Here is a 57,671-nt window from a genome sequence, read left to right on the forward strand (position 1 = left end):
TTTCTTTTTCTCCAGCAGCAATTCCTTCGCATTCGCATACCTCATGGACGCCGGTTCACTGACCCCATACGCGCCTGTATATTTGAAGACGGTGTCCGACGGATTCTGCATCGGAGTCTCATTCAGCTCTTCAGGTGTGTATGTAACAAACGGCCAGTTATATTTAGATGTTAATTCAAGCAGGCCAGCCTCGTTTTTCTTTAGATTAATAGACGCAACGGCTTTCACACTTTTCTTGCTCAACTTCATTTCTGCCAATGTTTCATCAATGACTTGTTCAATCTCAGCCATTGATGTTCCGCGATTGCAGCCTATGCCGAGAACAATTGATTTGGGACGGTACAGGACCCCGTTTTCAAGCAGCACCTCTTCATGCGGTTCCATAAGGCGATCTGTAATAAGCAGTGCGGCTTGCGGCTTTGCATTGATGGCTTCCTCTATTGATGGATAAATCTTTAGATTTTCCGGCAATTCCCGATCATACGTCCACCAGTTCTTCTCCCCGGTTTCCTGCACGATCGCCACATGTTCTTCATTGACAACCGATGCACTGACAGGTGTTAATTTTTCTTCGCTATCCCACACCCACCCAAATTGGGCTCCAAATAAATCGACGGGAATTGTTTTTTGAACATCTGATGCGGTGGTCACAACGGGCGCCGCCCCAATCGCATGGGCAAATTCATGTGTTAATGCATTGGCACCGCCAATATGGCCGGATAAAACGCTGATGACATACTGGCCTTTATCATCAACCACCAGCACGGCAGGGTCTTTCTTTTTATCGATCAGAAGCGGGGCAATCATGCGGACGACAGCACCAAGGGAAATGATGCAGATAATCCCTTTATACTGCTGGAATAATACGGGCAATAATAGGCGGACCGTGCCATCAAATAACTGAATTTGCCGTACTTCTTCATCGCCCTGTTCGAATTTTTTCATATAATAAAGGTCTGCATACGGGAATTTTTCCGTATAGCTTCTTGCATGCGCAACCCCATGCTTTGTAATGGCAACAAGGGCATAGGGTTTGCGCTTTTCAATTACCGGAATTTCACCTTCGCGCAAACTAATCATTCGCCGTCACACCTTTGCGGAAGCCATGTGTGAATGTTTTGTCATATAGCTTCGAGCGGTATTCTTTTTCATGGATATGCGGGTCCAATGCCCAGCCTGCCAGAATCATCGCATGCTTGCGGATGCCGTTGACACGCATCGCTTCGTCCAGCTCAGACAGTGTGGTGCGGATAATTTTCTGATCCGGCCAGGAAGCACGCTGCACAACCGCAACTGGTGTATTGTCTGCCCATCCGGCTGCCTGCAGTTCCTTTGTGATTTTCTTTGTTAAGGTCGCACTTAGAAACATCGCGATTGTACAGTGATGGCTGGCCAATGCCTGTAATTTTTCACGCTCCGGCACTGGTGTCCGCCCTTCAGCCCTTGTTAATATAAGAGTTTGCGTTAAATCCGGAATGGTCAGCTCTGCCCCTACTGCCGCTGCGGAGGCAAAAACAGAACTGACGCCTGGTACTACTTCACAGCTGATATCGTGCTGTTTCAATAACGCCACTTGCTCCATCGTTGCCCCGTACATGGCCGGGTCGCCTGTATGCAGACGTACAACCGTTTTACCAGCATTGACTCGTTCAGCAATGCAATCCACCATTTCTTCAAGATGCATCCCGGCAGTGCGGATAATCTCTGCCGACTCCTTGGCTTCCGCCACTAATGTCTCGCTGACAAGAGAGTCGGTATACATGACAACATCGGCTTCTTTTAATAGCTTTAAGCCTTTTACCGTAATTAAATCGGGATCTCCAGGTCCCGCTCCGATAATCCAAATTTTCTTCATTTGCGCACCACCATACATGACAAGTAATTTAACTCAGCTCCTCGGAGCTCATGGACATTCCATATGACCTCTTCGTCAGATGTAACCTTTGTTACAACATGTGTTTTGTCCAGTAAATCCATTTCTTCCAATAGATTCAGCATATCGTCCAATACTTTCGCTACTTTAATGAAAACAATCGCATCATGAGTTTCAATCACCCGCCGCATTTCCTCCATATTCCCGGTTGCCGGAATCATCGCGACATGGTCATCACCATCAGCCAGGGCAATTCCCAAGCGATTAACAGAACCATTAAAGGACGAGATGCCAGCTACCGTTTCAATCGGAACTTCAGGATGCATTGTCTGCATCAGCTTCATTAAATGGATAAAGGTGCTGAACAGCATCGGATCCCCTTCCGTCACGAATGCCACATCTTTTCCCTGAGACAGAAAGCCATAAATAGCTTTTGCGGATTTTGTCCACTCAGCCCTTAATGTCTCTTCGTCTTTTGTCATTGGAAAAACCAAACCAAGCATTTCTTTTTCTTCGGGATTTATATACATGTCTACAATGCGATGGGCGTAGGATTTACTGCCTCTTAATTTTTTGGGATAAGCAATGACCGGGCTTTCCTGCAATTTGCGGAATGCTTTTACCGTGATTAATTCCGGATCTCCCGGCCCGACTCCTAATCCATATAAAGTTCCGATTGTCATTTAGTTCTTTCCTTTCTTTGCAGTCACAATAAAAATGGGATTTAACGGTTCGAAGCGTGTTAAATGCAGGATTGGCTTGCTTTTTGAAATCTGTGCCTGCAATACGGATACTTCACAGCCCATATTTTTCAAATGCTTCATCGCTTCTGCGAGATTTTCGATTGTGGCAATATTCATCACGAGCCGGCCATTCGGCTGCAGCCTTGAAAGGCATGATTGCAATAAAAGCTCCATATTCCCGCCATTTCCGCCAATAAAAATCGCATTCGGATCAGGAAATTCATCCAGCCTCTCAGGCGCCTTTCCAAGGACGGCCGTGAAATCTGTCCGATGTTTTAATTGATTTTCCAGGCAATTCTCCAGGTCGCCCTCATTCTTTTCAATCGCATACACGGCCCCTTCCCGGGCTATTTTCGCTGCCTCAATCGCAACGGAGCCTGTACAGGTTCCAATATCCCAGACGATGCTGTTTTCCTTTAGCTTCAGCTCCTGAATACAAAGAGTCCTGATCTCCTTTTTCGTAATCAAGCCTTTATCCGGCTTTCTCTGTACGAACCTATCATCCGGAATTCCCAGTGAGGCACGCTCTACTGCCACACGCTGCTTTAAAATCACCACATTTAATGGATAAAAAGATGATTGCTCCATTTCATCCAAAGTGAAAAAGCGGCAGCGCTCATCTTCCCCCTGCAGGTTTTCAGCAACAAAGGCATCATACTCCGTCATGCCGAACTTCTTTAAATACGTTGAAATGGCCTGCGGAGAATTTTTTTCGTCTGTTAAAATAGCAATCTTTTTCCGCCCGTCGATTCTTTGGGCAAAGCCTTTAATAGAACGGCCATGCAGGCTGACAATATACGCATCCTGCCAGCTTTCCTGCATTTTCGAAAAAGCGAGCTGAACAGAGCTTGTATAAGGATAAATCTCCAATGGAAGCTTTTTCGCCAATACACCGCCAAGCCCGTAAAACAGCGGATCACCTGATACCAAAATAACTGTATTGCGTTTTTCTTGCTGCAGGTCAGCCGTTAATGCCGACAAGCCGCCTTTGATTACTTTTTTCTCTCCAGTAAATTCCGGGAAGAATTGCAAATGACGTTCCCCGCCGACCAGGACATCACATTCATGAATCCAGTCTATGTATGGGGGGAGCAATCCTTCTGCGCCATTATCCCCGATACCAATCATCTTCATCCAATTTGTCAATATTCTCAGCCTTTCCTAGACAGCTTCCATTCATGGCATACAGAGTTGTCGATACTTTGATGCTTGCGTTCATATGATTCAGTGCATAATAGCAGCAGTTTCGGCAAAGGGATTCAAAGAATGCTTCGTTTCCCTGAAGGATTTCACCAACCTGTGATGCCGTATTTGCCTGTAAAATGTCCTGCTGAATTTCCTCACTGACACCCACTTTATTGGCCATACCTGCTAAAAATTCGAAACTGACTGGTGCACTTTTCGAGTGGACCATCATAACTCCCTGTGCAACTTTTGAAAATTTCCCCATCATCCCTACAAGAGAGACTTTGGGAAACTTCTTCCTTGCTATATTCTTTAAAGTAAAACCGACAAAATCGCCCATCTCGATAAAGGCTTCTTCCGGCAAATGCGGATATTGCTTCATGGCAAATTTTTCACTGCGTCCGCCTGTTGTAATGACTAAATGCTCACATCCTGCTTCTTTTGCGACATTGATCGCCTGAGCGATACTTGCCATATAGGCGGAACTGGAAAATGGCACCACCGTTCCCCGTGTACCTAAAATCGAGATTCCTCCAATAATGCCTAATCGGCCATTCAATGTTTTTTCTGCAATTTCTACACCGTCCGGAACCGAAATGACTACTTCAATGCCCCGATTTACTTTATATTTATCCATTGCTTCCTGGACGACACCATGGATCATTTTTCTCGGCACAGGGTTAATCGCTGCCTGCCCGACCGCTACTGGCAACCCTGCTTTCGTGACTCGTCCTACACCGATCCCTCCATCTAAATGGATGCCTTCTTCCTTGGCATAAGTCACTGTACTTTGAATTCGTGCCTGATGTGTGGCGTCCGGGTCGTCCCCTGCGTCTTTGATCGTTTCGCACATGACCCGGCCATCTGCACGATCAAATGCCGTCACTTTAAAAGTGGCATACTGGCCAACTGGCAGATAAATCGTAACTTCATTTGGCACCTCTCCGGTCACTAGTGCCTGCAGTGCTGCCTTTGTCATGGCTGCGGCACAGGCACCTGTCGTGTAGCCGTGCCGCATTTGGGATGGATCTTTTTTATTTCGCTGCTTTTGCCCGTTCATCCGCCATTATCGAAATGGCATTCAGCGCAGCGACCGTCACTGTACTGCCACCCTTTCTCCCTGCATTCGTAATAAATGGGATCCCTTCAAGCACGGCCAGCTCGGCTTTGGACTCTGCCGCTGATACAAAGCCGACTGGCATGCCAATAATCAAGTCTGGTTTCGCGAGCCCTTCTTTCACTAGACGAATCAATTCCAGGAGCGCTGTTGGCGCATTGCCGATGGCATAGATTCCTCCTTCATGCAGACTCACAGCTTTTTGCATGGAAATGATCGCACGTGTTGTTCCCTGGGCCTTCGCTTCCTTTGCAACATCTTCATCCGCAATATAGCAATGCAGGTCCCCGCCATGCTTTTGGAATCGCTTGCGTCCTGACCCGCTTTCAATCATTTGTACATCTGCCACGACATGACGGCCCGCTAAAATGGATTGAACACCTGCATCAATAGCATCCCGTGTAAAAATCATGCTTCTGCCCAGCTCGAAATCTGCCGAGGCATGGATGACACGCCGAACCACCAGCCACTGCTCGTCTGTAAATGGATGCTCGCCCATCTCCTCTTTAATAATTGCGAAGCTGTGATCATAAATTTTATCCGGATCTACCGTTACCGGTACAAATGTTGTATTAAAGTTCATGTTTGCCATGTGTAAAGCCCTCCCAATCTTTGAATCACTTCTTCGAAAGAAGTGCAGAAGTTTTCATATACGAGCGGTGGCCGCTTAATCAAAATAACAGGAATCCCCAATTCCAGAGCAGCGGTCATTTTTTCATCCACCGATCCCACTTTGCCGCTTTCTTTTGTAATCATCAGGGTCACTTCATATTGCTCACAAAGAGCTTTGTTTAATGACTCAGAAAATGGCCCCTGAATCGCAATAATATCCTTTTGTTTAACCCCAAGCTTTTGGCATTTTTCCATATTTCCCATGTTTGGAAGCATCCTGCATACAAGCCGGATATCATCACGCATTAAATATTTTGTGAAGATTTCCAGCGTTTTGCTGCCGGTTGTCAGCATAATCGTTCCTTTATGCGATTGAGCCAATTTTGCTGCTTCCTCATAACTTTCGGCTTCAGTTATGAGCGGTGAGGTAAACTGTTCATTTGGCCTTTCGTAACGTATGTAAGGAATGCTGCATGCTTTGGCTGCTGCCATTGCCGTTTTTGACGCTTCGTCCGCATAAGGGTGACTTGCGTCAATCACAGTGGTCATCTCTTGCATCTGAATCAATTCAATCATGTCATTTTCTGACAGCCGTCCCACTTTACAAGCAATGCCTTCAGCCTTCAAACTGTCAGCTGCCGATTCTGTGACAACGGTTGCCAATAAGGGATAACCTTGATTTTTCAATTGAATAGCTAATGCTCTCGCATCACTTGTGCCTGCTAAAAATAAAATCATAAGATCCCCCTAATCCCCGCATGGTGCCGGCTCGACTTCGATCTTGGAGCTCATATCCTGATAGGTAAAATACTGAATTTTTTTCACACGCTTAAAATATTTAAAAAGCCGTTCATTTGGATGCGCATTTTCTTTGTATTCTTCGATAATCTCCTTTAATAACGGCACCAGCTGATCGGGCTCAATTCCCTCTGCCACCGGCTGGGCAGCATGGGCTGTACGGCCAACCGGCTTTGCCCCGATAAATAGATCAAACTTCTTCTTGCGGTAAACTATGCCGATATCATCAAATACGGCCCGATAACAGGCCATACCGCAGCCGTTAAAACCAATATGCAGTTCCTTTGGAAGCTTTAACCCCCCCAGTTCAGCTGCAATTTTCTCTGCATATGGAATGGATTCTGCTTTCTCCCCGTAGCAAAAATCGCAGGCTTTTACATTTAGAACATCGCCCACTGGCATGACTGTCAGTTGATTTTGTTCGAGTTTTTCCACAATCGACTGAGGCCGTCCAGTTGGAATCTTGATTAAAAATCGGTGATCCGGTGTATATTCCATGGTGCCTTTCTCGCCAACAGCTTCTGCCAATACGCGCATTTGGTCTGGTGTAATAAATTTATTGGCAACCCCAGGCGTTACTGCAAATTCAAAAATATCTTCGATTGGCTGCTGCACCAAATGTGTTTGGTCAATCCCCGATTTCGTTGCCATCGATAAAGCCTTTAAAGCCATATCCATTGAGCTGGCTTCTTGTTTTCTTCTCTGGATCTGCTCGTAGCCGGCCTGTGCTTCCCCGGTTTCCTGATTTAATGCCCATGGCTCCGCTTCCTTTTTTAAACGCTGATGCGGCTTTAAGCTTTGCTTCTCTTCACCGAGCGTATACTTTCTCTGATATCCGCGAGGCGTAATGATTTTATTGTCATAAAAGAAAGTGGAGGAATTCCCGATCACAACCGTTGTCAGCATGCCTATATCGTGATCAAGCATTTCCGCCAGTGTAGTCAGAATGACATTCTGATTCTCGCGGTAAGCACTTTTCACAAGACCCACTGGTGTATCAGGAGAACGATATTTTAATAGGATCCTTTGTGCCTCGACAATCTGCCGTGTCCTTCTGCCGCTTTTCGGGTTATATAATGCGATGACAAAATCCGCCATCCCGGCTGCTTCAATGCGCTTTTCGATCACAGTCCAGGGTGTTAAATGATCACTCAGACTGATGGTGCAGGAGTCATGCATGACAGGTGCCCCCAGTAAACTCGCACATGAATTAATCGCAGAGATGCCCGGAACAATTTCCACTTCGATTCCTTCTTCTTCCGTCCAGCCCATTTCGATCAGCACTTCATACACTAAGCCAGCCATGCCGTATACACCCGAGTCACCGCTCGATATCACGGAAACAATATGGCCGGCTTCCGCTCTTTTCACTGCATCCTGCGCACGGGATACCTCCTCAGTCATCCCCGTGCTCACAATGGAACTTGCTGTAACGAATGGCATGATCAGATCTACGTAAGTTTTGTAGCCAATAATGCAATCACTCTGCTGCAGCGCATCCACAGCCCGTTTGGTTATATGCTCACGATCGCCCGGACCGAAGCCGACAACAAAGATTTTTCCCTTCTTCATAGGTAACCTCCAATTAAGAAAAGCACATGCGCCTTGCCTGCTGCCGTGCTGCTCTTAGCAGGCGCCCTGCGCCGGACAATTCTCAAAATTCATTGCTTCTTGCCAAATAAAAAATGCCTGCACTCCTTTTCAAAGGAATACAGGCATATGAAATGACAGTATAAAAATTAGCATACTGAAACTCAAAAACAATTGATCATAATTGTCCCGCCTATACTTCTCCCTCCGAAAAGCAAGTGTCGTTTAAATAAGCAGGTTTCCTGACTTAAGCTTCTTCTTACTCTTACACCTTCCCGATTTCTCAGTGGCATTGTAATTTCATCAGCTTTTACAGTAGCGGGGGCTGTACCAGACTTTCACTGGTTTCCCTTTTACCTCACCAAAGTGAGCACTTATTCAAATTGATATATTAATTTTTTACTAATATAACATATAATGACCAATTTTGACATATTATTTTTTTCTTAATTTTTTAAATGCTATGTTAATGCCTTTGACTTTTTGAAATAGGATTTGGTAAAAAGACCTTATTTCTGCTATTCAGGAGTTAATTTTTGCTGGGATATAATTCACAAAGTTAGACCAAATAGATGTTGTTTAATTTATTTAAAATGACCGATTGTCCCTTTGACATTATTAAAATCATGCCGTTTATACTGGACCATAGATACCATGCCAATAATTGGTCCAATCGCTAAACAGGCAAAGACCCACTCCCAGCCAACTAACCTCTGTATAATTGGGATTAAATTTATAGAAAATATAGTGATCAGGAAACCAATGCACATTTGAAAAGTCAGGGCTGTTCCTACATACTCAACTTCTGCAACTTCTGAAACTGCGGCAGAAAACTGGGCAGAATCTGCGATGACAGACATTCCCCAAATGATAGAAAGGAGTAGAGTTAACCAAATATATTGACCAAAAGTAAAGCCAATCAAGATACAGCAAATGGCACTGATACACATAGAAATAATCGTTAGATTTGCTCTTCCAATTTTATCTGAGACTAGCCCGCCTGCTACACAGCCAATCCCCCCTGCAATTCCGATAATAATAAAAGAGGACAATGCAATGAACCAGGGAGGAATCCCTGGAGAATAGCTTGTAAAACTAGCAGTCAAAAAGATGGGAATCCAAGTCCACATCGCATACAATTCCCACATATGCCCAAAATAACCGTAGTTCGCAAGCATTACTGGTTTATTCGAAACTACCTTTTTTATTAATTTAAAAGAGAAAGGTAATTTTTTCGTTGTTACTGGAGCATCTGTTAAAACCCAATTGACAATTACAGCTGCCAGGAGAGCCAATATTGAACTGCAAATAATCACTAATTGCCAATTTAAAGAAGAAGAGAATATAACAATAAAATGTGGCAAAGAGGACCCTAGAGTTAAGGCGGCTATTAATATACCAACTGCAAGCCCGCGTTTTTTCGGAAACCATTGAGATAAAATTTTAACAGCTGTCGGGTATACACCAGCGAGTGATACACCGGTTAATATCCTAAGCAGAATACCGAAAAAAGCCTGATCTGCCAATAAAAGCAAGGCATTCAATAGCGCACCCAGAAACGCTGAAACGGCAAGAACCTTTCGGGGATTAAAACGATCTGCTATCCCAAAATATGAACTAACTAATGCACCCATTACAAAGCCAATTGGGACAGAAGCAGACAGCCATGCTTCTGAGCTGGAGCTAAGATTCCATACTTGAATCAGTTCAGGGGCTATAACAGAAGCACTAAACCACAAGCTTAATGCGCATAATTCAGCTAATCCAATCCATCCTAACGCTCTCCATGAACCTGGAATCATAATATCCCTCTTTCAAATAAAGCATAGTATTGGAGCTATATTGAAAATCTGAAACATAACTTTTTTATCCTCTCAACAATATGAAACTGCGTTATACCTGCTCTCTATAGGACGTCACAAAGTCAGCATCTCTTAAATAAATCCATACATTGTCAACCTATTTTATGAATGTTTTTATATTTTCTTTCCCCCAATCGTACATCATTAAAATAACCGGCATTAAGCTTTGCCCTAATTCTGTTAATGAATATTCCACTCTAGGCGGGACTTCCGGGAAAACTTTCCGATGAACTATCCCATCTTCCTCTAATTCTCTAATCTGAGTTGTCAATACCTTGTGGGTGATTTTTGGAAACAGACGCTTAATTTCACTGAATCGTAAAGTCCCGTCAGTTCCTAAATAGTATATAATCGTTATTTTCCACTTGCCGCTAATAAGGGATAATGTCAATTCTTTTTCACAATTAAATTCTCTATTTTCAATTTTCTTCCTCACTTCGCTCCGCAAGTCATCCATAATATCCCCTCCACTTCCCTGCAGTCTAAAAGTATCCTTTTAGTAACCTTCTCACAAAAAAGTGCGTTCTTCCATAAAAAAGGATTATTTTTTAGAATATATTCAAGATAGAGAAAATTGAGATTTTGGTTTTTTATAAAATTAGGGTGGAGCATCCTAAAAAACACTCTATCTATACGATAACCAACTCACTATTTAAATAGAATGGAGGATGCAAGAATGGCAGGAAACAGAGCAGTAATCTACAGGGGTGCAGGACGGGTAGCCGTGGAAGATATTAGCTATCCGGATTTGATTCTAAGAGACGGACCCGGAGTAAATCCTTTAAATGTCGGCCGTAAGTGTGAACATGGGGTAATTCTAAAAGTCATTACGACCAATATTTGCGGAAGCGATCAGCATATGGTTCGCGGCCGGACGACTGCTCCTGAGGGACTCGTTCTCGGCCATGAGATCACGGGTGAAGTCATTGAGGTTGGACGCGATGTTGAATTTATCAAAAAAGGAGATCTTGTATCCGTTCCATTTAATATTGCTTGTGGCCGCTGCCGCAGTTGTAAAGAACGCAACACGCATATTTGTGAGAACGTTAACCCGGATCGTCCTGGATCCGCTTATGGTTATGTAGATATGGGCGGATGGGTTGGAGGCCAATCCGAGTATGTAATGGTACCCTATGCAGACTTCCAATTACTGAAATTTCCAGATAAAGAACAAGCCATGGAGAAAATTCTTGACTTAACGATGCTTTCCGATATCTTTCCAACTGGTTATCATGGTGCGGTAAGCGCTGGCGTGAAGCCCGGTTCTACAGTATATGTTGCTGGAGCTGGACCAGTCGGCTTGGCTGCTGCCCATTCTGCTCAACTTCTTGGTGCCTCTGTCGTTATCGTTGGTGACTTGAATAGCGAGCGACTTGCCCAAGCCAGAAGTTTCGGCTGTGAAACGGTTAACCTAAAAGAACATCCAAATCTGGGGGAACAAATTGAACAAATTTTAGGAATTCCAGAAGTGGATTGCGCAATTGACTGTGTAGGCTTTGAAGCCCACGGACATGGTGCTGGAGCAGGTGAAGCTCCAGCAGCTGTATTAAACTCGATAATGGAAGTAACACGTGCCGGAGGACGGCTGGGTATACCAGGTCTATATGTTACTGGTGATCCGGGAGCGGTCGATAATGATGCGAAAAGCGGAACATTGAAGGTCCGTTTGGGGCTCGGCTGGGCAAAAGCACATACTTTTGTGACTGGTCAAACACCCGTTATGAACTATCACCGTGACTTAATGATGGCTATTCTAAACGAAAAAGCACAAATCGCCAAAGCTGTAAATGCAACGTTGATTTCATTAGACCAGGCACCAGCAGCATATACCGAATTTGATCAGGGTGCTTCCAAGAAATTTGTTATTGACCCTCACGGGATATTTAATTAATAAAGTCTGTCAGAAGCATTCACTAAAAAATATGTGTGAGCAAATTTTGAGGCAAAAATTATTCTGTATGTGAACAAAACGCTTGAAAAAATATGATCCCGGTAATCTAACCATAAAAGATTAGGAGGTTCATTAAGATGAGCAAAATCACATTAGATTTAGCTAAGCAAATTATTGCAGGTGCTGAAGAAAAAGCAAAAAGAATTGGGGTTTCCATGGTTATCTCCGTAGTGGATGAGGGTGGAAATCTAATTGCTGTTCACCGAATGGATGATGCCTGGTTAGCCAGCATCGAAATTGCCCAAAATAAAGCCTGGACGTCAGTTGCCTTAAAAATGCCTTCTGCAAACTTAGCCGATGCAACGGTTCCTGCAGCTGAGCTTTATGGTTTGAATACAACTAACAATGGACGCCTTGTCGTTTTTGGCGGAGGAATCCCTCTGGTCAATGATGGAAAAGTGGCAGGCGCCGTGGGAGTCAGCGGCAGTACAGTTCCCCATGATATCCAGGTTGCAGAGGCTGCTGTTCAAGTATTTAACAACAAGTTTTCTCAATAATAATTTTCTGGTTAATTGTTATTTCTGTTATCTTTTTGACAAATTAATTTCAAGCATTTAATGGGAATAAGTTATACCACATGTTTTTTAGCCAAATGAACATGTGGTATTTACTTTTTACAGCAAATTCTCATTATCAGATGAGTGCTATGAAATCAACTCGTTTGAAAGTAAGTGTTTATTCGAATAGGTAATTATGAAAACTACAATATCCCTCTATAATTCTAATAAACCGGACAGCCATCATGGTCATCCGGTTAATTCATTTAGATACTTAGAAACTTACAAATGTCTAAGATTGCCTTCACGCACCAATCTCATTATTGGAACGAACTTTATCTGTCTTTCGATTTTTGAAGTAATAGAATATATAGCTGACAAGCAGGAATCCTATTCCGATAAGCAGTCCTGCCAGCTGAGTTGGATCAAAGGCCAGGAATACTAGAATAGAGACACAGAATATAATACAAATCAGAGGGATGATTGGGTAGAATGGGACTTTGTATTTTAGATCCTCTACCTTTCCGCCTGCTTTTATATATTTACGCCGGAACATGAATTGAGAGAGCGCGATTCCCATCCATGAGATGGTAACAGAAATACCAGCAATGGACATTAATAATACAAACACGGTTTCAGCAGCAAACACGCTTGTAAGTAATGATAAAAGTGAAAATATCATGGTGAATACTAGAGCAGTGAACGGCACCTTCCGTTTTGAGAGTTTTCCAAAAACTTTTGGTGCCATTCCATCATGAGCCATCGCCCAAAGTAAGCGGGTCGAAGCATAAATACAAGAGTTTCCTACAGATAAAATAGCTGTTAAGATAACAAAATTCATGATATCAGGGGCAAATGGAATTCCAGCCAGGTCCATTAAGGTTACAAACGGGCTTTCTAATATTCCGAGCTCTTTTGTTGGGAAAATGGCGGATAATATAATAATAGAAGCAATATAAAAAATGATGATTCTAAATAGGACATTTCGAATCGCACGAGGAATATTCTTTTGAGGCTCCTCGCTCTCTCCGGCCGCAATCCCGATTAATTCAGATCCCTGATAGGAAAAGATAACATTCATCATCGTTACAAACACGATGGCGATTCCAGCAGGGAAAAGGCCTTTAGGAGCTAAATGTTCCATATATGGCGCCGGCCTGTCCGCCAGTGGTATGATGCCCAGGATGGCACTGAAGCCTATAATAATAAAGAAGATCACAGCTACAACTTTTATGCCGGAAAACCAATATTCCGCCTCAGCAAAGCCCCTTGTTGTTAAGGCATTGAGTGCGAATAAAAGAAGGATGAATATTGCACACCATACCCATACGGAGATATCCGGAAACCAGCGTTTCATCAAAATTCCGGCAGCCGTAAATTCTACTCCAGCTGTGGTTGCTGATCCAATGAAATACATCCAGCCTAATGAGAAACCAGCCGAAGGACTAATGAATTTACTGGCATAGGTCTGGAACGATCCCGTAACTGGCATGTACACAGCAAGCTCCCCCAGGCAAACCATGACAAGATACAGAATGACCCCACCGAATAAATACCCGATTAAAGCCCCTCCTGCCCCTGCTTGATTGATCGTGTAGCCGGCGTTTAAAAACAATCCGGTCCCGATTACTCCACCCAACGAAAGCATAAACAAATGACGGCGCTTCATCGACCGGTTTAATTGATTCTTCTGACCCTCTTGCTCTACCATCTAGATCACATCCCTTAATTAGATTGGCATCAGGCACATTAAGCTTGCGCGAATTGTCCACCTGCATGGACAAAATCGCCATTTTGTCAACTAGTTGCGCCTGAAACCATTAGGTGCTTTTTTGCCAGCATTTTGACCATCCCTTCTACAAGGGCAGGTACTTCTTCGAAGGCGCTTTTGATGTGAAGTCGTTCGGTTCGTTTGTGAGCGTCTTTTCCGAATGGGCCTACGTTTAGTACCGGTGCCTGAAGCTGTGTCATTTCATCGAATGGAATGCTGTAGCTGCTGCCCCAAACCGGCGTGTTTTCTTTAAATACGATCCAGCCGTCACCAGCATCCTGATAATTGACATAGCTCAAATCGCTAATCCCATTAAAATAGTGAACTTGGTTAACAGGCAGTCCAAACTTTTCAAAGCCTTGTTGTTTTACATATTCGATGCATTCTGTGACCAGCTCATCTTCAGAGGAATTGACTGCCGGATAATAAGGCGGTGCATAAAGCAGAACGATTGCGGGTGTCAGCTCCTGACACTTAATGATTAACGCATCAGCAATTCGGATAGATTTCTCCCGGTCATCCCATTCCGCTTTTTTCTGTACGTAGTCTTTGATGCCCGCAACAAAAGCTGCACCAAATTTTCGAATAGCATGCTTTTCCAGTTCTTCATAGCGCAGCACACGCACCTCACCTACGGGAGATACATTCTGTTCACTGCAGATTTCTTTATAGGCTTCATTGCAGATATGAGCTGCTTTTAGCGCTACCTTTTCGAATATATCCATGATTTCACCGGCATTCCGTTTCATTAAAAATACATTGTACAAAGCCGCTGAACGATAAGGTGTTTGCGCGGAATACTCCAGACGAAGATCCTTTTGCTGCAGTGTCACCGGAAGCGGAGTCTGCTCTCCCTTCTCTGATTCCTGCAGCGCTGTATTCCACTCCATTCTTTGTGTTAAAAACGAGGCAATATAAGGCGCTGTTATACCGCTGAGCGGTTCCCCCACATGCGTTTCTTTTCCATAAAAGAGTGCGGCCGGCATGATTTTACCAATAGAGCCTGAATACACATAATAGTTTCTGTCACCCGGTTCCTGCGTAAATACCGGTTCCCCATTCAAGAAAAGCTTATAGGTGAGCTGATGTTTTTCCTTCAATTCTAAAAGTTTCTGAACAGCTGCCCGCATTCCGGATGAATTCACTTCTTCGTCAGGAACCGTCAGCAAAATTAGATTAATAGGCCAGCGTTCAACAGTAGCTTTTTCTAATAATCCCATATGCATGACAAGCCCCATTTTCATATCCATCGTGCCCCTGCCAAATAAGAACTCTCCCGAGAGAAGATCCTGCCTGGCTTCTTCCGGAAGCTCATCTGCCCTGGAATGAAGCAATTTCGTCAATTCCTCCGGGAGATGCGCGTACTCCTGAAGATCGCCATATTCTTCGGTATTTACTGTATCAAAATGGCTGATTAACACGATCGTTTCCGTGGCATCAGGGTGTTTATATAAAGCGGTTACAAACCGACGGCCTAAATCGGCATCATGGAGCCCCAAGTGATCAGGATTCTCCCGAAAATAGGTCAACTCCCTGAGCTTCGCTGTCACCTTAAAAGAAAATTCACGCTCTCCCTCCGTAAGTGTCATGCTTTTCCAGCTTACTACTTCACACAATAACCTGCGCAATGCATCTGGGGTTCCCCACCTTAGCTGTGTCATAACTAAACGCTCCTTCTATGCGAAATAAAATGACTCTTTTTTAACTATTTTTTAAAAACGCAGTGACAAACAGCTTAAACCGCCATCAAGTTTACGGAACTCAGATGTATCAAGTTCAATCGTCTGGAATCCCGCCTCATTAATTTTTTGCTTTGTTTGCGGGTAGCCGGACGGGACGATGATATAGTCATTGACGCGAATGCAATTTGCTGCATATTCCTCTTCAGGAGGAACAACAATTTTTTGATAGGTATTGAAATCCGGGTGGTTGACAAATTCTCCTGCAGCGACAATCGTTTGGTTGCCTAAATAAGCTATTCCAGTTTTCAGGTGGAAGAATTTCTGTAATGGAACGATGGTAGCATTATAGTCTTGGGATTCTAATATTTGTTTAAGCTGCTCGGCTCCTTCCTGGTTCGTCCGGGCAGAGATTCCGATGTAAAAATGATCTTCGATTTGTAAAACATCGCCTCCGTCAAGTGTTCCAGGCGCTTTAATATAGTAGATCTTATCAAAGAAGGATTTGACTGCCGGCTCTATTTCGTGAATTTCGCCATTTCTTTTTTCCGCACCAGGGTTGGAAATAACTGCGAACTCTGCAGTTAAAACAGCTGTATCTTCTACAAAGGTAGAATCCGGAAATTGATCATTGCTTGGAAGCACAGTTACTTCTGTACCGCATGCTTTAAGTGCTTCAATATAGGCATCATGCTGCTGTAATGCTTTTTCTAAAATAGGTGTTCCAAGGTCAGATGTTGTTAATCCATTGATAAAAGTTGAGCCGGGTCTTTTTACAATTGTGTTATGAAACATTTTTGCACCTTGTGCTGATTTTGTTGCCGATTCTCTTAACATGTATTATTCCTCCATCATTTCTCTGATTTGTAAGCTTTGGTTAAACACGTTCCACAGGACATGTGAGGCATGTTGGCCCGCCAGTGCCTAAATATGAAATTTCATTACCTTCATATTCATAGACAGTCGCTCCTGCATCCAATAGTCCCTGTTTGGTTTGAGGATTTCCGGAAACTATGACACAAATGCGCGGTGCAACAGCCAGTACATTACAGCCGAGCCGCCGGTATTCATCGTCCGGTACTTCAACAAGCTGGAAGCCGCGTTCCAGAAGCATCTGTCTTAGAAATACCGGCATAAGCCGTGAATATACCACTGCAAGATTTTCATCCACGATGCTTATAAATGACATAAGGTGCAGACACTCCTCTTCTCCTTGATCGTGCGGGAGCTGGACAACTATACATTCATCAACTATATCCTTTGTCATTTCTTTAATTTGGCGAATCGCCTCATCGTTTGTTCGATAACCGCGTCCAATTAATAAAGTGCGGTCATCCAGCCAAACAAGATCTCCCCCGTCAGCTATTGCATCACCAGTTAATTCTCCCAGAATGGGGATATTTTTTTCCTGTAAAAATTCTTTATAAATTTCTGCTTCAGGCTGACGTAATTTTTTCCCTGATTTTAAAATCATTGCGCCTTTTTCCGTAAATTTAACGGGATCATGGGCATAAAGCGAATCCAGCCCCACCTTTTCTGAAACCGGCAGAAATTTAATATGGCCGACATGCTTCTTGATTATGGATAGAAATTGTTCGTATTCCTTCTGGGCTTTCATATAATCCGGCTCACTGATATAGTTAAACTTTTTCCACTCACTTCTTAAATGCTCCTGGCTGATAAAGGCTTCTTTTGGATGCTTTACAATGACAGTGTTTAGCTTTTTGTACATCGAAGTCACCAATTGGCTTAACCTCCTTTTTCCACATATCGGAATAGATTTCCTCTGACAGGAAAACTTATAATATGATATTATAGTGATAGATTCTCCATGTCAATATATTTTGAATTTACTGAATAATTTATTTCAGTACACTTATGCAAATTAAAAGGAATGGAAGGATAAAAGATGCAGACAATCGATCGTGCCATGCAGGTAATCAAGGTTTTGTCTAAAAATGATACAAGAATGTGGATTTCCATTACAGATTTATCAAAGGAATGCGACTTGCCTGTCAGTACACTTCATCGGCTCCTGCAATCCATGAAGCAGCACGGGCTTATTCAGCAGGATCCAGATTTGAAACTATATTCTATGGGCAACACCTGGTTAGAATATGGACTTAAAATGTATGACACCTTTGATTTTGTTGGACTGATTCGCCCAGAGATGGAAAAATTAATGCATGAGGTGGAGGAGAGTGTGTATTTTAGCAAGCCAATTGGATTAGAATCACTAGTGGTTGAAAGAATTGATTGTCTCAACAATCCTATTCGAATTAATGATCAGCTGGGGATCCGAATTCCATTGAATATTGGGGCGGCCAACAAAGTGCTGTTAGCTAATATGCCAAACTCAGAGACTGTTAAAGTTGTTAATTCCTTAGTCCCGTCTGAGGATAGAGATTCGTTTATTAAACTATTAAGCAAAGTGAAAAGGCAGGGTTATGGGGAGAGTCATGGCGAACAAACGCCTGGAACCTCTTCTGTCGCTGCGCCTATTTTCGATCACGCCAATGAACTCCTGGGAGCCATAAGCATCGGATATGTTAATTTCAATATCACAGAAGAAAGACAAAACTGCTTAATCGAAAAAGTAATCGAATACGGCTTGCGAATTTCCAATAAATTAGGGAGTTAATACTTAGGGAATTAAAAAAGTTTCATTTCCAGCTATTTAAATATAAATTTATGAAATTATTTAGTGACAATATTTTGGAATGAATAGGAAACTAATTTGCTTGTTAATATAAATTTAAAACGCAAGGCAATTTTTAACCTTGCGTTTTTTTATTATTATTGAGCCTTTGAGGGCATTTTCCAATATCCAGTTCTTCTCCAGGATTTATGTCAGCCAACTGAGTTTTTACCAGTTGTACTAATGAGAGGGAACTGGATAATAATTAGTAAGCTTATACGTCCAAGCCGTTGATGATTGCTAATACTTGATAATCTGTCCATTTGCCATTAATCTTTAGATTTTCTTTAGCAATACCTTCTTTTTTTAACCCGGATTTGCTTATAATCCTATTCAATTCTATCTATTTCAACAAGAAAAAAGCCGCCTGGTTTGGCAGCTATATTTAATTTGAACCTCTATTTTATTCCCCTTTAAATACAATCTTCCCATCAACTATCGTGTAAACAATAGAGGTTTCAGATATATTTTTTGGTTCAATATTGGTCAGATCCTCTCCAAGAACAACCATATCCGCTTTCTTCCCAGCTTTAAGTGAGCCTAAGTCATTTTCGCGATATATTTGATAAGCAACATTCTTTGTGTATGACTGCAGCATTTCCTTTACAGTAAGAGCTTGATCAAGGTTGCGAACCAAATCAGTATCTTGCTCTTCTGGATAAGGACTATTTCTTGTAGCTCCTGTTTCTATTGCGTTCAATGGGCGATAATCAGGGGTAGGCGGATAATCGCTGCTGCTGGCAATCGTTACTCCGGCATCCCACATTTCTCTAGCCGGATACATGGCTAATGCACGTTTCTCCCCTATCATGGCCTTTTCCAAGTCATAGTACTGATCTTTGTAAAACCAAAAAGGCTGCAAGCTCGCAATAACACCTAAATTCGCCATACGGGAGATGTCACTATCCTGAATCGCACTGATATGAGTAATCGTGTGGCGGGAATTGTGCTCTTCATTTTCTTTCTTTGCCAATTCCAGGGCATCAAGGCCCATTTTAACTGCCCCATCGCCGATTGCGTGAATGTGTACTTGTATATCTTCCTTATCTAGCTTTGAGACCATCTTATTAAAAGTATCCTCTTTCCAATTCGCATCACCGTGGTGGTGGGATCCCATTCCGGCATTCTTGGTATATGGTTCAACAAAGAGGGCTGTTTTCCCTTCAGTCACTCCATCAGCAAATAATTTTACGGTGTTCACTGAAAGCCAATCTGAATTGTACTTTTTACCAGCATCCTGTATTTTCGCAACCGCTTCTTCCGGTTGAGTTTCCGGTCCAAATACAATTGCATTGGCGACCCGCATGGTCAGCTTCCCCTCTTTTTCTAATTCATTCAGTACTTTTAAACTTCTATCACCGCCTGACATATTCATGACTCCTGTCATACCAAAGCTATGCATTTCTTTTTGAAATTCTAATATTGCCTCTTTATATTGTTCATCCGTTAAGTTAGACAGCGCCTGGACATCTGCGAGCAAATCCATTGCTCCTTCCCGCAGCACACCCCGGGGAGAACCGTCAGGATTACGCTCAATCATACCACCCTTAGGAACCACTGTATCCTTGGTAATTCCGGCAATCTCCAGCGCTTTTGAATTTACCCATACTGAGTGTTTGTCGATAGAGTAAAGCATAACAGGTATATCCGAAACAACTGCATCCAAATCCTCTTTCTTAGGGCCTGGGTTGGTACCATCCGCCTGTTCATACGGACCGTTCACCCATCCATCCCCAGTAATGATTTTGGCCTTAGGATTTTTCTCCCTAAAATCAGCGACTGCTTGGACATATTCTTCATGGCTTTCAAGCTCTGCTAGATATACTTCAAAAAGCTTGGAGGTCCATAAACCTGGCGGGTGAGTATGACCATCCATAAAACCAGGAGATACCATCTTTCCTTCCAGATCAATTACCTCAGTATCCTCCCCCACATATTTTTCCGCGTCAGAACTGCTTCCTACAAACTGGATTTCTCCATCTTTAATTGCAACTGCTTCAGCAAGCGGCTGATCTTCTTCCATGGTGTAAACCTTCCCATTTTTAAGTACAAGTGAGGCATGATCATGAGATGCCTCCACGTCCTTTTTATCAGAAGAATTTGTGTCCTTTTTGGCGGTTACATCTGATTTTTCAGTACAGGCACCAAGTATGAGCATTAATGGAATACGGATGAAAATCAAAAACCACAACTTGTTACGCAATCTATTATTCATCGACATTTCACTCCTTATTGTTTAGGGATGTTTCAGACACACTACTATAAAAAAATCAAAACGTTGATGCTACATCTCTAACTCTTCAAAGTCGATCTTTGGGGGTTCTTTACTAAAGAAGCCGGTTGATATAATTAAATAAACGATACCGAGTAAAGTCCATATTAATCCTGCAATAATGGACATAAAATCCAGGCTGCTCCATAGGTATATAATGAAACCAAGTCCAACCAGGGGGCCGATGAAGTTTCCAAAGGTGAATCCAATCGTACGTTTTGTATTGGTTTTAAAATAATTTGCAATCACACAAATATTAACAAAGCTAAATGCCGTAAATGCCCCTACATTTATAAGTGATGTTGCCATTGTTAAATCCAGAAAAAGAGAGGAAAGCGCCAGAAGCCCAATAAATAGAATATTTGGGACCGGTGTATTTAAATTAGGATGAAGATACCCAAAGAACCCTTTAGGTAAAACGTTATCTCTGCCCATAGCATATAACAGCCTTGATGCACTTACTTGAGCTGCTAAGCCGGAAGCAAATACTGAAAATAATGCGCCAGCTGTGAAAATAGATAAGAAAAGATTTCCTCCAATGGTATAGGCGATCTCTGGAGAGGCTCCTTCGATATCATTAAACACAGATACATCAGGAAAAAGGGACTGCATGAAGAAAGTTACCGTAAAGAAGAAGATTCCCCCTATTGAAGCTACTAAAATAATCGCCCTTGGGATTGTCTTTTTCGGTTCAATCGTCTCCTCCGAAAGTGTAGTGATTGCATCAAAACCGATAAAGGATAAAGCCAGAAGTGCAGCACCGGCAAATAGACCGGAAATTCCCATACTGGACGGAAATAATTCACTAATAGAAATTAAAGATTCGGGTCCTTTAATAATTGATCTTACATTAAGGTAAATGAAGAGGACTCCGACAATAAACTGGAAAGCAACGAGCAGCATATTTAATGAAGCTGCCAGCTTTACTCCAAAAATATTTAAAATACTAATGACAAGAATTAACCCCACAATCCAAATCCAATCGGGAACCTCTGGCAAGGCAGCAGATAAATAGATTTTGGCCAATAAGGCATTGATCATTGGCAAAGCTAAATAAGCAAGAAAAGTGATCCAGCCAGCGATTATTCCCAAATATGGGTTCAAAATATTTTTTGTATAAGTATAAACTGAACCTGCCGTTGGGTATTTCTTAACTAACTTTCCATAGCTCAAAGCCGTAAAAAGGATTGCAGTAAAAACGATAATATATGCTGCCGGCACATGCCCTGAGGATACATCCGAAGCAATTCCGAAAGTATCAAATACAGCAAATGGAGACATATAAGCAATTCCAATTGCGACAACATGCTTTAATTTCAACCTTCGCTGAAGTTGATTCGTATCATCCATATAAACACCCTTTCCCTCTATATTGAATCCGCTTTCATTTCGAGAAGAATTTTACCTAACAGCCTTCGATTAACATTCTATTTATTGAAGGCCATTAAGTAAGGCTAATTACTCTAAGTTAACCCATACACTCTTTACTTCCGTGTAGCTATTTAATGCATATGACCCCATCTCGCGGCCAAATCCGGATTCTTTATATCCTCCAAAAGGTGCAGCTGCGTTGGTGATATTATAGCAATTAACCCACACAGTACCAGCCTTTAATTTTCTTGAAATAGTATGGGCATGTTTTAAATTTTCCGTCCACAATCCTGCTGCCAATCCGTATGGGCTGCAGTTGGCGCGTTCTACAACTTCATCGATACTCTTATATGGCATCGCAGCTGCAACTGGACCGAAAATCTCTTCTCTGGCTATAGACATTTCATCCTGTACATCAGCAAATACGGTTGGCTGAACAAAATAGCCTTTGTCTAAGCTTTTTCCGCCTATTAGAAGATTTGCACCTTCTTTTATCCCCTTTTCTATATAGGATGCTACAATTTCCTGCTGTCTTTTAGAGACGAGTGGACCCATTTCTGTTGACTCATCCAAACCATTACCCAGTTTTACCTTTTCTGCATAATCTACCAGTCTATCCATTACCTGGTTATAAAGATGATCTGGTATAAACACTCTTGAGCCCGCGCAGCATACTTGACCTTGATTTGCCATAATCCCGGAAAATACACCTGGTATCGCTTTATCCAGATCCGCATCAGGCAAAATAATATTTGGTGATTTGCCTCCAAGCTCCAAGGTTACTCGTTTCATCGTGTTTGCAGCTTCTTTCATAATGGCTCGACCAACAGGTGTTGAACCAGTGAAAGCAATTTTATTTACCTTTGGATGTTTAACAAGCGCATTTCCGGCTATTTTTCCATAGCCATTAAGAATGTTGACAACCCCTTTTGGGAAACCTGCTTCCTCTATTAACTTAGCTAAATATAAAGCTGATAAAGGTGTTTGTTCTGCAGGTTTTAATATAATAGTACAGCCTGTTGCAAGAGCGGGAGCTATTTTCCATAGGGCCATCATGATGGGAAAATTCCACGGAATAATCTGCCCAACCACACCGACTGGCTCATGGTGAGTATAGTTTAAATGAGTTGTTGAAATAGGAATGGTCTGTCCAGTCATCTTTGTCGTCCAGCCTGCAAAATATCTTAGCTGTTCGATTGCATTAGGGAGATCGCCAGTTAACATTTCTTTAATGGGCTTCCCATTGTCTAATGTATCAAGCTCTGCCAGCACCTGCATGTCCCGTTCCATTAAATCAGCCAGTTTATGCATGAGCTTAGATCTTTCTGCAGAGGAAATATTCGGCCAGGGTCCCTCTTCAAATGCCCTTGAAGCCGCTTCGGCAGCTAAATGAACATCCTTTTCTGACGCAGCATATACAATAGCTAACTCTTCTCCTGTAGCAGGATTTATCGTTTGAATTGTATCTCCTTCAATGGACTCAACCCATTCTCCATTGATAAATAGTTTTTTTGGTTCTTTTAAAAATTCTATCACTTTGGGGTGCAATTCCACCGTATTGCCAACCATCCGGATCTTCCTCCTTGCTTACTCAAATTATTTTGTGACCTTTTTTGAAAAGGCTGCTAAAGAATCATCTACAATATGGATAATTCGTTCCAACTCATTATCACTAGTGATAAAAGGAGGAGCAATCGCAACAATGTTCATCCCTGGTTCAAAATCAAATGGCCTAATCAATAAGCCCCTTTGATATGCTTCATCTACCACACTAACCGATGCTTTTACAGATTCATCAAAAGGAATATTTTGATCTGGATCCTTCATTAAATCAAAACCAGCCAATAAACCCTTCACTCTTGACCCTGATACAAATTCATATTTGTCTTCTAAATAAAGAAGCCCCTTCTCTAATCGTTCTCCCAATATCCGGGCTTTTTCAATAAGACCATCTCGTTCTAAAATTTCAATATTTTTTAATCCCACTGCACAAGCTGTCGGATGCCCGCTGTAAGTGAATCCATGCGCAAGCATGCCGTCATATGATGTAAAGGCATCTCTGATTTTTTCTCTCATGACCACACCGCCAAGTTGAATGTACCCGCTGGTTATCCCCTTTGCGATTGACATAAAGTCCGGAACAACATCCCAATGATCTACCCCGAACATTTTTCCTGTACGTCCAAAACCACAGATAACCTCGTCTGTTATAAGGTGGATATCAAGCTCATCACATAATTTTCTAACAGCCTGAAGATAGCCATCAGGAGGAATATGGACTCCGCCAGCTCCTTGGATTGGCTCTACAATAACAGCTGCAACCTTATCTTTTCCTAATTTTTCAATGATGCTTCTAATACATCCCTCATACTCTGGATGGTTCGTGTCACCAAGTTCACACTCTGTTAAATGAGCTTTTGCATTCACGATATCCGGGTCAGTAGATCCCGAGAATTCACGGTAAACCTCTATACCAGTTGCCCTTTGTGCAGAAACTGTTACACCGTGATACCCTCTCTTTAATGAAATAATCGTTCTTTTTTCGGTGTATCCCTGCAATTGCCAATAAAACCTGGATAATTTAAAGGCCGTATCATTTGATTCCGATCCACCGGAAGTGAAGAAAACGGTATTTAAATCTCCCGGTGTTAATGAAGCAATTTTTTCAGCCAAGCGAACAGTTGGTTCATTTGCATAGCCATAAAATGCCGAAGCATACGCAACATTTACCATCTGATTATAGGCAGCTTCAGCCATTTCCTTATTTCCATGCCCTAAATTTACATTCCACAGCATGGAAACTCCATCAATATATTTTTTGCCGCTCATGTCATGGAGATAAATTCCCTCTCCACCTGTAAAAATAAGTTTTGGGCCTGTTTGCGCCTGTAATTTTGGATTCGTAGATGGATGAAGGAGATGCCTGCGATCTAAAGCGGAAAGTTCACTTGCCAGCAATTCGTTTTTTCCATTCATAATTGTTTGATTTTGGTTCATTTTCAAACATGCCTCCAGTTAAAATAGTTTTAAAAAGCCAATTAAATAAATAAAAGTTAATGAGCCCTTGCAAGCTTTAGAATCGTGTTCAGAAGGACATTTGCACCCTTCTCAATGTCGTCCTCTAAAGTCAATTCTTTTTCATTATGGCTAATCCCGTTAATACTGGGTAAAAAAATCATCCCGGTGTCGGCCATTTTACTTATATATTTTGCATCATGTCCTGGACCGCTAAATAATCTTAAAGTGGAATATCCCAACACGCCTGCAGCTTCACTAATTGCATCCATAACTTCGGAGGAAAATAGCACAGCATCCGAATTCCAATCTGTTGAAATCGTAACTTCAACATTATTCATTACCGCAATTGTGCCTAACTGCTCTCTTAGTCTATCAATTGTACCAGCTCTAATCTCATCATCCTTGTGCCGCACGTCAATCATGAACTCTACTTCACCAGGTATAACATTCGTAATATTCGGTTTGACATTAAGTTTTCCTACTGTCGTTTTCAAACCTTCTATTTCATTTGTTATTTCATATACTTTGGTAACCATTTTAGCTGAAGGTGCCAAGGCATCCTTTCGGTCTTCCATCGGAGTAGGCCCAGCGTGATTTGTCTCTCCTACTACCTTTACATTCAGCCAGCTTATTCCTTGAATTCCTTCGACAATTCCAATTAACTTGTTGTTTTTTTCAAGAATGGGACCTTGTTCCACATGGAGCTCGATAAAGTATTTTATATCTCTTAATCTGTGCTTTTCGTCTCCCATGTATTGAATTTTTTTTAATGCCTCCTGGAACGAAATGTTCTCATTATCCTTTGTGTTATAGATAAAGTCTGTTGTAAATTCACCTGCAACACCGCCTGATCCAAGCATCGGAGGCTCAAAACGGGCACCTTCTTCATTAGTAAAATTAACAATTTCAATTGGATAATCAGTTTCAATATTATTTTCGTTTAATGTACGGACGACCTCCAAGGCGGTTAAAACACCCAGGATTCCGTCAAACCTTCCGCCGCAGGGCTGTGTATCTAAATGAGATCCAATTGCAACAGCTGGACTATCATTAAACTTTCCTTTTCTCCTTCCGTAAATATTTCCAAGGTCGTCAACTCGTACGTCCAGCTTCTCTTCCTGCAGCCATTTAACAAATATATTTCTCATCTTTTTATCTTCTTCTGTTAAAGCCAGCCGATTTAATCCTCCATTTTCTAACGCTCCAATGGAAGAACTTACATTAATCGTATCAAGCAGGCGTTTTCTATTAACCATGAGTTTCGTAGTTTCCATTTACTTACCTCCTCAACTATTTTTAATGCAATTTTTATGCCAAAGTGAAAATCATCCTAAATATCAATATTTATTTGACTATTAATCTGAAAATTAATAATATAGTAATTATTTCGAACCAATTCCGGTTCATTTTGAATCGAAAACGAATCAAACTCTATCGATCATACTTTGGGGGCTTAATATGAGCAAAAAGTTTTTTGAAGATAAACATTTTCATCATATGTTTAATCATTTAAAAGATGGGATTTTTATAGCTGACCATAATGGCATCGCTCTATGGATTAATGACACTAGTTCAAAGCAAATGGGAGCACCGCGCTCTAAGGTTATCGGAAGAAGTGTATCTGATCTTGAAAAAGACGGCTTATTCACCCCGTCCATTACAAATATTGTGTTAGAAAAAAGAGAGACCGTGACAAAGGTTCAAACCTCTAAAGGGCGACAATACTTAGCAACTGGCTATTTTGTTGAAATAAAAGAAGATAAGACCCAGTATGTCCTGGTCAATGTTAAGGATATAACGGATACTGTCAGGTCCTCCCTTCAGCTGGAAAAAGCGGAAATACTTCTCCAAAAGTATTGGGATGAACTCCAGGAAATGAAGGTCAAGGAATCAGAAAAGAAAAACAATCACATCATTATTGGCAATAGCAAAAAACATGAGGAAATTTTGGATTTAATCGGGAGAATTGCATCATTAGACGTAACCATCCTCTTAACCGGAGAGACTGGGGTCGGGAAAAGCATGATTGCATCAATGATTCACAGAAGGAGCAACCGAACCGATAAACCGTTTATTCAAATAAATTGTGGAGCAATTCCTGAAACTCTGCTGGAATCAGAATTATTTGGATACAAGAAAGGAGCATTCACCGGAGCAAACAATAGCGGGAAAATCGGATTAGTTGAGAAGGCAAATGGAGGTACCCTTTTTCTTGACGAAATCGGGGAACTGCCTTTAACTCTGCAGCCCAAGCTTCTTCAATTGGTTCAGGAAAAGTCATTTTTTCCTATTGGTTCCACCGAATTAAAACAGGTAGATGTACGGATTATTACCGCTACCCATCAAAGCCTTCTGGAAATGGTCCAAGAAAAGCGATTCAGAGAGGATTTATATTATAGATTGAACGTTGTTTCAATTCAAATCCCGGCGCTAAGAGAAAGAAAGGATGATATTATTCCTCTTGTTTTTCATTACCTTGAACTTTTCAAAACAAAATATCGAAAGTCCACTGTCTTAGGAAAAGAGCTGGTTGATTATCTGCAGAATTATAGCTGGCCTGGTAATATTCGTGAATTAGAGAACATGATCGAACGTTTAGTTGTCACTGCAAAGTCAGAAATAATTGATAAAAGCGACTTATCGGAAAAGGTATTAAGAGAGGTTCAGAAGAAGGAAAGTGCGTTTCCTCCCAAACTAAATGGCCAAAGTCTTCCTAGTTATATCGAGGAAATTGAAAAAAAGCTGATTATTGATGCCCAAAAAGAACATAACTCCACCAGGAAAGCCGCCAAAGCACTTGGAATAACACAATCCTCCTTGATAAGAAGACTGCAAAAATATAATTTATAAGTTACATAAACTAAAACATGAATTGATTCGAAATCGGTTCATTTATTCGAAAAACAAATTTACCAAAGGCTTAGAAAACGAAAAAAATTGGATATAAGCATTTAAAATTCTCTTCTTAATCTTGGCATGGAACTTGCAACAGAAACCTAGTAAATACAGTTTAAGGAGGGAGTTTTTTAAAGCATCGCTGCTTTCTTTATATAAAGGCTCTGTCAATAATTACGATGAATTACTGAGTTTAGGGGGATAAAACATGGTATTAACAATGAATGGAACACCAAAAAAAGACGGTTTTAGAATGCCGGGAGAATTTGAAAAACATAAGGGGACCTGGATGCTTTGGCCAGTCAGAACGGATACGTGGAGAGCTGGAGCTAAGCCTGCTCAAAGGGTATATGTCGAAGTTGCAAAAGCGATTGCCCAATTTGAACCTGTTACCATGTGTGTAAGACCGGAACAATTCGAAAATGCCCGCGCCCTTTTACCTGAACATATCCGCGTAATTGAAATTTCCTCTAACGATGCCTGGATGAGAGATATTGGTCCAACCTTTGTGAAAAATGATCAAGGTGAGGTGCGCGGGATTGACTGGGGGTTTAATGCCTGGGGAGGAATTGAAGAGGGTTTATATTTCCCTTGGGATTTAGATCTCCAAGTAAAACGAAAAGTATTAGAGATCGAGCATATAAGCCGGTACGATGCAACAGAATTTGTTTTAGAAGGCGGCGCTATAACCGTGGATGGTGAAGGCACGCTAATTACTACCGAACAGTGTGTTTTAAATAAAAACCGAAATAAAAATTTAACAAAAGAAGAGGTAGAAGAAAGACTTTCTGAATTCCTGAATGTAGAAAAGATCATCTGGTTAAAGGATGGGCTGGTCGGAGATGAAACAGATGGGCATGTGGACGAGGTTTTATTTTTTGTTAAGCCTGGTGAAATTGCCATGAGCTGGACAGATGACCCGATTCATCCTCAGTATGAAGTGCTTCAGGATGCATACGAACGGCTGAAGGATGCAACAGATGCAAAAGGCAGAAAACTAAAAATACACAAAATACAAATGCCGAAACAAATAACATTAAGCGAAGCTGAAAGTTTTGAAATTGATTACTCCAGACATAGTTACGAACGGTCAACACACGTGACCTTTATTTCTACTTATATTAATTGTTATTTATGTAACGGTGGAGTTATTTTGCCAACATTTAATGATCCCCAGGATGAGCATGCTGTCGCCGCTTTTCAAAGAATGTTCCCGGACCGGCAAATTGTTACGGTTAACACTCGTGAGGTGTCAGTTGGCGGAGGAAACATTCATTGCATCACTCAGCAGCAGCCGTGGCCATAAGAAAAGCTAAAGCGTCATAGAACTAAGCATTTTTAATACTCGTGAAAACTTATACTCTTATTTTTAAAAAAACTCGAGCTGAATTTTAATTCAGCTCTTTTTTTGTGTGTTCCCCGGAAAAAATGGCTTACATATAATATTTGGCACAATCCTTGCATTGTAATTAGATGTAAGAAGAAAGCCATTATGTTCTTTTTAGAAACTTAAATTTAAAGTATGAGGTGAGAATGATAATGATCGCAAATGAACTTACTTATCAAGAATTGGCGGAATTGGACAAAAAGCATTTCATGCATCCTACATCCCCTATTCAACAACAGCAGGAAAATGGCCCTGCCTATATTTTTACAAAAGGAGACGGCATATATCTCGAAGATGTTCATGGGAAAAAGGTTATTGATGGAATGTCCTCTCTTTGGAATGTAAATATTGGACATGGGCGAAAAGAGCTGGGTATTGCTGCCATGGAACAAATGAATAAGCTGGCTTTTAGCTCCAGCTTCGCGACATTTAGCAATGAACCAGCTATTCGATTAGCTGCTAAAATAGCAGAGGTCACACCTGGGGATTTAAATGCCACCTTTTTTACTTCTGGGGGATCAGAGGCCAATGATACCGCTTATAAGTTAGCAAGACATTATTGGATTTTAAAAGGGCAGCCTGAGAAAAAGAAAATAATTTCCCGAATAAAGTCCTACCATGGGGTTGCAATGGGGGCAACCAGCGCAACAGGCCTAAAGCCTTTCAGGGATTTCACTAATTCCTTGGCACCGGATTTTTATCATACGGATAATTTTTCGGCAAAAGCGTTTGAAGAAGCCGTAATATCTGAAGGACCTGATACAATTGCTGCCTTTATTGCAGAGCCCGTACAAGGAGCTGGAGGAGTTCATATTGCTCCTGAGGAGTATTTTAAAAATGTAAGAAATATTTGTGATAAATACAATATTCTTTTTATCACGGATGAAGTCATTACCGGATTTGGGCGGACAGGAAAATACTTTGGAATTGAGCATTATGGTGTTGCCCCCGATTTAATGTGTTTTGCAAAAGGAGTCACTAGTGGATATGCACAGCTTGGCGGAGTGGTCCTCTCTGAAAAGATATATGAAGATTTTAAACGATTATCAACTGGCACACTCCTGCATGGCTATACTTATAGCGGTCATCCAATGGCATGCGCAGTAGCACTGAAGAATATTGAAATAATTGAAAATGAAAACTTAATTGAGAACGCCAAAAATATGGGTGCAGAAATGCTCAAGGGCTTTAGATGGATCCAAGGAGAGAGAGAGATTGTTAAAAATGTCAGGGCGTTAGGGCTTATGGGAGCTATTGAATTAAATAGCCAACAATCGGCAGCGGGACCCCTAGCCCCTCTGATTGTCAATGAGGCAGCCAAACAGGGACTCATTTGCCGATCTGTTGTATTCGATAAGATGGATATACTTGTATTGGCCCCCCCTCTTTCAATTAATAAGCAGGAGATTGATCGTTTAGTAGAAATTATCCATCATGCCATCTATCAAATAGAGCAAAAAGTGTAGACTTTTATTTCAGAACTGGACTTTTTTAAAAAGTAATTAATCTTGTTCAAAAATTTGGAGGTTATATGCTTATGAAAAAATATCACCTGTTTATCAATGGAGAGTGGGCAAAAGCAAAACATTATAACCCCCTATTCTCTCCTTATAGCAAAGAACTGATCGCAGAAATCCCAAGTGCAACAGTGGAAGAAGTCAATTCCGCTATAGAAGCTGCATACAAGGCGAGAACGATTATGTCTGAAATGCCAAGCCATAAGCGGGCAAAAATCCTTGAAAACCTCGCAGGCCTATTTGAAGCGCACTTTGATCAAGCTGCTGAAATTCTTTCTTTAGAGGCGGCGAAGCCGCTAAAAACCGCTAAAGGAGAAGTGGCAAGAACGATTCAAACTTACAAATTTGCTGCTGAGGAAGCTAAAAGAATTAGCGGAGAAACAATCCCGCTGGATGCAGCTCCAGGCGGTGAAGGGAGATTCGCTTACACTGTAAAAGAACCACTTGGAGTTATCGGAGCCATTACTCCTTTTAACTTTCCGATGAATCTCGTTGCCCATAAGGTTGGACCTGCAATTGCCGCTGGAAATACAGTCGTATTAAAGCCAGCAGGCCAGACGCCCATTTCGGCCTATTTTCTTGCTGAACTTATGCAAAAAGCCGGGCTGCCGCCAGGTGCTTTGAATGTAGTAACAGGAAGTGGCCCGGTCATAGGTGAAAAGCTGATATCAGATGATCGAGTGAAGAAAATTACTTTTACGGGCAGCCCCGAGGTCGGAATCGGCATCAGGAATAAAGCGGGATTAAAACATGTCACACTGGAACTGGGATCTAACGCTGCACTCATTGTAGATAAAAATATTGATATCGACAAAATCATTAAGCGCTGTGTAGAAGGAGCCTTCAGTTATCAGGGTCAGGTTTGTATTTCCCTTCAGAGAATTTATGTCCATAAGGATAGCTACACCAGCTTCGTTGAAAAATTTGTTAAAGCAGCACAACAATTGAAAGCTGGAGATCCTTTAAATCCTGACACAGATGTTTCTGCTTTAATTAATCCTAAGGAAGTGGAAAGAACCCTTGAATGGATTTCAGAGGCAAAACAAAATGGGGCAATCGTTGCTGCAGGCGGAGCCAGTGAAGGTAATATCCTCCTCCCTACTGTTTTACTAGGTGTGAATCCAGCATCTAAGGTGTCATGTCAGGAGGTTTTCGCTCCAATTGTTTTAATAAACAAGGTCAACTGTGTTGAGGAAGCGATTGATTTTGTTAATGATTCCCGTTATGGGCTGCAGGCTGGCATTTATACAGATAATATTCACACTGCTTTACAGGCATCAAAGAAATTGCATGTTGGCGGAGTCCTCATTAATGATATACCCACCTTCCGTGTTGACCACATGCCTTATGGCGGTGTAAAAGAAAGCGGCATTGGACGTGAAGGGATTAAATATGCCATCGAGGAAATGACTGAGCTCAAGCTAGTAATCTTTAATAATAATGATTAATGGAGGTTATTTAAATGATTATTGGAGTACCGAGGGAAATTAAAAATAATGAGAATCGGGTAGCTCTAACCCCAGCCGGTGCTATGAGCCTGGTTAATGCTGGACATACGGTAGTGATCGAGAGTGGAGCGGGACTTGGGAGTGGATTTAGGGACGAGTTCTATCAAGAGGTTGGTGCCTCTATTGAATCAGCCGCAGCGAAGGTTTGGGCAAATGCAGAAATGATTATGAAGGTCAAGGAACCTATTTCAAGTGAATACAAGTATTTCCGAAAAGGCCTTATTTTATTTACTTACCTGCATTTAGCAGCAGAACCTGAACTGACAAGAGCACTGGTGGAAAATGAAGTAACAGCTATCGCATATGAAACAGTACAAGCAGGAAATACGCTGCCGCTGCTTACTCCAATGAGTGAAGTAGCTGGAAGAATGTCCGCCCAAATTGGTGCACAGCTTCTAGAGAAAACGAAAGGCGGGAAAGGAATTCTTCTTTCTGGTGTACCAGGCGTTAAGAGAGGAAAGGTTACCGTCATTGGCGGTGGCGTTGCAGGAACAAATGCTGCAAAAATCGCAATGGGTCTGGGTGCTGATGTAACAATCATCGATTTAAGCCCAGATCGCTTGCGCCAAATCGATGATATTTTTGGCAGCCAAATCCAAACACTTATGTCTAATCCTTTTAACATTGCCAAGGCGGTTGCAGATTCCGATTTAGTGATTGGAGCTGTACTCATCCCAGGCTCGAAGGCACCGAAACTAGTGACGGAAGAAATGATTAAATCAATGGAGGTAGGATCTGTAGTTGTTGATGTCGCCGTTGACCAAGGAGGTATTATTGAGACAGCTGACAGAGTCACTACTCATGATAACCCAACATATATTAAGCATGGTGTTATCCATTATGCTGTGGCAAACATGCCGGGAGCTGTTCCGCAAACATCAACTATCGCCCTTACAAATGTGACAGTTCCATACGCGCTGCAAATTGCCAATAAAGGTGTAAAGAAAGCATTGATTGAAAATCCAGCTCTTGCAGCAGGACTGAACACCATTAATGGTGAAGTCACCTATAAAGCTGTAGCAAACGATCTCGGCTATGAATATGTCCAACCGATGAAAATATTAGCCAAAGAGGAAGTTAATAATTAGGAAGCCGCTTAATCCATTTAGATTTGTTCCATTTTTTTAAACATTAGCCTGGCATATAAGTCAGGCTCTCTTAATGTTTGGCGGATGAACGCTGACAAAATGTCTGCATTCCCGTTTTCCGCCATTTTCATCTTAGAAGATATTCCTTTTCTCGGAGAAACACTATCTTCTCTTCCTCTTCTATTAAACAGTATTAGCTCCATCACCATTAATAAGTATGGACTCTTCTAAAAACTATCTAAAGAAGTTCTTTTTTCTCATGTTTTTATTTTAGTACAATCGTTAGTTTTAAAAAAACCTGCCCCTTTAGCCGAATAAGAAAAAAGAGCTGCCGATCCACACTGAATCTCCAACTCTTGCACCTGTTATTCTAAGCTCCATTTCTTCACCAACTTATCATCAATTAACCTTATTAAAAACTTTTTATAGTGCAAAGCTTATTAACCATCCCCAAAATTTTTCAACGCTGCCTAAAACTAAATATCCCCCACTTTATCAATCATTTTAATCGAAAGATAAACACTAACGAATCCTAATAGACAAAGCACTGCATTAACAAGGGCAGGGTCAAGAGTGATATTAATAAGAGAGGAAAAGTTTTGAAACTGCATTAGGAATATGGCACAAATAACGGTTGGAATCGTTGCCCTTTTCCAAATACCAAAGAAGAAGAGCGGAATTAAACTAATTAGGGCAGTTATAAATGAATGAACAATCATTTTACTAAAATAGGCTGCGAAATCTGCAGCAGTTGGCTGCCCATTAATGATATCAAAAACCTGATCGATCAAATAGGTTGCCAAGCCGGTCAATACAAAGGATACAAGCGTACAAAGGAAAACAGCCAGCGAGATAAAAAGAATTTTCGCCATAACCAGCTTTTTCCGGCTTATTGGATAGCCAAACGAAAGAGATATGGTTTTATTCTTATATTCCTCAATGAAAACCTGATTGATAAGAGATGCTCCAAATAGGACAAATCCCAGCTGAATCGACACGATCAGCTGAATAACAGCGGAATAATTCTGCCCAAAATCTGCCATTACCATCTTAATAAAAAACACTGGCAAAAACATAAGAATGCCTAGGTAAATAATCATCTCACCAATAACCATCTTTTGTTTTAATTTTCTCCATTCCAATTCCATCAATTTAAACAATTATTTCACCTCCATGAATTTGACGATAAAAATAGTCTTCCAGTGTGCTTGTATGTTTTTGTATTTCCTCTAGCTCAATATCATGCAGAATTAAGATTTTTGTAATCTCACTTTGAGACTGGGTTACATCATAAATCCGAACTCTTCTGTCACCTACAATCTTTATATTGGATATGCGGAGTTCATGTACAAGCAAATACGCTGTTCTATCGGCGTCTGGTGTGACAATTTCAATATAATCCGCTCTTTGCTTCCTAATCTCTGCTAAGCTCACTTCATTCACCAGTTTTCCATTTTGAATCACACCAACCCGATCAACAATCTGTTCAATTTCTCCTAAAATATGACTGGACAGAAGAAAGGTAATCCCATATTCCTTGTTCAGCATCCGAATTAAATCACGCATATCTTTAATGCCAATTGGATCCAGACCGTTTGTCGGTTCATCCAAAATAATCAGCTCAGGCTTGGTGATAATGGCTCTTACAATCCCAAGGCGCTGTTTCATCCCAAGGGAAAAATCCTTAACCACTTTATCTTCAATTCCTTTTAATTGGACCAATTCCAAAGCTTGTGTAATAGCCTTTTTATCATAATAACCTAAATATTCACAGTGAAGCTCCAGATTCTCCATTGCTGTTAAATGCTCGAAAAAAATGGGATATTCAATTATACTCCCTACTCGTTTTATGCCTGACTTATTGGTTTCTGTGAGTTTTTTTCCAAACAATAAAATTTCTCCCTTAGAAGGAATAAGCAATCCTGTGAGCATTTTCATGATCGTTGTTTTTCCAGCACCATTCTGACCAAGAAATCCATATATCTCCCCTTTTTTGATATGAAGGTTTACATTCGATACGAGTGTTATACCTTTCACGGTTTTCGTTAATCCATTTGTTTGAACAACGTAATCCATCATTTAGACCTCCTTTATTACTTTTATCTTAATCAGAGATACTGACTTTTTTCTTTCTCATTTCTTACATGTTTCTTAAGTTGGAATTTTTTACATCATCCAGAGGCAGATATGTACCAAGATAGCGTGGCTATCTAATCATGTCACCAAAAAATAGGCAAAAGTAAAAAAGAGCCGTTCCAGCAGAACACCTCTTTCAAGCAGTCTTAATATATCATTTGTTTAAAGATACATATGAAAGCCGTTTTCTCAAAGGGTTTGCTTCTTAAGTGTATCGAACCATTCATTGCTTCTGTTAAACGCTTCGAGATGCTTAAGCCTAGACCGCTTCCTTGAAATTGTGGATTTCTGGCATCATCCAGTGTATAAAGCCTGTCAAATACACGATCCTGATGCACCTCTGCAATCCCTTTTCCTTTATCCCAGATCTCTACAGCAATGGACCCTTTATCTTCTCGAAGTGTTAAACCAAATACTCCCCCATCACTTCCATACCGAATAGAATTAGAAATTAAATTGCTGAGTATTCGATTTAAAGCATGTTCATTGCCGAGGATGTAAAAATTCCGTTCCGGGATATCAATTTCTACCTGAAGACCCTTTGAAAGGAGCAAATCATAATAATCCAAAACATTCTTCCTGCAAATCTCATTAAGAGATATCTTGCTTAATGGAATCATATAATCATTGGATTCTATTTTGACAAGGTCAAAAAATTGATTAAGTAATGAGATTAACCCCACTACTTTATCATGAAGCCGTAAAATGGCCTTTTCCTTCTCATCCTCACTTAACTTATCATCCAGCTTAAGTTTCTCCACATAACCTAAAATAACAGTTAGTGGTGTCTTCAAATCATGTGACATATTGGATATCATCTTCCTTAAGCTGTCTTTTGTACTTGCGTAATCCGCAAATACCTTTTGGTTGTATGCCAATAGCCGGTTTATTTGAATGAGTAAAAACTGTATGGAATGCTGGTCTGTTTGCAATAACACTTTTTCAGCTGTCTTGTGCTCTATGATTTCTGCTAACTTTTCACTTATTTCATGTAAATGGTTATTTATTTTTTTTCGGGAAACATACTGGATTATATTCATGACGAGTAAGAAAGTAATCAGCACACTAAGCGCAAGGATCATAAATTATTCTCCTAATTTATATCCGATCCCCCAAATTGTCCGAATATACTGCGGGTTAGACGGATCCTTTTCAATTTTTTCACGAAGCCTTCTTATATGAACATTTATTACATTTTCATTACCATAATAATCATCTTGCCAAATAAACTGGTAGATTTGCTCCTTTGTAAACACTCTGCTCTGATTTGTCATAAAAAGCTTTAAAATATGAAATTCTTTGGATGTTAGCTGGGCAATCTTATCCTTCACCTGTACAGAAAAGGTGGATAAGTCGAGGGAAAGTTCTTTAAATTGGATAATTGCGGGAGCGGAATGGTTCGTAGCGGGAATATATTGCGTTGCTCTTCGAATCGCTGCATGCACTCTGGCAGTCAGTTCAATCATGGAAATAGGTTTACTGATATAATCATCTGCACCAAAACCAAGACCTAAAGCTTTGTCCAGGTCACTTCCTTTTGCTGATATAATCAAAACAGGAAGTAAGCTTTTTTCTCTGACTTTTTTTAAGATATCCATACCACTAAATTTAGGAAGCATTAAATCAAGCAGGATTAAATCGAACTCTTCTTTCTTAAAGAGAGATAATGCCTCCTCTCCATCAAATGCGGTAAGTACTTTAAAATTCTCCTGTTCTAAGTGATCCTTTATCAATTTATTAATTTCCCGGTCGTCCTCCACAAGCAAAATACGTTTTTGCATACTTCCACATCCATTCACTTCTTTTAACACAGCCTATCATATACGTTTTTCTATTACTGTATTTCGATACTATACACAAAATTCCTTCTTTCAAAAACCAAGTAGCTTGGAAATGTTTTACTTACATTTTATTAATATTAACAACGAAAAATAAAAAGGCATTAAGGCTAGAAAAGGTGGTGGAAAAATGCAGCAACAACAACAGCAAATTTGGTTTCCATTAGTTGCATCAATTGGTATCGGTGCAGCAGCGTTCTATAGTATGACCAGGGGGCAAGGTACGGGGCAAACCCTTCAACAATTTATACCATTGGCAGCAGGAATGGGTGGTAATCAGGCCACACAGATGCAACAAAATCAGCAAAACAAGCAACAAAATAAATTAAATTCAAATAACCAATTACAATAAAAACCCTTTTTTCACAGAAGGTTTTTCAATAAGAAAGTATATTTTTTTATAAAGAAAGCGACCATATTTTTAAGGCTGGTCGCTTTTTAAAAAACATTACTGGAATAACTTAATTATTAACTACCTGCCCCTTTAGTTAAATAATAAAAAGTCTCCTGATTTGGCAGCTGCTCTTGAAAGAAACATCTCACATTGATGTTTCAGGTGAAGCAGATGTCATAAAAAGAACTCCATCTGAAAAGCAGGAATAAATATTTTCGCCATATTCTTAAACCACTGAATCCGATCGTCTCCATAAAGGAAACGGCAACTGTGGATAAAAGGACCCGACAATCAGGGCGAGAACTCTTTTCTTCCATACTTGTAAACCTAATCCTGCAGCCGTATCATCTACAAATGACAGCAACAAGATCGAGATAATAACGGCAAATTGGATATCACCCCATCCCTAGGCATACATGCTTCCTAAAAGTCAAACTAGTGCAGCAGGATTGGCTTAAAGTTATTGGGCATATTAAAAAAATCCAACAAGTTTATTATTAAATTGTATTAAAAACAGTAAAAAAGGCTGTTTTTGACATACTATATTTTAGGTATGTTCCTAGGAGTGGTATCAATGAGGAAAATAAATAAATTAGCCGGCCTATGCTGGGACGGATTAACTTTAAAACATGTTTCTCACAAAGGGATTGTTATTCCTTATGTATTATTTTTTATTATCACATTAATTTTTGAGCTGTTTTTATCTGCTTTGTTCATTTTATCTTTTTTTCTATTCAGTACATATGGATACAATCCTAATATTCAATACTATATGAACGCTGTAATTTTGATTCTTATGTTAGTCATTACAGTTCCATTGCTAATTACAATAATGAAAGTACACAATAAGGTTTTTTTGAAAAAAGAATAAGTATACATCGTTAATAAATCAATGTTTGAATCTCTTATATAGGAATACTTCTCTATTGCTTAATATATTCATTATTGTGCTTTACCCAGTGTGTCTTTGTATGGAGCTACCCTACTTCTTTCATCTTTTCAACATTAGGAATAACTTTATTTATTTCTGACATGTCTATATACAAGAAGCCGCCTGGGCTTGGCAATTGATTTTAAGCACCCATTACTTTAAGTGTAATAATTCAAAAAAGGCAGCCTTAATCTATTGGCTTTCCATACCTCACTAAAACGTGCCACAATAGTTTTAATTCCTGAAGTACCTCCTTATGATCCCCACGTTCGCTCCAAGATGCCGGATTGCGTATTAAGTCCATTACAGCAGTTCCAATTATGCTCGCATCGATAACATTATTTTGTCCAATGAGTTTTGCTAAGGAGGGCATAGATGGGCCTCTAAAATCTTTTGGAACTTCTTCTATCATAAGTGCAAATCCCTTATGCCAATACAGTTGAATGGAATATTTAAAGCACAGTTGTTCTAAGATTCTCCCTATATGAGTTTTCTTAAAAGAAGGGTCTGCAACAAGCAAATCCACGTCTTCTTTAAGTGAAATACCTCCATGAATCTGGGCTTCAATATAGTGATTAAGATTTCGATTTGGCTTTTTGGTTGCTGGGTCTGTAAACGGTCGTTCAAGATTAAGCAGTAAATGATTTACTAATCTAACTGGAGTCAGATTTCTTTCACCAATTGCAAAATCTCTTACGAACGCCTCTTCTAAAAGAGCAGCCAAAATCATGTCAAACTCTTTATAAGTTCCCTTTTCTTTTGGGTCTTGATGCGAATCTAAATATGTATAGGTAGAACGATATGAAACCTTAGGGGATAGAAGAAAATAGCATGAACCAAAACGTGGAGAAGGTCCATCTGGGTGCAACATCAAATTCAATGCACCATATTTAGGACGATGGTTATTGGTTATGCCCTGCAGGTGATATGCACCTTCAAAAATTCTCTTCTCCCAAAGGTCTCGTTCACCACCTGGGTAAGCAGATACACTGCCGTTAGACAAACCTGTTTCAAACTGGCTCTTATATATTCCAGACTCTAACAGTGCTTCAGCAACACTTTTCTTAGATGAATCTGGCCTATCTGGGTGAAAATGTAATCCTATTCTTGCATGGGCCTTTAATTTATTTACAGCATTTTTAAATGTTTCATCCGAAATATTAGACATTTTTAATATGTGATTTATTGTCTTTTTAGCTTCATAGGTATAGTCCTGTGCATATTTTGTAATATTCTCCAAAGCTAATGATTGTGACCTTGATAATTCCATAAATAAATGAATCTCTCCTTTCATCGGATTAAATCAATAATTCAGCAAGGATTCCTTATTTTCCTTCTTAAACAAATCTGCCCCGTTTGTGCAATAAGAAAAATGCTGCCTGGATTGGCAGCATTAACTTCAACTCTTGATTTATGTACAAAGCTTTATATATCAACCAACGGGTTTAGCCTCTTTAATTAGAAACAGATTATTCTTTTGTAAAAAGCTTAGGGTCAATTTGGTCAATAACAGAAGCTGCATTATAAGAATACCCCATTTCAAGTTTGTCTTCATATGTTAGTTCCGTTTGACTTTCTTTTATATAAACTATCCAATCATTTTCTATCTCACTAATATTCTTTCCGCCACATGCTTGAAATTCGCGATATCCACCCCTATAATCAGGGTGTAAGGAGTAACTTGAGCAATCTTCTTATTCTGGTTATAATTCATTTTAATGCCTCCTGGTATTTGAGTAATGTCCTTTTCGCTTGCCGGCTTCAGGACTCTCTCATTCTACCAAGAGGTTATTTTTTTGTTCAAACTCCATTTTCCTTCATTACAGGAATGCTGCCCCGTTTGTTCAAAAAGAAAAATCCACCTGGTATGGCAGTCTCTGCAATAAATCCAGATTTTTATCTATCCTCTTTTAATGCACATTTTAGACGTGCGCCATGAACTTCCATTGTTCCTCGCCTTCCTGCTTTGCGTACAATTCCTTCCGCATTCAATTCATTTAAAAGGGCTGTCACTGTTTCACGAATACTGCCCATCATCATTGCTAATTCGTGATGAGTGATGTGAATATCAAGTGCAATCCAATCTCCCGGGCTTCTGCCTGACGATTTATCCCCAAACTTTTCTGTAAGTTTATTTAACAGGAATAAAAGGCGTTTCTTTACACTGCTATATGCCATATACTCTAATAACTCTTCGACTTCCTTTAAACGGCTGGAGATTATTTCAAGTAGTTTTAATGCAATACTTGGACTTTCGCATATTATTTTTTCAAACTGCACTCTATCTATTCTGCAAATAATAGAATCTTCCCATGTCTCAGCATATAAATTTTCAGAACCTGTTGTAAATGTACCAATCTCTCCAAACACATGCCCAGTTTCTAAAATATCAATTGTAAACTCTTTCCCGCTTTCAGTTAATCTATACAAACGAACTTTACCCGATTTGATTAAATACAATATCTTTTGATTCATATGAGGAGAACTAATAATGGTACCCTTTTTCATAACTTTTATTGGTGTGACCGGTTCATATTTCTTTAATTCTTCCAAGGCTAGATCCCCAAAAAGCTGTATTCTCGATAAATACTTAATCTTATCCATAGAGCCCTCCCAAAATTCTGCGGAATGTAGTCCAGACTACATACTCACTAAATTAAAAAACCTAGAATTTCTGTGTAGCATGCACGTCTATTATACAAAAGGAGGGAACTGTATGGATTCTGTAACGGTTACCATTCAAATTATTCTAATTCTAATTTTCGTAATTTCTATTTCGATGAAATTAGTGCATACCAAGTCAATGGTTAAGCACTGGAGGGAATATCGCTACCCCCTTTGGTTTATGCAAATAACTGCTTTCTTAGAATTATTGGGGGTAGGCGGATTGATTATTGGATTTTGGCTTCCTAAATTTATTTTGCTTTCGGGATCCCTAATTATTATTCTTATGCTTGGTGCTTTACATGCTCACTTCTTAAGAGCCAAACATAGGCCGATTATGGGGTTAAATGCTTTAACGATGCTTACTTTAGCTAGCGTAATCATCTTTATTCAAATTGTTAAGTAGTTAAGAATAGCTATGTCAATTATATATGTTACATGCACAAAACGGACTTTATTATGGGGGCCTAAGGCTTACATAAAATAAATAGCCCGCTTCTAAATAAAGAAACGGGCTATTATTTAACTCGAAGGTAAAAGGCAACTATTTTACTAAAGTACAGTTTTTCTTTTTTCTTAATCCTCAATTGTATATAAGTGTTTTCTGAGACATAGCCATTAAATAATATTAAAAATTAACGTATTTTGCCTGTTCAAGTTCTCTTAGTATTACAAATATTTCTTTCACAATCTATCACCATGTTACCTTTATTCGCCCTTTATATAGGGAATCCTTCTTGAACAAAACTGCCCGCTTCTACAATAAGGAGTTCAACATAAAAGGGCAATAATCCTGCTTGAATCAACACCCCCGATAGTTTACAATTATCAACAGCCTCTGTTAACTTATCTAAAAACTTTGATTATGTGTAAAAATTATACTTTGACATCGTACAAAGTATGGAGATTTATTTCAAAAAATAAAAATATGCCATTTGATATTTTAACTCATTTATTCATTGAGTTCATTAACTGGAAGAAGTATTCAGGTTTATGAGTCTTATTTAAACTATACCAAGAATCTAATGTATCGGGTGCAAATACATCTAATTTTTTCAGTACTTCCATCGCAAATTCCAGAGGAGCTATTCCTGATGCAGTAACTAAATTCGCATCAGATACCACAGATCCCACCTCATAGAACCTTTCTCCTTTATAGTTAGGACATACCATTTTAGTGTATTCTAAATTATTACTTGTATGCTTTCTAGTATCTAAGTATCCCATATTCGCAAGGGCCTCAATTGCACCACAAATTGCAGCAACAATAGTGCCAAGCTTTAAAGCTTGTCCAATTCTTTCCAAGATAGGTTGATGAATTTCTTCATTCCAAGTAGTCCCTCCTGGTAAAATTAAAAGATCTTTACTCTCAAGAGTACATTCATCAAGGGAAATATCTGGTTTTATGCCCAATCCTCCCATAGTAGTAATCATTTCTTTATTAGCTCCTACTGTAATTACTTTTAAAGGTTCTAAATCTTTTTTGAAATATCTTCCTGAGTTTAGTTCAGCAATTAAATATCCATATTCCCAGTCCGACATTGTATTAAATACATATAGAAAAACTTTTTTTGTTTGCATCCAATAACACTCCAATCATAAATTTTATAGTTTAATTTTTTACACATCAAAAGAAATCCCACCTAAAAGAACATACGTTCCCTTAGAGATAATTGTATACCATATTTAACCAAAAGTCTATTTCTTTTTCATCTAACCTGCCCCATTTGTTCAATAAGAAAAACTGCCTAATTTAGTAGAAAATCTTGAACACAGGACCCTATAGCTTGTGCAGAAAACTTCAAATGTTAATCTCTAAAATGTGTTGCGACACTAAAAAAAGGGCGCCCTCTTATGAAAGAATAAGCGCCCGTGAAAAATGAGATAATGTTCTCCTTTTATGCCTTGTTATTCAAAAAATTGTATACTCGGGAGAATGCTATTCTATTACGTTTATTGCCGTTGCTTCCTTTACAATAATAATACCGTCATATGCTTCGCTGGGTGTCATTTTAATCGTGTAAAACACCTTTGAAAACTTGTACCACGTACGAAAATCATCCCCGATATTTGACATCTTTTGCTCACTCGTGATGATATCCATTAATTCATCAGACGTACTCGCTTTTTCAAAATTAACATAGAAAATATTTGACTCCACTTCACTAAATGCATCAACTAAATCATTGTGATTCTCCAGTTTATAAATTTTCCGTTCACCAGAGTCGCCCTTTTTCGCCTGGAACTCGCTGCTGATAAAATCAGTTCCAATGGCAAAGTACTCTTCACCATATACCTCATCTAAATAATGCCCCATCGATTTGTAACCGGCTAACGATGCCGACGTTTTTTCAATATGCCCATTATGTCCGGTGACAAATATTTTATCGTGGCCACGTGCTGCTTCAAATTCAGCTATCCATTGTAAATTGTCCGCTAAATATTGATCACGAAGTTTCGTATAATCTCCTTCGTTTAAAAATAACTGCGTACGTTGTTTCATGTTTTTCGCATTTTGTAAAGCAAAGGCATAGGCATCAGCAGAAGATTGCTTCACGTAAGTCACTTCATTAGATTGCAGGTCTAAAATGATTTTTTCTATTGTTTCATCGATTTCATTCAATTGCTCCGTAGTTAACTCACGCATTTTATCATTTGAAATATGTGCCAAATGTAATGCATTTTTTTTGAATTCATCTGCGTTTACCACTTTATAATAATCAAGCACTCCTTTCTTACTGTAGTCATAACGCTGCATATCATTTCCATAAAAATAAACTTTATCATCCTCGCTCACAGAATCGTTATAATCATGCATCCATTGAACAAGATCAATCATTTGTTCCGTCTTATAAATACTATAATCAAGAGTGTTCACTGCCTCTTCTGCCGTTCCATTTCCATTTAAAATGAACTGATTAATTCGCTGTCCGCCTCCGAAATCACCTTCTAAGACAAAAACACGAACACCCTCGTTTTTTACAAGCACTTCAAAAACATCTCTTTTCAACTCTTGAAATTCAATGTTTCCGTGTGTTGCCTCCCCCAAACCGATTATTTTTACATCATCTGGAATATCGATTTGTTTAACGGCTGATATGTATTGATCTTCTTCTTCCACTACTTTGACACTCCCGCAGCCTGCTAATAAAACAAAAAGCGAAATGATTGTTAATAATAAAGAATCCTTTTTTAAAAAAACCATCTTATATCCCTCAAATAACTCTTATTTTTAAAAATACTACCATAAGTTTCTAAAAGACTCTTTTCCGAAAGATCTTCAACTAACCTGCCCCGTTTGTTATATAAAAAAGCAGCTACCTTTGTAATGGCAGCCTTATTAAAGTCTAAGTCTATTTATTTTCTATTTATTTTTCTTAGTTTTTTTGTCAAATAACCCCATAGCAACTGCAACCGCAATTCCGATTGCAACCCACCCACCAAAATTCATTACTCACACCACCTTAATATTATGTACGTATGATTTTATTAAAAGATTCATTAAATAATATCTCGCAGAATTCTTATTACACAAACCTGCCCCTTTTGTTAAATAAGAAAAAGAAGCCTGGTTCGGCAGCTGATCTTGAATATAAGCACCGACTCGCTTAATCACCAAAAAAATTTTAATTCCGTATTTAAGAATAGAAAGTAAAGTTAAAAAAAGCATCCATTTGTAAATGGATGCCAATTTTCAGTACACTTTGTTTCTAAGTCCTAGCAATCTGTTTGTGTAGGAGCTTATAAAAAAGACGCCTTCTTACAAAAGAAAGCGCCCGATTGTTGAACCTATCTAACAAAAGGTAGATGGAATAAGCAAGTGAATATTATCTAGATATACTTTATTTACTTCTTTTATTTATAAATTTTAGTTTAAGAACTAGAAATAAGAAATTTTTTAGTTAAGAAGATGTAAACCATGTTGTTGAATCCAATTTTTAATTTTTTCATGGTCAACTTGTCTTTCGTCGTATGTAATCTTTACTTCACCATCATCGATGTCCACCAAAGCTCTCTCAATGCCATCCAACTTCATCAGAATCGTTTCTAATGTTTGAATCGGCTCTTCATTTGTTGCTTCTTTAATAAAAATAGTTAATTGCTTCAATTTTTAATCCTTCCTTCCGAACATTTATTCTTTGAGCTTCTCGTTAGCACCTTCAAGATAAATAAGGTGATGGATCGTCACCATTACAGCGTCTAAACCTTCTCATAGTTTGAACGATTTTTTCATAATTCCATCTTATTTATTATTTTAATTATCCATTTTTCGCCACTGAATTATAGAATATGTAAATTTTTAAAAATTAACCCATTAAGATTTAAAAAACAATGAAAAATGACTTATAGTAAAGTACGAGGATATTGAGCTTATTCAATTGAAGAAACTTATTTTCATGGTAAAAAGAAAAAACAGCCTGATTAGCAGCTGAACATGAATATAAGCATTCTTGATTCTTTGCAGTATTAGGTAACCCAAAAGTATCGAATATATCTTACTCAACTAAGTACCTCCACAGTAAATCCTCCTGGGGCTTTAACATAGAATGTCCATCGATGAGCCATCTTAGGCGGCTTCACATCAAATCATCATCCTTCAATCGTTGATTGATCTCGTATACTCGTTCATTTACTCTCTTGAAAGAAGCCAATATGAAAGGACTTGGGGTCGTTGGCCTGAGTATCTTTCATCAAAGCTAGTAACAATCCGTCATCATCAGTCAATACAGCAAATGAATCGCTATTTATCCTCTTGGTTTGCAAGTAGAAATATTTCTCTAAGAACTCTCGTGCAGCAATAACGTCAGTGGCCGTAAGATTGATATGGTATAGTTTCATAGGGTACACTTCCTTATTAGCATAACTTTTCAAAACTATCTTACAAGCTTGATTTAGACTTCTTGCTTCTTCCTCTCTTTTGTAGTGAATAAAATAGCACAAACTTGCCTTTTTTCAATTATATTTATCCTGGAATATTCAACATTAAAAAAGCGTTAAACCCAAGTGGCTTAACGCTATACTATACATTTAGTTCAAAATTTTATTAAATCCATTCTTTCCCATGTTCACGAATGAATTGAAGTTCCTTTTGATAATGTTCAAAATGTCCTTCATCGATCATTTTTTGAAACGCCATATTGCCTTCGTTTGCTTTCCTTTGCATTGTTTTACATAAACCTTCTACTCGCAGCAGCACCATCTCAAAAAAACCATTTTCTATCCCCTCAATACCATAGGATTCAAAAAATAATCTAACTCTTTGTTTTATACGGTTGGCATCCTTTAATGGATCATAATAAACTGCCTTACCTGATTCAGTATGATAAAGTCTGCTTAAAGGAACGCAAGTGTATAGAGTATAAGCTATATCCCAAAGTCTTGGACCAGGAGCAGCAAGATCAAAATCAATAATCCCTACTGGCTTTTCGTGATTAAAAATGATGTTATAGATGGCAAAATCATTGTGACATAGCACCTCCATTGGCTGAGGTGTGTTTTCTATTGGCTGCCAATTCTCGTCGATAGGAAAATTACTCACAGCATCATGATAGAGACGAAGCATTTTCGCTATCTCTTTTAAAACACCATTAGACCACATATATTTTTTTAAAGGATAATTACCAGCTTCTCCTTCAATAAAAGTTAATATCTCTCTATCTTTTTCATCAATACCTAAGTACTTCGGTGCATAGTCGAATCCTTCACTTTCTAAATGCTGATACAACTTATGAATTTTTACACTATCAGGTTTTAATTCTCGTCGAACAGTATCTCCCGAACGGTATACTATCGAGACATTTCCTCCTGTTAGCACTTCTTCGTTTTCGTAATGACTTTTCATTAGAATTCCCCCTATTTAGGGACGTTATGACTGTGTCAATTGAGGTGTATTTTTACCCATAATGAAAAACAGATATATAAGGATATCTGCTTGGCAATGGGAATTTAATTGTCCACATCTTGTATCCCTTGAATGATTTCAGATAGACAAATAAACGCATCCTTAAAGACCAAGGACCGCACCCTGTCTCTATCCAATTAAATAATCATTTCAAGTTATTCCACATGTGTAATATAGATTCCCCTTTCTTTACATCTCTTTAAATTATATAATACCAAATATTAGTAATTAAATAAAACCGAATTCACACAATTTATCTGTAATTTTTTCAACACACCTTATTCAACAAACCTGCCCCGTTAGTTTAATAAGAAAAAAGCTGCCAGATTAGCAGCTTATCTTGAAATAAAAACCTGTCAGATAAGTATTTAATACTTGAATGAAAATCCTTCGCTCTTTTTTGCTCCTGTTTAAAGCATAAGATTATTATACTTCTAATTATTTTTATTTAACATTTTCCAAATTGGGCGGTCTCTACAAGCTGAACCCTGGAAAGCCGATGTTTATGTTATTTAGATATTGCCGAGCTTTTACGCTTTTTTATTGAATTAAAATAAATGAAGTAAAGGAAGGTGTTATTAACAAGATTAACCACAACTAATAATACAAGCCAAATAATAAGAGACGGCATCATCATCCATATTCCATTCCAAGGCACAACCCTGCCTCCTGCAAATATGGCCAAAATAGACGGTAGAAATAAAAGGATCAGCACGGGGAGTATAGTCCTTACTGATGCGAAGATCAGCTTTCGGCGAAATGCCGTAAGCCTGTTCTTTTTCTTCTTCAGCCGGTAGAATGAATACCCGCTCCAGAGGATTGTTCCCGCCATAAGAAGAATCATCGCTATTTCCATGTTTCGGCTATTGATGGCTGAAATTTCTGCCTTTCCTCCAACCATGATTTGGGAAACGCCTTTAACAAAGGCGGAATAATCAAGGAATGCGTTTATCCCTGTGTCAAACATCATGGTAATTCCAAGTTCCTTGTCTAAATAAACAGTTTCTTCAGCCTTGTAAGTCCAGAAAATTCCCGAGTGGGAGATCGACCTGCCCCAATCGGCTTCATTGGAAGCAAGCCACCCCATGCCATAAGGAGCGCGCTGCCCTGCAGTATGGTACTGTTCCATGAGATTAGGGGAAAGAAGCTGCGGATTATATTGTGCACGCATCCATTTTGCCATATCCTCGGCATTGGTAACCACACCTGCTGGGCCTTCTATAAACCATATCGGTTCGGCTGTACTTTTCGGGTTGCCGAACAACAGATAATGTCCCCGCGGAATGGCATCATTTTCATTGATTTGTTCCGTCAAACTGACACTAAAGGTGCCATTCATCCCCAATGGAGCAAAAATATGTTCTTTAAGGTATACAGAAAACCGTTTACCGCTGATCTGTTCCACTAACAATGCTAGATATTGATAGTTTGGGTTATGATAGTTGTATGTATCACCAGGATCATTAGCAAGCTTTACTCTGTCCAAAGATTTGTTTATCTCTTGTAATGTTTTAAATTGAACGGATTTCGTCATGTCGGGATTTACTTTATCATTAAGGCCACTAGTATGGTTTAGCAAGTTCCGGATCGTGATGCGAGTGATGCGATCGTCCGTGGGCGAAATGTCGGGAAAGTATGAGACATATGGAGCGTCAAGGTCAATCTGTCCCTTATCTGCAAGCTGCAATACAGCCAGCGCAGTCATGGATTTACTCAATGAGGCGATTGGGAAGGGCGTTCTTGAGGTTATTTCCCTTCCATCTGAATATGTACCATAGCCTTGCGTGTAAAACACATCTTCACCGTGGGTTATTGCCAGAGATACACCTGTAATATGGTTGACTTCCATGTTTTTCTTAATATAGTCATCGATTTCTTTCACAATCTCTGTTTTACTTTGAGCGCGGGCATCAGCAAAAGGCAATGCAGTCATTAGCACTGCCAGAAGCAAGCTGGTTAAGAAAGCGGGTATTTTCTTATAAGTGAAAATCATTTTAGCACTCCTTTTTCTTGGGATAAGGAAATACTAAAGTATAATTTTCAACTATTTATCAATTCTGCAAAAAAAGCTTGCTGTTACTTTTCCACCACCGCGGGTACTGTTTGCGACCTGTAAGAAGCCCTGATGCTTTTCACACAATATTTTACAAATATAAAGCCCTAACCCTTTGTTCTCATTTGCTTCCGACGCCTCGCCCCGATAAAAGGGGAGAACTGCCTTCCGTACCACTTCTTCGGAAAATCCGGAGCCATCGTCAGTGACCGTTATGGAAAAAATGCCATTGCGAACCGAGTAATGGACTTGAACATGGCTGGAAGCATAACGCACTCCATTTGCCACCAGATTTTCAGAAACCTGCATCACGAGATCCTTATCGATAAACAATTTTGTGGAATCTGCAGATCTGCATGAGTCGAAAGATTTGCCACTTTGGTCTGCAATTCGGCTGGCACCGTCTTCCAGAAAGTTGATTAGGGCATCCATTTCGATAATTTGTTTGTTTATTGGAAAATTATCCAACTTCTCAATAGAGTTCATGGCCTCTACATAACGCTCCATACGAACAATATGCATTTCCATTGTTTTGATGATATCCAGCAGTTTTTCCTCGGATATCCTTTTTTGCGGCAGATAGGTGGTTACAACCTCGATATATCCTTTCATGATGGACAGAGGTGTTCTCAAGTCATGGGCAAAAATCGCATTAAGCTGCTTACGTTCCTCGTTCAAGCGCCATTGGGCTTTAAAGTTACTTTCCAATTGACTGCGCATCTTTTCAAATGCACGGCAAAGCTCGCTCATTTCATCCCTGCTGTCGTAGGAAATATGGAACCCTAAATCATTTGCCGAGATTTTCTCTGACGCGTTCATCAGGATTTCCAAAGGTTTTTTCAGTTTCAGTTTGTAAAAGATGCTGGCCATCAAGACTAATCCGGTTCCTACCGTCAAAAGTATCGCAGCAATTTGAACAGTTAGAACCCAGTCGTTCCCATAAGGGTGATTGGCAAAGCGTCGCGTCATCTCTTCGGCCCACTCGAATTCGAACACAATGGCTGTTAAAACGAAAACTAAATATAAGGAATTTAGCGTGATGAAGGATTGTAGTATGGTCATATTATTCAATCGAAGATAGCCCATTACCTTTTCCATTTATATCCTACACCCCACACAGTCTCTATCTTGCTTCCGCAGCCATGCTCTTTCAATTTTGATCGAATACGCCTGATATGTTCAGGGATTACTGAGCTGTCCCCCTCTTCGTTCGTCCCCCATACTCTTTCATACATGCGTTCTTTGTCAAAAACCATACCAGGGTGTTTAGACAAGAGTTCTATAATATCAAACTCCTTTTTTGCCAAAGAAATTTGTATGTCGTTACAATAAAGCGCTCGCTCTGAATAATCAATGACAAGGTCGCCACTAAACTTAACCGTTGTCTTCTTTTGATTTCTCATTTCTCTGCGCAAATGGGCATCCACTCTTGCGCCAAGTTCATGGATGCTGAACGGCTTTTGAATATAATCATCTCCGCCAGCCTGAAAACCGGATATTTTATCAGCATCTTCTACACGTGCGGTAAGAAATAAGATGGGGCAGGAAACATAACTCCGGATTTTCCTGCAAACGTCAAGACCGTTAATCTCAGGCATGTTTATATCCAGTAAAATTATATCCGGTTGTTTTTCTGCTTGCCTTACCGCCTCATTGCCGTCCTTTGCGGTCATGATGTGATACCCGTTAACTTCAAAATAATCTGCCAGCAGTTTTCGCATGTCTGCTTCATCATCAATTATCAATATCTTTTTCATTGATCTTACCTGCTTCCCTAACGAATTTTTACTTCCTTCAAATTCTTTTCTTTTTAACCCTCAAGTTACAACCACAACATCGCTTCGATTTTTTATAGAACCAGCACTGCCCCTTTATCTTAAAACAAAGAGGTGCCTTAGTCCTTCCAATTGCTTCAACGGTGGTACCCCTTAGAACAATATATCATTTTAGGTATTTTATGATATCTTGTTATAATAGCACCATACGATTGAGTGTTTCCCAATAAGAAAACACAGATATAAAGTCAAGTAATCTCTTTATAAATTACCAAAATCCAGAAAGGAGGAGAGGAAAGTTTCAATTTTTCGAGCATTTAGGAAGCTTTACCAATTTTTTGTGGACAAGCCTATTAAAAAAGGAACAGTTTTGAACGAACATTACGAGATATTGAACGTTATCGGGGCTGGGAGCTATGGGATTGTTTATTTGTGCAAAGAGTTAAGAACAAACGAGAATAGAGTAGTCAAACAGCTTCGTCCAAGTAAGCGACGCAACCAAAAAGAGGTGGCGATGTTTGAAAATGAAATCACTGTTTTGGGTATGCTTAACCACAAAAATATACCGATGTTATTTGAAGCCTTTTCAAATAACGGACACTTATATTATGTAATGAGTTTCATTGAAGCGGATAATCTGGAAGACCAAATTTTTTTTAATAAAAAGACCTTTAACGAGGAAGAGTCTTTACTAATTCTTACTCACCAACTTGAATTAGTAGATTATCTTCACAAAAAAGACATTTACCATCAAGATTTACGTATTCCAAACATCTTAATAAAAAACACGGAAATTTTTCTAATCGATTTTGGTTTGTCAAAGCATAGAACTGACCCATTCCACTCTTCATCTAGTTCTTCACCTAACAAACAAAGAAATTTTCTGGAGATGAAACAACAGGACTACTATGATCTAGGAGAAATACTTTTATATTTGCTTTATACGACGTACTCTTCTAAAAACAAAAAAGCTCTTCCTTGGACAGAAGAACTTTCTTTAGAGAAGGAAACTGTTTATTTGCTAAAAAGACTGCTACAAATTAAAGAACCTTACTTAAATATTAGTGAAATTTTAACTGATCTTCATGCTGCACATAAAGCGAAGGAAAAAGTATATTAAGGAGGAAGATTAACTGCTGCTTCGACCCTTTCGTTTGTAGTAGTTACTTCCACTCATTGGAGATTGTTTATATCGCCGGTTGCTGCTGCTTCCTCGGTTATAATAACGGTTTCTTCGCTCACTGCTGCTGCCCCTTCGATAATGGCCATTTCTTCGCTCACTGCTTCCTTGGGAAAGTTGCTTAATTTGTTTCATTATTTTTTTAAACATTGTTTACCTCTCTTCTTTTTTGGCTTTTAGTCTAACATAATTTAAAGCTAAAACATATTCATAAGCACTTGAATTCAGTCACTAATACGAGGGCAGAAGATATTCCAACAGCAAGATTTTGAAATAATGGATATTATTCTGATCCTAAAATGACAGGAAGCTCTTTATATCCATACATAAATGTGCTAGAAATTAAACGAAGATGTTTAGAAGTGTCCAATTTCATAGTCGGTATCGCTTTAAGCATCTCGGTAATGCATATTTTCGCTTCTAATTTGGCAAGCTGTGATCCCAGACAATAGTGAACACCTGCTCCAAAAGATAGATAATTGTTTGGAGAGCGGTTGATGTCAAACACATCCGGTTTGTCAAATACGCTTTCGTCCCGGTTTGCAGATCCAATCCAAGCCATTACTTCCTGCCCTTTTTTCAGATTCATGCCTTTTAATTGTATATCTTCAGTGACGAAGCGATTCATACCGTGAAAAGGAGAACGATATCTTAGTACTTCATTAATGGCTGCAGGTATAAGAGAATGATCTCTATATAATTGGTTGAGTATATCCGGCTGTTCAAAAAGAGTGAGCATTGTATTGGCAATTAAATTTGTAGTTGTTTCATTCCCTGCAACAAGTAGAAGGAAGCAGAAACTTAATAACTCATCCATGGATAATGAATCTCCACCAACTTCTGCAGTCATTAACGTGGATATGATATTGTTTGCATGGTTAATCTGGCGATTTGAAATTTTTCGCTTAAAATATGTTTGCAGGTCAAGCATAGCCTTTTCTTGTTTAGCAAATAACTTGTACATTACATTAGGCGATGCGCTTTGTGTTCCCGCAACTAGAATATCAGACCATTCTTTAAACATCTTTCTGTCATGACTCGGTACTCCGAGCATGTCAGAAATCACGATTACAGGAAGAGGATAAGCGATTTCCGCAACCATATCTATTTTTCGTTTTCCTAGCAGCGGTGCTAATAATTCGTGAGTTATAGCCGTAATCCTAGGTTCCAGTTCTTGAATAGTTTTTGGTGTAAATGCCTGGCTTACAAAATTGCGGTACCTTCGATGGGTTGGCGGATCCATATCTAGCAAGGTTTGAACATTTCCATTTCTTTTTGAACTGAACAGCCTGAAATTTTGTAAGACCATTTGGACATCCTCATAACAGAATACGTCCCAGCAATTCCGTTCTGGGTCAAAAGAAACTGGAGCATTTTTTCGCATTTTTTTAAACCAATCATAGGGTGAGTTTGTTTCAGCCAATCCCCTTGGGCGCACTAATAGTCCATAGTTCATACGTTGTTCCCCCTCTCTCTCAAAACTCTCAATTGAAGCTTCTGCCTTACTAAATATTCTGTAAATAAAAATGAAATTCCTGTCTGTTAAACTAAACTATTCCGTTACAAGAAAGAGCTATTCTCCCTCTTGAAGAACAGCTCCCGTTAATTAAAAAATATTATTTAACTATTCAAACTCCAGCAAATCAGAAATAAATTCATTTACTTTACCTTTTAAAACTGCACCGTGCCCCGTACACAAATACTCAACATCGTATTTGGTAATTTTTTTTAACCCTTCTATAAATAAACTAAAATTGTGCTGTTCCCTCATTTCCTCGTTTTGAGACCATTCAGAAACAAACTGCTTATATTTTTCCCTCTCCCAAACACCTGTATCTACAGCATTACCACTCAATTGTTCTCCAAAAAAACAGATATGATCTCCGCAAAATAGCACTTTGCTTTCACGTTGATATAGGAAAACAGAACCTTTAGTATGGTGTCCCAGGAGAACACATTCTAAATTACTTACAGTTGGGCCGTTGTCTGGAAGTTTCATATTTAATTTGTTTCTAATATTTTCTGGAATTAACTCAACATCCTGATTATGAATATAGCCTTCAATTTCACCTAAAAATTGAATTGCTTCAATATGGTCTTTGTGACCGTGTGTGGCAATAAAATGAGTTATATCACTTTTAGAAATTCCTTTCTTTTTTAGTGCGGAAAACAGCAAGTGAGAATGTTCTTTCTTTCCTGAATCAATAAGAATAATATTATTGTTCTCGAGCAACAAATAGCAGTTATTATAAGAGTTCCAAGATTCATCCCATACTAAAAAAGCATATATATTTTTGGCCACTGGTTCCAAATATGTTTTCATTTCACTCCCCCATAATCAGCAATATTTTTGTATATTTCGCTCAATTTTTATTAATACCTTCTTTAATTAACTTCCCCTGTTAGTTCAAATAGAAAAAAGCCGCCTGTTTTGGCAGCTAGCTAGATCATAAGGTAATAACCCGTTAAAAAAGTATGTTAATCCAACTAAGCATTTACCATCCCATACGACTGCATAAAGAAGTAATATGTGCAAGATGATGTTTACCATGCCAGGCGTAGATTCCGATATTTTCACCTACTGAAACTTCTCCTGAATCCGGATGAATAAATGTTTTTTCCATATCAGCCGAACCTAGACTGCGTAAAAGATTGGTCCAGCGCTCGTGGAGTGCTTCGAGAAGTGAAAGTGAAATATCAATCGACAATTTATAATCAGATAGTTCCGCCCAATTCGATTCATCATATGGCTTAATTACAGGGGTTTCTTCCGTAAGAGCCAATTTAAAGCGAACATAGGCATTCATATGACTATCCGCAAGATGATGTATTACTTGTCGAACAGTCCACCCTCCTGTACGATAAGCTGTATCAAGCTTTTTATTATCTAAGTCTCTTACAGCATCTCGTAACAATCTTGGTAACTCTTCTAGCTCATTTATCCAAATACTTGTAACACTGTGAGTAATTTCACCATTATATTGAAATTGGCCAATTGGATATTTCAAATCCATCTGCTATTCCTCCTAAAGATCCCCTGATTTTTGCAGCTACCTATATTTAGGATAAAATACAGGTAATTCTCCATCAATTCCCTTAATTTTTTTTCAACTTGAAAGTTATAACTATACTGCACCTTTTGCTCAATATGAAAAAGCCGCCTGGTTCGGCAGCCGATGTTAACATAAGCACCTAAAGTTTTAGTACATGTATTCACAAATTTTGTTTTTCTGCATGAAGGCTGCCCCGTTTAGAAGATAAATATTAATCTTTAAACTCGCTTCTCCTTAAAGGCTTTTTTGACTCTTTCAATTTGGTCGAGATGTCCTTGTATATGTGTGACTCGGAATTCCCAGCTTCACCATAGAGAATGAAAGGGCTGCACACCGTCAATACTGCTTCTGCGGCTGGACGAAAGTCGCTGAATTATGGTGCTTTAGGACCAATCAACGCCACACCAAGAGGATTGCAACTTTCGCAACAGAACAATTTGGCCGATATGATACGTATCGTGCATCATGATATTGCTGAGTAAACGTTCAATAGAATACCTGTTAGCTGCATACGGAGTTTTTAACTTTTCATCGTCAAGGTCCGCAATGACCGTTTTTAATTTATTCATAACTTCATTAAGGCGCTGCACTGTCTGGGTCCACCCAATTTCGTCTTCTGGATCCCCCGGATTTCCAAAGGTTTCTTCATTGTCTTCTGCCTTATGCGGATTCTCTGTGCCCTTAATTCGATGGATTACGTCTTCATTCCAAAAAATCAAGTGGTTGACAATCTGCCAAATCGAATTGCTGATTCCCGAACTTGTCCATGCTGCCTCAGCTGCGCTGACTCCATGAAGCGCCTGATTCATGGATGCAAACCAATCATTCTCATGGCAATGCATGTCGAGTTGTTCTAAAAACATTTTGGTTACAACTTGCATACAAACATTCTCCTCACTGTTTAGTGTAATCTTTCAAAGTTAAACTAAAGTACAAATTAATCGGTCCTAAAAAGGTAAAAACCAAATTCAAATGGTCCCTTCCATATTGGACATACCTATATCTCCAGCCTCTAATTCTCTTCAACACGGCAGGGTATTGTCCGGGTGACGAAACACTAATCCTCAATCAATTTCAAAAAAGCCATTGATACGCATAAAATAACCTTCATTTTCGACTGTCGGCCATATAACGAAAAAATATTCTTATTGAAATACTCTCTTTTATTTTGAGAATACAACAAACCCATGATCACTATGAATTATTCGGCTCATCCAGCTTTTATTCCTTCTTCATGACAAATAAAGACCCTATAGGGCAGACCTTTTTAATTGTCTGCTCTATAAGGTACATTGGATCTTCCACTCACAAACTTTCCCGTTATTGAACAATTAACGGAAGATGCTTTATTAAACATTGCCTCCTCATAAAATTATCTATTCGGAAATGAGATATTTTTCTTTGAAGATTGGACTAAGCTCACTCCATACATCAAATTTATTACCATCTAAATCATAAAAAACAAAATTTCTTCCCGTGTGTCCTCTATCCTCGATCTCTCCAACTCTAATTTCACTATGCTTAAAGTCTTTATGTATTGCTTCTAAGGCATTTAATCCATTTACTTCGAATGTTAATGAAAAACGCTCATCACCGTAAATATCAAAGAAATTAGAGCTTTGATTTTCATTAGACTTCACAAGAAAAATGCTTTGATTAGCGATGTTTAAAATTGCTTTGTCTTGATCTTTGTAGCTTAACTCTGCTCCTAATTTATTTACATACCAATCAGAAGAAAGATCTACATTAGTTACTGGTATATAGGTTGTGCCAACTCTTAATAATTTCTCACCCATTTTTTGTCTCCTCTCACATTCCAAAATATTCTAAATTTAATCATTCAACAAAAAATCCTTACTTCCTGCATTAAGTAAGGATTTTATACTGATATATGCAACCGTTATTCAGCTACCTCCTCAATAAAAGAAGAGAATACACCCGATTACTTTGAAAGCAGCTTCATTGTACTTCTTTTCATAGTTTTACTCCTAACATCCTGATTCTTTTGTTTTTTTCAAATTGCTATTGATGTCAGGAAGGTCATTCACTTGTGAAAAAGGTGTTCTCAACTAAGTTACCCCTACTACCTGATACGGTAGTAGGGATTCATCAGGTATCCTATACGATTCGAATATTTTTCATTTAATTCCTGTTTTAATTCTGATAACAATAATACTTCCTGCTTTACTCAACACCCAACTCTTCTAAAATACTTTCTAATGTTTTCCCATCATGCTTTTCTTTTGGAGCCGGTGGATTTTCAACAAATTTGTTTTGCAGCTGGTAATTCTTTTGAACAAAGGCGATATCTTT

Annotated in this window: 49 protein-coding genes, 2 pseudogenes and 1 riboswitch (2 of these 52 running past the window's edge); of the genes and pseudogenes, 11 read left to right on the forward strand and 40 right to left on the reverse strand. The window is 39.3% G+C overall.

Annotated features, from left to right (window positions below):
• The 10 genes from NR125_RS16045 to NR125_RS16090 all read right to left on the reverse strand — a co-directional run.
• A protein-coding gene (locus NR125_RS16045) for a cobalt-precorrin 5A hydrolase (protein ID WP_256815696.1) crosses the window boundary here: on the reverse strand, window positions 1–1,080 show its 5' portion. Its footprint begins 57 nt before the window's first position; only the first 1,080 of its 1,137 coding nucleotides appear in the window; it begins with the start codon at window positions 1,078–1,080; the stop codon falls past the left edge of the window.
• A complete protein-coding gene (gene cobM, locus NR125_RS16050) occupies window positions 1,073–1,855 on the reverse strand; it encodes a precorrin-4 C(11)-methyltransferase (protein ID WP_071158350.1) in 783 nt (260 codons plus the stop codon). Before cobM ends, NR125_RS16045 begins: the two co-directional genes overlap by 8 nt.
• The gene (gene cobI / locus NR125_RS16055) at window positions 1,852–2,556 is read right to left on the reverse strand and encodes a precorrin-2 C(20)-methyltransferase (RefSeq protein WP_009334115.1); all 705 of its coding nucleotides are present in this window, start codon (window positions 2,554–2,556) and stop codon (window positions 1,852–1,854) included. Before cobI ends, cobM begins: the two co-directional genes overlap by 4 nt.
• A complete protein-coding gene (locus tag NR125_RS16060) occupies window positions 2,557–3,750 on the reverse strand; it encodes a bifunctional cobalt-precorrin-7 (C(5))-methyltransferase/cobalt-precorrin-6B (C(15))-methyltransferase (protein ID WP_009334113.1) in 1,194 nt (397 codons plus the stop codon). It abuts the gene before it with no gap.
• Window positions 3,725–4,861 carry a cobalt-precorrin-5B (C(1))-methyltransferase gene (locus NR125_RS16065; protein WP_256815697.1) on the reverse strand — a complete coding sequence of 379 codons (1,137 nt, stop codon included), beginning with the start codon at window positions 4,859–4,861 and terminating at the stop codon, window positions 3,725–3,727. The genes NR125_RS16060 and NR125_RS16065 overlap by 26 nt, the downstream gene beginning before the upstream one ends.
• Window positions 4,836–5,501: a precorrin-8X methylmutase gene (locus NR125_RS16070; protein ID WP_175502202.1), complete on the reverse strand. Its 666-nt coding sequence runs from the start codon at window positions 5,499–5,501 to the stop codon at window positions 4,836–4,838. Before NR125_RS16070 ends, NR125_RS16065 begins: the two co-directional genes overlap by 26 nt.
• Window positions 5,498–6,268: a precorrin-6A reductase gene (cobK, locus tag NR125_RS16075; protein WP_071158352.1), complete on the reverse strand. Its 771-nt coding sequence runs from the start codon at window positions 6,266–6,268 to the stop codon at window positions 5,498–5,500. The genes NR125_RS16070 and cobK overlap by 4 nt, the downstream gene beginning before the upstream one ends.
• Window positions 6,269–6,277: 9 nt before the next feature.
• Window positions 6,278–7,900, reverse strand: a complete 1,623-nt coding sequence (gene cobJ / locus NR125_RS16080) for a precorrin-3B C(17)-methyltransferase (RefSeq protein WP_071158354.1) — start codon at window positions 7,898–7,900, stop codon at window positions 6,278–6,280.
• 233 nt (window positions 7,901–8,133) lie between these two features.
• Window positions 8,134–8,311: riboswitch (cobalamin riboswitch) on the reverse strand.
• A 191-nt stretch (window positions 8,312–8,502) separates the two neighbouring features.
• A complete protein-coding gene (locus tag NR125_RS16085; protein WP_009334104.1) occupies window positions 8,503–9,720 on the reverse strand; it encodes an MFS transporter in 1,218 nt (405 codons plus the stop codon).
• Between the two features lie 157 nt (window positions 9,721–9,877).
• The gene (locus NR125_RS16090) at window positions 9,878–10,237 is read right to left on the reverse strand and encodes a winged helix-turn-helix transcriptional regulator (protein WP_009334102.1); all 360 of its coding nucleotides are present in this window, start codon (window positions 10,235–10,237) and stop codon (window positions 9,878–9,880) included.
• Window positions 10,238–10,456: 219 nt separating this feature from the next.
• Here NR125_RS16090 and fdhA point away from each other — a divergent pair, with 219 nt between their 5' ends.
• Entirely contained in the window at window positions 10,457–11,671 is a 1,215-nt protein-coding gene (fdhA, locus tag NR125_RS16095; RefSeq protein ID WP_009334100.1) for a formaldehyde dehydrogenase, glutathione-independent, read from the forward strand.
• Between the two features lie 137 nt (window positions 11,672–11,808).
• Entirely contained in the window at window positions 11,809–12,228 is a 420-nt protein-coding gene (locus tag NR125_RS16100; RefSeq protein WP_009334098.1) for a GlcG/HbpS family heme-binding protein, read from the forward strand.
• A 304-nt stretch (window positions 12,229–12,532) separates the two neighbouring features.
• Here the strand turns inward: NR125_RS16100 and NR125_RS16105 are convergent, their stop codons facing one another.
• The 4 genes from NR125_RS16105 to NR125_RS16120 all read right to left on the reverse strand — a co-directional run bounded on the left by NR125_RS16105 (window position 12,533) and on the right by NR125_RS16120 (window position 17,410).
• Window positions 12,533–13,939, reverse strand: coding sequence for an amino acid permease (locus NR125_RS16105; protein WP_009334096.1), 1,407 nt, complete (start codon window positions 13,937–13,939; stop codon window positions 12,533–12,535).
• Window positions 13,940–14,025: 86 nt separating this feature from the next.
• Complete coding sequence (locus NR125_RS16110) at window positions 14,026–15,660, reverse strand: M20 family metallopeptidase (RefSeq protein WP_071158356.1); 1,635 nt, start codon at window positions 15,658–15,660, stop codon at window positions 14,026–14,028.
• A 51-nt stretch (window positions 15,661–15,711) separates the two neighbouring features.
• Entirely contained in the window at window positions 15,712–16,515 is an 804-nt protein-coding gene (locus tag NR125_RS16115) for a dimethylarginine dimethylaminohydrolase family protein (RefSeq protein WP_071158358.1), read from the reverse strand.
• 40 nt (window positions 16,516–16,555) lie between these two features.
• On the reverse strand, window positions 16,556–17,410 hold the full coding sequence (locus NR125_RS16120) for a dimethylarginine dimethylaminohydrolase family protein (protein WP_071158387.1): 855 nt from the start codon (window positions 17,408–17,410) through the stop codon (window positions 16,556–16,558).
• A gap of 177 nt (window positions 17,411–17,587) precedes the next feature.
• Between NR125_RS16120 and NR125_RS16125 the strand changes: the two genes are divergently transcribed.
• On the forward strand, window positions 17,588–18,319 hold the full coding sequence (locus tag NR125_RS16125) for an IclR family transcriptional regulator (RefSeq protein WP_009334088.1): 732 nt from the start codon (window positions 17,588–17,590) through the stop codon (window positions 18,317–18,319).
• Window positions 18,320–18,590: 271 nt separating this feature from the next.
• On the opposite strand, the pseudogene NR125_RS16130 reads toward NR125_RS16125, so the two are convergent.
• From NR125_RS16130 to NR125_RS16155, 6 genes and pseudogenes are all read right to left on the reverse strand, one after another.
• Window positions 18,591–18,695, reverse strand: a pseudogene (locus tag NR125_RS16130) (GNAT family N-acetyltransferase); the annotation flags it as partial.
• Window positions 18,696–18,779: 84 nt separating this feature from the next.
• The gene (locus NR125_RS16135) at window positions 18,780–20,591 is read right to left on the reverse strand and encodes an amidohydrolase (protein WP_256815701.1); all 1,812 of its coding nucleotides are present in this window, start codon (window positions 20,589–20,591) and stop codon (window positions 18,780–18,782) included.
• A gap of 69 nt (window positions 20,592–20,660) precedes the next feature.
• Complete coding sequence (locus NR125_RS16140) at window positions 20,661–21,998, reverse strand: APC family permease (protein WP_256815703.1); 1,338 nt, start codon at window positions 21,996–21,998, stop codon at window positions 20,661–20,663.
• A gap of 108 nt (window positions 21,999–22,106) precedes the next feature.
• Window positions 22,107–23,588, reverse strand: a complete 1,482-nt coding sequence (locus NR125_RS16145; protein ID WP_071158360.1) for an aldehyde dehydrogenase family protein — start codon at window positions 23,586–23,588, stop codon at window positions 22,107–22,109.
• A gap of 27 nt (window positions 23,589–23,615) precedes the next feature.
• Complete coding sequence (locus NR125_RS16150; RefSeq protein WP_256815705.1) at window positions 23,616–25,016, reverse strand: aminotransferase family protein; 1,401 nt, start codon at window positions 25,014–25,016, stop codon at window positions 23,616–23,618.
• Window positions 25,017–25,072: 56 nt separating this feature from the next.
• Window positions 25,073–26,311 (reverse strand): M20 family metallo-hydrolase, encoded by a 1,239-nt coding sequence (locus NR125_RS16155; protein ID WP_071158364.1) that lies wholly within the window; start codon window positions 26,309–26,311, stop codon window positions 25,073–25,075.
• A 184-nt stretch (window positions 26,312–26,495) separates the two neighbouring features.
• On the opposite strand from NR125_RS16155, the gene NR125_RS16160 reads away from it, so the two are divergent.
• From NR125_RS16160 to ald, 5 genes are all read left to right on the forward strand, one after another.
• Window positions 26,496–27,887 (forward strand): sigma-54 interaction domain-containing protein, encoded by a 1,392-nt coding sequence (locus NR125_RS16160; RefSeq protein ID WP_071158365.1) that lies wholly within the window; start codon window positions 26,496–26,498, stop codon window positions 27,885–27,887.
• 253 nt (window positions 27,888–28,140) lie between these two features.
• Window positions 28,141–29,238 carry an agmatine deiminase gene (gene aguA / locus NR125_RS16165; protein WP_009334078.1) on the forward strand — a complete coding sequence of 366 codons (1,098 nt, stop codon included), beginning with the start codon at window positions 28,141–28,143 and terminating at the stop codon, window positions 29,236–29,238.
• 233 nt (window positions 29,239–29,471) lie between these two features.
• Window positions 29,472–30,785: an aminotransferase family protein gene (locus NR125_RS16170; RefSeq protein WP_071158366.1), complete on the forward strand. Its 1,314-nt coding sequence runs from the start codon at window positions 29,472–29,474 to the stop codon at window positions 30,783–30,785.
• Between the two features lie 65 nt (window positions 30,786–30,850).
• The gene (locus tag NR125_RS16175; protein ID WP_192908720.1) at window positions 30,851–32,284 is read left to right on the forward strand and encodes an aldehyde dehydrogenase family protein; all 1,434 of its coding nucleotides are present in this window, start codon (window positions 30,851–30,853) and stop codon (window positions 32,282–32,284) included.
• A 14-nt stretch (window positions 32,285–32,298) separates the two neighbouring features.
• On the forward strand, window positions 32,299–33,432 hold the full coding sequence (gene ald / locus NR125_RS16180) for an alanine dehydrogenase (RefSeq protein WP_019383360.1): 1,134 nt from the start codon (window positions 32,299–32,301) through the stop codon (window positions 33,430–33,432).
• Window positions 33,433–33,908: 476 nt separating this feature from the next.
• Here ald and NR125_RS16185 read toward each other — a convergent pair whose 3' ends face one another.
• The 4 genes from NR125_RS16185 to NR125_RS16200 all read right to left on the reverse strand — a co-directional run bounded on the left by NR125_RS16185 (window position 33,909) and on the right by NR125_RS16200 (window position 37,349).
• On the reverse strand, window positions 33,909–34,592 hold the full coding sequence (locus NR125_RS16185) for an ABC transporter permease (protein ID WP_019383359.1): 684 nt from the start codon (window positions 34,590–34,592) through the stop codon (window positions 33,909–33,911).
• Complete coding sequence (locus NR125_RS16190) at window positions 34,585–35,508, reverse strand: ABC transporter ATP-binding protein (protein ID WP_192908944.1); 924 nt, start codon at window positions 35,506–35,508, stop codon at window positions 34,585–34,587. The genes NR125_RS16185 and NR125_RS16190 overlap by 8 nt, the downstream gene beginning before the upstream one ends.
• A 206-nt stretch (window positions 35,509–35,714) precedes the next feature.
• Window positions 35,715–36,650, reverse strand: a complete 936-nt coding sequence (locus NR125_RS16195) for a sensor histidine kinase (RefSeq protein WP_019383357.1) — start codon at window positions 36,648–36,650, stop codon at window positions 35,715–35,717.
• Window positions 36,651–36,653: 3 nt separating this feature from the next.
• Window positions 36,654–37,349, reverse strand: a complete 696-nt coding sequence (locus tag NR125_RS16200) for a response regulator transcription factor (protein WP_009334070.1) — start codon at window positions 37,347–37,349, stop codon at window positions 36,654–36,656.
• Window positions 37,350–37,536: 187 nt separating this feature from the next.
• On the opposite strand from NR125_RS16200, the gene NR125_RS16205 reads away from it, so the two are divergent.
• A complete protein-coding gene (locus NR125_RS16205) occupies window positions 37,537–37,758 on the forward strand; it encodes a hypothetical protein (protein WP_256815707.1) in 222 nt (73 codons plus the stop codon).
• 1,160 nt (window positions 37,759–38,918) lie between these two features.
• On the opposite strand, the gene NR125_RS16210 is transcribed toward NR125_RS16205, so the two are convergent.
• Window positions 38,919–40,001: a DUF3626 domain-containing protein gene (locus NR125_RS16210; protein ID WP_192908723.1), complete on the reverse strand. Its 1,083-nt coding sequence runs from the start codon at window positions 39,999–40,001 to the stop codon at window positions 38,919–38,921.
• A gap of 626 nt (window positions 40,002–40,627) precedes the next feature.
• Window positions 40,628–41,335: a Crp/Fnr family transcriptional regulator gene (locus NR125_RS16215; protein ID WP_192908724.1), complete on the reverse strand. Its 708-nt coding sequence runs from the start codon at window positions 41,333–41,335 to the stop codon at window positions 40,628–40,630.
• 112 nt (window positions 41,336–41,447) lie between these two features.
• Here NR125_RS16215 and NR125_RS16220 point away from each other — a divergent pair, with 112 nt between their 5' ends.
• Window positions 41,448–41,801 (forward strand): DoxX family protein, encoded by a 354-nt coding sequence (locus NR125_RS16220; RefSeq protein ID WP_192908725.1) that lies wholly within the window; start codon window positions 41,448–41,450, stop codon window positions 41,799–41,801.
• A 542-nt stretch (window positions 41,802–42,343) separates the two neighbouring features.
• Here the strand turns inward: NR125_RS16220 and NR125_RS16225 are convergent.
• The 8 genes and pseudogenes from NR125_RS16225 to NR125_RS16260 form a co-directional block, all read right to left on the reverse strand.
• Entirely contained in the window at window positions 42,344–42,976 is a 633-nt protein-coding gene (locus tag NR125_RS16225; protein WP_192908726.1) for a type 1 glutamine amidotransferase family protein, read from the reverse strand.
• Window positions 42,977–43,334: 358 nt separating this feature from the next.
• Entirely contained in the window at window positions 43,335–44,600 is a 1,266-nt protein-coding gene (locus NR125_RS16230; RefSeq protein WP_071158381.1) for an erythromycin esterase family protein, read from the reverse strand.
• 693 nt (window positions 44,601–45,293) lie between these two features.
• Window positions 45,294–45,503, reverse strand: coding sequence for a heavy-metal-associated domain-containing protein (locus tag NR125_RS16235; protein ID WP_009334062.1), 210 nt, complete (start codon window positions 45,501–45,503; stop codon window positions 45,294–45,296).
• A gap of 392 nt (window positions 45,504–45,895) precedes the next feature.
• Window positions 45,896–46,234, reverse strand: a pseudogene (locus tag NR125_RS16240) (VOC family protein).
• A gap of 205 nt (window positions 46,235–46,439) precedes the next feature.
• Window positions 46,440–47,237 carry a phosphotransferase gene (locus tag NR125_RS16245; RefSeq protein WP_009334061.1) on the reverse strand — a complete coding sequence of 266 codons (798 nt, stop codon included), beginning with the start codon at window positions 47,235–47,237 and terminating at the stop codon, window positions 46,440–46,442.
• Window positions 47,238–47,805: 568 nt separating this feature from the next.
• Entirely contained in the window at window positions 47,806–49,290 is a 1,485-nt protein-coding gene (locus NR125_RS16250; RefSeq protein WP_034296879.1) for a serine hydrolase domain-containing protein, read from the reverse strand.
• Window positions 49,291–49,341: 51 nt separating this feature from the next.
• The gene (locus NR125_RS16255; RefSeq protein ID WP_071158852.1) at window positions 49,342–50,448 is read right to left on the reverse strand and encodes a HAMP domain-containing sensor histidine kinase; all 1,107 of its coding nucleotides are present in this window, start codon (window positions 50,446–50,448) and stop codon (window positions 49,342–49,344) included.
• Window positions 50,436–51,107 (reverse strand): response regulator transcription factor, encoded by a 672-nt coding sequence (locus tag NR125_RS16260; protein WP_009334058.1) that lies wholly within the window; start codon window positions 51,105–51,107, stop codon window positions 50,436–50,438. The genes NR125_RS16255 and NR125_RS16260 overlap by 13 nt, the downstream gene beginning before the upstream one ends.
• 358 nt (window positions 51,108–51,465) lie before the next feature.
• Here NR125_RS16260 and NR125_RS16265 point away from each other — a divergent pair, with 358 nt between their 5' ends.
• A complete protein-coding gene (locus NR125_RS16265; RefSeq protein WP_256815709.1) occupies window positions 51,466–52,245 on the forward strand; it encodes a serine/threonine-protein kinase in 780 nt (259 codons plus the stop codon).
• A gap of 343 nt (window positions 52,246–52,588) precedes the next feature.
• On the opposite strand, the gene NR125_RS16270 is transcribed toward NR125_RS16265, so the two are convergent.
• The 6 genes from NR125_RS16270 to NR125_RS16295 all read right to left on the reverse strand — a co-directional run.
• The gene (locus NR125_RS16270) at window positions 52,589–53,761 is read right to left on the reverse strand and encodes a cytochrome P450 (protein ID WP_071158854.1); all 1,173 of its coding nucleotides are present in this window, start codon (window positions 53,759–53,761) and stop codon (window positions 52,589–52,591) included.
• 168 nt (window positions 53,762–53,929) lie between these two features.
• Window positions 53,930–54,628, reverse strand: a complete 699-nt coding sequence (locus tag NR125_RS16275) for an MBL fold metallo-hydrolase (protein ID WP_009334054.1) — start codon at window positions 54,626–54,628, stop codon at window positions 53,930–53,932.
• Window positions 54,629–54,800: 172 nt separating this feature from the next.
• Window positions 54,801–55,319, reverse strand: coding sequence for a YfiT family bacillithiol transferase (locus NR125_RS16280; protein WP_009334053.1), 519 nt, complete (start codon window positions 55,317–55,319; stop codon window positions 54,801–54,803).
• Between the two features lie 422 nt (window positions 55,320–55,741).
• Window positions 55,742–56,239, reverse strand: a complete 498-nt coding sequence (locus tag NR125_RS16285; RefSeq protein WP_256815710.1) for a DinB family protein — start codon at window positions 56,237–56,239, stop codon at window positions 55,742–55,744.
• A 495-nt stretch (window positions 56,240–56,734) separates the two neighbouring features.
• Entirely contained in the window at window positions 56,735–57,154 is a 420-nt protein-coding gene (locus NR125_RS16290) for a VOC family protein (protein ID WP_009334051.1), read from the reverse strand.
• 388 nt (window positions 57,155–57,542) lie between these two features.
• Window positions 57,543–57,671 carry the end of a S8 family serine peptidase gene (locus NR125_RS16295; protein ID WP_256815711.1) on the reverse strand. Its footprint extends 3,942 nt past the window's final position, so the window shows 129 of its 4,071 coding nt (coding positions 3,943–4,071); the start codon falls outside the window, past its right edge — the gene reads right to left on this strand; it ends in the stop codon at window positions 57,543–57,545.

The sequence above is a fragment of the Cytobacillus sp. Bac17 genome (assembly GCF_024519925.1).
GTDB classification, from domain to species: Bacteria; Bacillota; Bacilli; order Bacillales; family Cytobacillaceae; genus Cytobacillus; species Cytobacillus pseudoceanisediminis.

Coding starts and splice junctions, on each gene's coding strand:
- NR125_RS16260 (WP_009334058.1), bottom strand. CDS start 51,107: ATGAAAAAGATATTGATAATTGATGATGAAGCAGACATGCGAAAACTG.
- cobI (WP_009334115.1), bottom strand. CDS start 2,556: ATGACAATCGGAACTTTATATGGATTAGGAGTCGGGCCGGGAGATCCG.
- NR125_RS16230 (WP_071158381.1), bottom strand. CDS start 44,600: ATGGTTTTTTTAAAAAAGGATTCTTTATTATTAACAATCATTTCGCTT.
- NR125_RS16160 (WP_071158365.1), top strand. CDS start 26,496: ATGAGCAAAAAGTTTTTTGAAGATAAACATTTTCATCATATGTTTAAT.
- NR125_RS16115 (WP_071158358.1), bottom strand. CDS start 16,515: ATGTTAAGAGAATCGGCAACAAAATCAGCACAAGGTGCAAAAATGTTT.
- NR125_RS16145 (WP_071158360.1), bottom strand. CDS start 23,588: ATGGTTGGCAATACGGTGGAATTGCACCCCAAAGTGATAGAATTTTTA.
- NR125_RS16220 (WP_192908725.1), top strand. CDS start 41,448: ATGGATTCTGTAACGGTTACCATTCAAATTATTCTAATTCTAATTTTC.
- NR125_RS16120 (WP_071158387.1), bottom strand. CDS start 17,410: ATGTACAAAAAGCTAAACACTGTCATTGTAAAGCATCCAAAAGAAGCC.
- cobJ (WP_071158354.1), bottom strand. CDS start 7,900: ATGAAGAAGGGAAAAATCTTTGTTGTCGGCTTCGGTCCGGGCGATCGT.
- NR125_RS16245 (WP_009334061.1), bottom strand. CDS start 47,237: ATGAAAAGTCATTACGAAAACGAAGAAGTGCTAACAGGAGGAAATGTC.
- aguA (WP_009334078.1), top strand. CDS start 28,141: ATGGTATTAACAATGAATGGAACACCAAAAAAAGACGGTTTTAGAATG.
- NR125_RS16100 (WP_009334098.1), top strand. CDS start 11,809: ATGAGCAAAATCACATTAGATTTAGCTAAGCAAATTATTGCAGGTGCT.
- ald (WP_019383360.1), top strand. CDS start 32,299: ATGATTATTGGAGTACCGAGGGAAATTAAAAATAATGAGAATCGGGTA.
- NR125_RS16225 (WP_192908726.1), bottom strand. CDS start 42,976: ATGCAAACAAAAAAAGTTTTTCTATATGTATTTAATACAATGTCGGAC.
- NR125_RS16195 (WP_019383357.1), bottom strand. CDS start 36,650: ATGATCCTTGCGCTTAGTGTGCTGATTACTTTCTTACTCGTCATGAAT.
- NR125_RS16215 (WP_192908724.1), bottom strand. CDS start 41,335: ATGGATAAGATTAAGTATTTATCGAGAATACAGCTTTTTGGGGATCTA.
- NR125_RS16110 (WP_071158356.1), bottom strand. CDS start 15,660: ATGACACAGCTAAGGTGGGGAACCCCAGATGCATTGCGCAGGTTATTG.
- NR125_RS16155 (WP_071158364.1), bottom strand. CDS start 26,311: ATGGAAACTACGAAACTCATGGTTAATAGAAAACGCCTGCTTGATACG.
- cobM (WP_071158350.1), bottom strand. CDS start 1,855: ATGAAGAAAATTTGGATTATCGGAGCGGGACCTGGAGATCCCGATTTA.
- NR125_RS16170 (WP_071158366.1), top strand. CDS start 29,472: ATGATCGCAAATGAACTTACTTATCAAGAATTGGCGGAATTGGACAAA.
- NR125_RS16280 (WP_009334053.1), bottom strand. CDS start 55,319: ATGGATTTGAAATATCCAATTGGCCAATTTCAATATAATGGTGAAATT.
- NR125_RS16125 (WP_009334088.1), top strand. CDS start 17,588: ATGCAGACAATCGATCGTGCCATGCAGGTAATCAAGGTTTTGTCTAAA.
- NR125_RS16150 (WP_256815705.1), bottom strand. CDS start 25,016: ATGAACCAAAATCAAACAATTATGAATGGAAAAAACGAATTGCTGGCA.
- NR125_RS16085 (WP_009334104.1), bottom strand. CDS start 9,720: ATGATTCCAGGTTCATGGAGAGCGTTAGGATGGATTGGATTAGCTGAA.
- NR125_RS16275 (WP_009334054.1), bottom strand. CDS start 54,628: ATGAAAACATATTTGGAACCAGTGGCCAAAAATATATATGCTTTTTTA.
- NR125_RS16255 (WP_071158852.1), bottom strand. CDS start 50,448: ATGGAAAAGGTAATGGGCTATCTTCGATTGAATAATATGACCATACTA.
- NR125_RS16060 (WP_009334113.1), bottom strand. CDS start 3,750: ATGAAGATGATTGGTATCGGGGATAATGGCGCAGAAGGATTGCTCCCC.
- fdhA (WP_009334100.1), top strand. CDS start 10,457: ATGGCAGGAAACAGAGCAGTAATCTACAGGGGTGCAGGACGGGTAGCC.
- NR125_RS16290 (WP_009334051.1), bottom strand. CDS start 57,154: ATGGGTGAGAAATTATTAAGAGTTGGCACAACCTATATACCAGTAACT.
- NR125_RS16285 (WP_256815710.1), bottom strand. CDS start 56,239: ATGCAAGTTGTAACCAAAATGTTTTTAGAACAACTCGACATGCATTGC.
- NR125_RS16070 (WP_175502202.1), bottom strand. CDS start 5,501: ATGAACTTTAATACAACATTTGTACCGGTAACGGTAGATCCGGATAAA.
- NR125_RS16065 (WP_256815697.1), bottom strand. CDS start 4,861: ATGAACGGGCAAAAGCAGCGAAATAAAAAAGATCCATCCCAAATGCGG.
- NR125_RS16105 (WP_009334096.1), bottom strand. CDS start 13,939: ATGGTAGAGCAAGAGGGTCAGAAGAATCAATTAAACCGGTCGATGAAG.
- NR125_RS16135 (WP_256815701.1), bottom strand. CDS start 20,591: ATGAATAATAGATTGCGTAACAAGTTGTGGTTTTTGATTTTCATCCGT.
- NR125_RS16250 (WP_034296879.1), bottom strand. CDS start 49,290: ATGATTTTCACTTATAAGAAAATACCCGCTTTCTTAACCAGCTTGCTT.
- NR125_RS16200 (WP_009334070.1), bottom strand. CDS start 37,349: ATGCAAAAACGTATTTTGCTTGTGGAGGACGACCGGGAAATTAATAAA.
- NR125_RS16205 (WP_256815707.1), top strand. CDS start 37,537: ATGCAGCAACAACAACAGCAAATTTGGTTTCCATTAGTTGCATCAATT.
- NR125_RS16090 (WP_009334102.1), bottom strand. CDS start 10,237: ATGGATGACTTGCGGAGCGAAGTGAGGAAGAAAATTGAAAATAGAGAA.
- NR125_RS16210 (WP_192908723.1), bottom strand. CDS start 40,001: ATGGAATTATCAAGGTCACAATCATTAGCTTTGGAGAATATTACAAAA.
- cobK (WP_071158352.1), bottom strand. CDS start 6,268: ATGATTTTATTTTTAGCAGGCACAAGTGATGCGAGAGCATTAGCTATT.
- NR125_RS16175 (WP_192908720.1), top strand. CDS start 30,851: ATGCTTATGAAAAAATATCACCTGTTTATCAATGGAGAGTGGGCAAAA.
- NR125_RS16140 (WP_256815703.1), bottom strand. CDS start 21,998: ATGGATGATACGAATCAACTTCAGCGAAGGTTGAAATTAAAGCATGTT.
- NR125_RS16190 (WP_192908944.1), bottom strand. CDS start 35,508: ATGGATTACGTTGTTCAAACAAATGGATTAACGAAAACCGTGAAAGGT.
- NR125_RS16270 (WP_071158854.1), bottom strand. CDS start 53,761: ATGAACTATGGACTATTAGTGCGCCCAAGGGGATTGGCTGAAACAAAC.